At 67.8% G+C, this 57,671-nt stretch carries 45 protein-coding genes and 1 riboswitch (1 of these 46 running past the window's edge); of the genes, 19 read left to right on the forward strand and 26 right to left on the reverse strand.

Going from position 1 to position 57,671, the window contains the following annotated elements:
- From J4573_RS56860 to J4573_RS46000, 6 genes are all read right to left on the reverse strand, one after another.
- A partial coding sequence (locus J4573_RS56860) for an ATP-binding protein (RefSeq protein ID WP_372443030.1) occupies window positions 1-1,401 on the reverse strand: 1,401 nt, incomplete at its 3' end.
- Between the two features lie 172 nt (window positions 1,402-1,573).
- Window positions 1,574-1,810 carry a hypothetical protein gene (locus J4573_RS45980; RefSeq protein WP_208262716.1) on the reverse strand — a complete coding sequence of 79 codons (237 nt, stop codon included), beginning with the start codon at window positions 1,808-1,810 and terminating at the stop codon, window positions 1,574-1,576.
- An 8-nt stretch (window positions 1,811-1,818) separates the two neighbouring features.
- The gene (locus J4573_RS45985) at window positions 1,819-2,097 is read right to left on the reverse strand and encodes a WhiB family transcriptional regulator (protein ID WP_208262841.1); all 279 of its coding nucleotides are present in this window, start codon (window positions 2,095-2,097) and stop codon (window positions 1,819-1,821) included.
- Between the two features lie 122 nt (window positions 2,098-2,219).
- The gene (locus tag J4573_RS45990; RefSeq protein WP_208262717.1) at window positions 2,220-2,486 is read right to left on the reverse strand and encodes a hypothetical protein; all 267 of its coding nucleotides are present in this window, start codon (window positions 2,484-2,486) and stop codon (window positions 2,220-2,222) included.
- 2,226 nt (window positions 2,487-4,712) lie between these two features.
- Entirely contained in the window at window positions 4,713-5,312 is a 600-nt protein-coding gene (locus J4573_RS45995) for an FMN reductase (protein ID WP_208262718.1), read from the reverse strand.
- Window positions 5,309-6,376: an LLM class flavin-dependent oxidoreductase gene (locus tag J4573_RS46000; protein ID WP_208262719.1), complete on the reverse strand. Its 1,068-nt coding sequence runs from the start codon at window positions 6,374-6,376 to the stop codon at window positions 5,309-5,311. The genes J4573_RS45995 and J4573_RS46000 overlap by 4 nt, the downstream gene beginning before the upstream one ends.
- A gap of 130 nt (window positions 6,377-6,506) precedes the next feature.
- Here J4573_RS46000 and J4573_RS46005 point away from each other — a divergent pair, with 130 nt between their 5' ends.
- The 3 genes from J4573_RS46005 to J4573_RS46015 all read left to right on the forward strand — a co-directional run bounded on the left by J4573_RS46005 (window position 6,507) and on the right by J4573_RS46015 (window position 9,186).
- Entirely contained in the window at window positions 6,507-7,433 is a 927-nt protein-coding gene (locus J4573_RS46005) for an FAD-dependent oxidoreductase (protein WP_208262720.1), read from the forward strand.
- A gap of 252 nt (window positions 7,434-7,685) precedes the next feature.
- Window positions 7,686-8,192, forward strand: a complete 507-nt coding sequence (locus tag J4573_RS46010) for a GNAT family N-acetyltransferase (protein WP_208262721.1) — start codon at window positions 7,686-7,688, stop codon at window positions 8,190-8,192.
- 58 nt (window positions 8,193-8,250) lie between these two features.
- Window positions 8,251-9,186, forward strand: coding sequence for a hypothetical protein (locus J4573_RS46015; RefSeq protein WP_208262722.1), 936 nt, complete (start codon window positions 8,251-8,253; stop codon window positions 9,184-9,186).
- 42 nt (window positions 9,187-9,228) lie between these two features.
- Here J4573_RS46015 and tesB read toward each other — a convergent pair whose 3' ends face one another.
- The gene (gene tesB, locus J4573_RS46020) at window positions 9,229-10,098 is read right to left on the reverse strand and encodes an acyl-CoA thioesterase II (protein ID WP_208262723.1); all 870 of its coding nucleotides are present in this window, start codon (window positions 10,096-10,098) and stop codon (window positions 9,229-9,231) included.
- A gap of 152 nt (window positions 10,099-10,250) precedes the next feature.
- Between tesB and J4573_RS46025 the strand changes: the two genes are divergently transcribed.
- Complete coding sequence (locus J4573_RS46025) at window positions 10,251-10,847, forward strand: hypothetical protein (protein WP_208262724.1); 597 nt, start codon at window positions 10,251-10,253, stop codon at window positions 10,845-10,847.
- Window positions 10,848-10,850: 3 nt separating this feature from the next.
- On the opposite strand, the gene J4573_RS46030 is transcribed toward J4573_RS46025, so the two are convergent.
- Window positions 10,851-12,929 (reverse strand): ATP-dependent DNA helicase UvrD2, encoded by a 2,079-nt coding sequence (locus tag J4573_RS46030; protein WP_208262725.1) that lies wholly within the window; start codon window positions 12,927-12,929, stop codon window positions 10,851-10,853.
- A 135-nt stretch (window positions 12,930-13,064) separates the two neighbouring features.
- Here J4573_RS46030 and J4573_RS46035 point away from each other — a divergent pair, with 135 nt between their 5' ends.
- Complete coding sequence (locus J4573_RS46035; protein WP_208262726.1) at window positions 13,065-13,346, forward strand: mycoredoxin; 282 nt, start codon at window positions 13,065-13,067, stop codon at window positions 13,344-13,346.
- 93 nt (window positions 13,347-13,439) lie between these two features.
- Here J4573_RS46035 and nudC read toward each other — a convergent pair whose 3' ends face one another.
- From nudC to J4573_RS46065, 6 genes are all read right to left on the reverse strand, one after another.
- Window positions 13,440-14,348, reverse strand: a complete 909-nt coding sequence (gene nudC, locus J4573_RS46040) for an NAD(+) diphosphatase (protein WP_208262727.1) — start codon at window positions 14,346-14,348, stop codon at window positions 13,440-13,442.
- Window positions 14,349-14,380: 32 nt separating this feature from the next.
- Window positions 14,381-15,760: a dipeptidase gene (locus tag J4573_RS46045; protein ID WP_208262728.1), complete on the reverse strand. Its 1,380-nt coding sequence runs from the start codon at window positions 15,758-15,760 to the stop codon at window positions 14,381-14,383.
- 70 nt (window positions 15,761-15,830) lie between these two features.
- Window positions 15,831-16,880 (reverse strand): hypothetical protein, encoded by a 1,050-nt coding sequence (locus J4573_RS46050; RefSeq protein WP_208262729.1) that lies wholly within the window; start codon window positions 16,878-16,880, stop codon window positions 15,831-15,833.
- Window positions 16,877-18,163: an MFS transporter gene (locus J4573_RS46055; protein WP_208262730.1), complete on the reverse strand. Its 1,287-nt coding sequence runs from the start codon at window positions 18,161-18,163 to the stop codon at window positions 16,877-16,879. Before J4573_RS46055 ends, J4573_RS46050 begins: the two co-directional genes overlap by 4 nt.
- An 89-nt stretch (window positions 18,164-18,252) precedes the next feature.
- Window positions 18,253-19,155 carry an alkaline phosphatase family protein gene (locus J4573_RS46060; protein WP_243774678.1) on the reverse strand — a complete coding sequence of 301 codons (903 nt, stop codon included), beginning with the start codon at window positions 19,153-19,155 and terminating at the stop codon, window positions 18,253-18,255.
- 45 nt (window positions 19,156-19,200) lie between these two features.
- Entirely contained in the window at window positions 19,201-20,367 is a 1,167-nt protein-coding gene (locus J4573_RS46065) for a S8 family peptidase (protein WP_279575821.1), read from the reverse strand.
- A gap of 237 nt (window positions 20,368-20,604) precedes the next feature.
- Here J4573_RS46065 and J4573_RS46070 point away from each other — a divergent pair, with 237 nt between their 5' ends.
- Both J4573_RS46070 and J4573_RS46075 read left to right on the forward strand, forming a co-directional pair.
- A complete protein-coding gene (locus tag J4573_RS46070; protein ID WP_208262732.1) occupies window positions 20,605-21,612 on the forward strand; it encodes a helix-turn-helix transcriptional regulator in 1,008 nt (335 codons plus the stop codon).
- 108 nt (window positions 21,613-21,720) lie between these two features.
- The gene (locus J4573_RS46075) at window positions 21,721-22,404 is read left to right on the forward strand and encodes a S1 family peptidase (protein WP_208262733.1); all 684 of its coding nucleotides are present in this window, start codon (window positions 21,721-21,723) and stop codon (window positions 22,402-22,404) included.
- 333 nt (window positions 22,405-22,737) lie between these two features.
- On the opposite strand, the gene J4573_RS46080 is transcribed toward J4573_RS46075, so the two are convergent.
- Window positions 22,738-23,385 (reverse strand): GNAT family N-acetyltransferase, encoded by a 648-nt coding sequence (locus J4573_RS46080; RefSeq protein ID WP_208262734.1) that lies wholly within the window; start codon window positions 23,383-23,385, stop codon window positions 22,738-22,740.
- Window positions 23,386-23,391: 6 nt separating this feature from the next.
- Window positions 23,392-23,493: riboswitch (SAM riboswitch) on the reverse strand.
- A gap of 74 nt (window positions 23,494-23,567) precedes the next feature.
- Between J4573_RS46080 and J4573_RS46085 the strand changes: the two genes are divergently transcribed.
- Together J4573_RS46085 and J4573_RS46090 are read left to right on the forward strand one after the other, a co-directional pair.
- Window positions 23,568-23,855, forward strand: a complete 288-nt coding sequence (locus J4573_RS46085; RefSeq protein ID WP_208262735.1) for a DUF4031 domain-containing protein — start codon at window positions 23,568-23,570, stop codon at window positions 23,853-23,855.
- 261 nt (window positions 23,856-24,116) lie between these two features.
- Window positions 24,117-25,379 carry an HNH endonuclease signature motif containing protein gene (locus tag J4573_RS46090; RefSeq protein WP_208262736.1) on the forward strand — a complete coding sequence of 421 codons (1,263 nt, stop codon included), beginning with the start codon at window positions 24,117-24,119 and terminating at the stop codon, window positions 25,377-25,379.
- A 735-nt stretch (window positions 25,380-26,114) separates the two neighbouring features.
- Here J4573_RS46090 and dapC read toward each other — a convergent pair.
- Entirely contained in the window at window positions 26,115-27,194 is a 1,080-nt protein-coding gene (gene dapC / locus J4573_RS46095) for a succinyldiaminopimelate transaminase (RefSeq protein WP_208262737.1), read from the reverse strand.
- A gap of 156 nt (window positions 27,195-27,350) precedes the next feature.
- Entirely contained in the window at window positions 27,351-27,677 is a 327-nt protein-coding gene (gene fdxA, locus J4573_RS46100) for a ferredoxin (protein WP_208262738.1), read from the reverse strand.
- Window positions 27,678-27,789: 112 nt separating this feature from the next.
- Between fdxA and J4573_RS46105 the strand changes: the two genes are divergently transcribed.
- A complete protein-coding gene (locus tag J4573_RS46105; protein ID WP_208262739.1) occupies window positions 27,790-28,050 on the forward strand; it encodes a putative acetyltransferase in 261 nt (86 codons plus the stop codon).
- 648 nt (window positions 28,051-28,698) lie between these two features.
- On the opposite strand, the gene J4573_RS46110 is transcribed toward J4573_RS46105, so the two are convergent.
- Window positions 28,699-29,229, reverse strand: coding sequence for a hypothetical protein (locus J4573_RS46110; RefSeq protein WP_208262740.1), 531 nt, complete (start codon window positions 29,227-29,229; stop codon window positions 28,699-28,701).
- A 127-nt stretch (window positions 29,230-29,356) separates the two neighbouring features.
- Here J4573_RS46110 and J4573_RS46115 point away from each other — a divergent pair, with 127 nt between their 5' ends.
- Together J4573_RS46115 and J4573_RS46120 are read left to right on the forward strand one after the other, a co-directional pair.
- Window positions 29,357-29,989 (forward strand): ATP-binding cassette domain-containing protein, encoded by a 633-nt coding sequence (locus tag J4573_RS46115; protein ID WP_208262741.1) that lies wholly within the window; start codon window positions 29,357-29,359, stop codon window positions 29,987-29,989.
- Complete coding sequence (locus J4573_RS46120) at window positions 29,989-32,388, forward strand: YhgE/Pip family protein (RefSeq protein WP_208262742.1); 2,400 nt, start codon at window positions 29,989-29,991, stop codon at window positions 32,386-32,388. The genes J4573_RS46115 and J4573_RS46120 overlap by 1 nt, the downstream gene beginning before the upstream one ends.
- Before the next feature lie 133 nt (window positions 32,389-32,521).
- On the opposite strand, the gene J4573_RS46125 is transcribed toward J4573_RS46120, so the two are convergent.
- The 3 genes from J4573_RS46125 to J4573_RS46135 form a co-directional block, all read right to left on the reverse strand.
- On the reverse strand, window positions 32,522-33,364 hold the full coding sequence (locus tag J4573_RS46125; protein WP_243774680.1) for a polysaccharide deacetylase family protein: 843 nt from the start codon (window positions 33,362-33,364) through the stop codon (window positions 32,522-32,524).
- A 350-nt stretch (window positions 33,365-33,714) separates the two neighbouring features.
- Entirely contained in the window at window positions 33,715-34,587 is an 873-nt protein-coding gene (locus J4573_RS46130) for an enoyl-CoA hydratase-related protein (RefSeq protein WP_208262744.1), read from the reverse strand.
- Window positions 34,588-34,703: 116 nt separating this feature from the next.
- Window positions 34,704-35,045: a hypothetical protein gene (locus J4573_RS46135; protein WP_208262745.1), complete on the reverse strand. Its 342-nt coding sequence runs from the start codon at window positions 35,043-35,045 to the stop codon at window positions 34,704-34,706.
- 129 nt (window positions 35,046-35,174) lie between these two features.
- Between J4573_RS46135 and J4573_RS46140 the strand changes: the two genes are divergently transcribed.
- The 6 genes from J4573_RS46140 to J4573_RS46165 all read left to right on the forward strand — a co-directional run bounded on the left by J4573_RS46140 (window position 35,175) and on the right by J4573_RS46165 (window position 40,541).
- Entirely contained in the window at window positions 35,175-35,927 is a 753-nt protein-coding gene (locus tag J4573_RS46140; protein WP_307797458.1) for a class I SAM-dependent methyltransferase, read from the forward strand.
- A gap of 10 nt (window positions 35,928-35,937) precedes the next feature.
- Window positions 35,938-36,618 carry a hypothetical protein gene (locus J4573_RS46145; RefSeq protein ID WP_208262747.1) on the forward strand — a complete coding sequence of 227 codons (681 nt, stop codon included), beginning with the start codon at window positions 35,938-35,940 and terminating at the stop codon, window positions 36,616-36,618.
- A gap of 117 nt (window positions 36,619-36,735) precedes the next feature.
- Entirely contained in the window at window positions 36,736-37,269 is a 534-nt protein-coding gene (locus J4573_RS46150; RefSeq protein ID WP_208262748.1) for a hypothetical protein, read from the forward strand.
- Window positions 37,263-37,964, forward strand: a complete 702-nt coding sequence (locus tag J4573_RS46155) for a hypothetical protein (protein ID WP_208262749.1) — start codon at window positions 37,263-37,265, stop codon at window positions 37,962-37,964. The genes J4573_RS46150 and J4573_RS46155 overlap by 7 nt, the downstream gene beginning before the upstream one ends.
- Window positions 37,965-38,151: 187 nt before the next feature.
- Window positions 38,152-39,231, forward strand: a complete 1,080-nt coding sequence (locus tag J4573_RS46160; RefSeq protein WP_208262750.1) for a trypsin-like serine peptidase — start codon at window positions 38,152-38,154, stop codon at window positions 39,229-39,231.
- Between the two features lie 929 nt (window positions 39,232-40,160).
- Window positions 40,161-40,541, forward strand: a complete 381-nt coding sequence (locus J4573_RS46165; RefSeq protein ID WP_208262751.1) for a hypothetical protein — start codon at window positions 40,161-40,163, stop codon at window positions 40,539-40,541.
- Between the two features lie 172 nt (window positions 40,542-40,713).
- Here the strand turns inward: J4573_RS46165 and J4573_RS46170 are convergent, their stop codons facing one another.
- The 4 genes from J4573_RS46170 to J4573_RS46185 form a co-directional block, all read right to left on the reverse strand.
- Window positions 40,714-41,610, reverse strand: a complete 897-nt coding sequence (locus tag J4573_RS46170; protein ID WP_307797460.1) for an IS5 family transposase — start codon at window positions 41,608-41,610, stop codon at window positions 40,714-40,716.
- A gap of 107 nt (window positions 41,611-41,717) precedes the next feature.
- A complete protein-coding gene (locus tag J4573_RS46175) occupies window positions 41,718-50,807 on the reverse strand; it encodes a LamG-like jellyroll fold domain-containing protein (protein ID WP_208262752.1) in 9,090 nt (3,029 codons plus the stop codon).
- A 292-nt stretch (window positions 50,808-51,099) separates the two neighbouring features.
- Window positions 51,100-53,325, reverse strand: coding sequence for a DUF8189 domain-containing protein (locus tag J4573_RS46180; RefSeq protein ID WP_208262753.1), 2,226 nt, complete (start codon window positions 53,323-53,325; stop codon window positions 51,100-51,102).
- A gap of 482 nt (window positions 53,326-53,807) precedes the next feature.
- The gene (locus J4573_RS46185) at window positions 53,808-54,041 is read right to left on the reverse strand and encodes a hypothetical protein (RefSeq protein WP_208262754.1); all 234 of its coding nucleotides are present in this window, start codon (window positions 54,039-54,041) and stop codon (window positions 53,808-53,810) included.
- Between the two features lie 122 nt (window positions 54,042-54,163).
- Here J4573_RS46185 and J4573_RS46190 point away from each other — a divergent pair, with 122 nt between their 5' ends.
- Window positions 54,164-55,651 carry an alpha/beta hydrolase gene (locus J4573_RS46190; RefSeq protein WP_243774695.1) on the forward strand — a complete coding sequence of 496 codons (1,488 nt, stop codon included), beginning with the start codon at window positions 54,164-54,166 and terminating at the stop codon, window positions 55,649-55,651.
- A gap of 47 nt (window positions 55,652-55,698) precedes the next feature.
- Here J4573_RS46190 and J4573_RS46195 read toward each other — a convergent pair whose 3' ends face one another.
- Window positions 55,699-57,671: the 3' portion of a TNT domain-containing protein gene (locus J4573_RS46195; RefSeq protein ID WP_208262756.1), read on the reverse strand. It continues 622 nt past the right edge of the window; 1,973 of the gene's 2,595 nt are visible here — the last part of the coding sequence; its start codon lies beyond the right edge, outside the window — the gene reads right to left on this strand; its stop codon occupies window positions 55,699-55,701.

Consider the following 57,671-nt stretch of genomic DNA (forward strand, 5'->3'; position numbering starts at 1 on the left):
GCCAACCCCGCCCGTTCCGCCAACCGTGCCGCCCCCGCTAGCCCCGCCTACTGCGTCAACCCCGCCGCCTCCACCAGCGTCTCCAGCCACGTCAACCCCACCAGCTCCGTCGACCCCGCCTGTTCCACCAGCTGCACCGACCCCGCTGGTCTCGTCTACTGCACCAGCCCCGCTGATCCCGCCTGCCGCGCCAGCGCTGCCAACCCCGCTAGCCCCGCCAGGCCCGCCAGCGCGGCCAACCCAGCCCGTTCCGCCAACGCCGTCGACATCACTAGCCCCGATAGCTCCGCCAAGCTCGCCTGTTCCGCAGGCCCCGCCGCCTCCTCCTGTTCCGCTGACCCTGCTAGCCCCGCCGCCCCTGACAGCCCCGCCGGCTCGGTCGACTTCGCCTGGCCCGCTGGCTCCACCAGCCTCACTCGCCTCACTGGTATCACCAGCCCCGCTAGCGCTGCCCGTTCCGCCAACCGCACCGACCCCACCAGCCCCGTTGACTTCGTCAGCGCCGTCGACCCCACTACCTCCACCGCTCACGCCGACCCCGTCAGCCCCGCCGAGACCGCTAGTCCCACCAGCTCTGCTGATCTCGCCGAACCCGCTAGCTGCGTCAGGCCTGCCAGCACCACCGAGCTCGCTGGTTCTGGCAGCCGCGCCGACCCCGCTGGCCTCGCCCGCCGCACCAGCACCGCTCGCCCCACCAGCGCCGCCGACCCTGCCTATTTCGCCAGCCGCGCCGCCGCCATCAGCACCGCCAGCCACTCCGGCTCCGCTGGCCCAACCAGCCCCACCAGGCTCATCCGCCCCGCCGACTCCACCAGCCCTGTGGACTCCGACAGCCCTGTGGACTCCGACAGCCCTGTGGACTCCGACAGTCGCGCCAGGACCGCCGACTTGACCCGGCCCGTCGGTTCGGCTGGGCTTGCGGCGCAAGATTCGGTCGACGGCGGCTCGTTGTGGCGCAGGCAAGGCAGCAAGGATCTCTTCGGGCAACGCGTGGAAGATCTCGGCGGCGAAGGCGTATGGGAGTCGTTCATCGGAGGCGGAGCCGACCACGAGGATGGCCGGTTCCTGGCCCCGGACCAGCTCGTTCAGCACGGTGCTCTTGCCGACGCCCGCCGGTCCGTTCAGCACGATCCGCCCGCCGCCCGCGGCCAGCAGCTCGCGTGCGGCGGCCAGCAACTCGGCACGGCCTACCGGCACCGCTACCTCCCTCACCGAGAGGCGATCGTAAGCACGCCGTCCGGAATCCGATAGAGGGAAACCCCTTGCAGAAAGGCACCGGAAAGCCGAGCGGGGCCCCGCGCATTGATGAGATGCGCGGGGCCCCGCTAGTTCGCGCGCCGGTTCCCGGTGGCGTATCCGCCGGCGCGCTTGCCTGACCGGGAGGCCACACCGCCAAACCATCCCTAGAAGGGCGGCACGGCCTGCGACCGGTCTGGCCGGATCCCGGCCGGTAGCACGGCCGAGACCCTTTCCAACGAAGTTTTGTAAGGAGGGGTCCCGCGGCCGGGGAGGGCCGCGGGACCCGGGGCTTTCATGTGCACGTCCAGGCCCCCGCTCCGGGACGTACCGCCCGCTATCGGGCGAGCAGGATGCGGCGCACGCGTGCGACCCGCACCTGGGCGTCGCGGCGAGCGCGCCGGCGGGCTCGCACCCGCGCGGCCAGCTCGATCGCCGCGAGCTCGTGTTCGAGGTCCCGTATTCGTTCCCGGGACAGTTCCTGGCTGAGCAAGGTCACGTCGTTCTCCTTGGTGGCCCGGGGGCGCAGCCCCTGTGCGGGGTCTGCGCGCCCCAGGTCATCGAGTGTCGGCACGGTCGTCATCAGACGGTCACTTCGTCCGGCCGCGGGTGCTTGCGCGGGCGGCCACGCGGCCGCTTGCGCGCGACGATCACACCGCGCACGAAGAGCTCCCCGCCCCAGACGCCCCAGGGCTCGGCGCGCTCGATGGCGCCGGCGAGGCAGGCCTTGCGGAGCGGGCACTCAAGGCACATGGCCTTGGCGAGCTCGACGTCGGCGGGAGCCTCGGCGAAGAAGAGCTCCGGGTTGGTCCGGCACGGAAGCGTGAGGTCCTCGTCGCTCACAGCGAGAGCCCCCTGCATCACAGTCACCCTGTTTCCTCTCGTTGGATCTCAACGGGTCGTGTCGGTGAGTTGTCTGGGCAAATAAGAAGGGCCGCGGATCCGGTTCTGGATCCGCGGCCCTGGGGGCTTGCCGTGTCTTGTTAGACCGGTCGCCTCCAGGGGAACGGACCCAGGTCGCCGCGCTTGACGGCGCCCACGTGGGCCGTGGCCGGAGCGTTGAGGTTCATGTCTTCAATGAAGACACTCCGCCCCTGCTCGTTCTGGAATCGCTGCACCTGGCACAGGTCGCGCAGCCTCGCCACGTCCCCATAGGACGTGCCGACGGGCTGCGGCTCCGCGCCGCCGGGCCAAGCCGTCGCTCCATCGAGCAGAACGCTCAACGGGGACAGGCCGGCGAGCTTCGACATGGCGGTCGAGGAGCTCAGGCGTGCGTCAGCCCAGAACGGCCCTGATTTCATGATCATTGTGCTCACCGGACTGCACACCACCTTTCTGGCTCCTCGGGGCCGGACCGCTGGATCAAGATCCACGGCTCGGCCGTTTGATTGCTCGCATAGAGCGTACGAGGATCTAGGTTTAATCGGCAAGGTATTTTTGACCTGCGGTTTTGTGGCCAGTTTCACCCGAACCGGACCACGTTCCGCAGCGTCAAACCTTGTGAGGTTCGACATGCCCTACCCCGTACGGCGAACGCCCGCGACGGCATCGCCATAGGCATCATCTCACGCGGTTTCTTCCCCCGGCAGGCCCAGTCTCAGCTGCTCATGGCAAGCGTGACCGCCGTATCGAGCACCCCCATCGCAGTCCCCACAGCAGACCCGATGGCCGCCCCCACCACCCCATGCAACAAGAACCGCCCCCGAACCCGCGCCTCCAAACGCCCATGCCGCCCCCTCCCCACACACCTGGCCCCACCCCGGCGCCGCCCGCCCAGACCAGCCCTGACCTCCAGCTCCCCACACGCGCCGGCACCGGCGGACGCCCGCCCAGGCACACCGGAGGCAACAGACGCCCGTCCAGGCGAGCGGGCTGAGTCCGAATCTCCAGGCACGCAGGCAGCCGCGCGCGGCTGGCCGAGCGCACCACCGGGGGCCTCCAGGTCCTCACGCACGCCAGCCGCAGCCACCGGCCACCCGGAGACGTGGGCAGCGTGCACCCCGGACGCATGAGCAACGTGCGGCCCGGACGCATGGGCAGCGTGCGGCCCTTCGGACACATCGACAGCGGCGTGCGGCCCCTCTGCCCGGCCAGATGCAGAGGAACGTCGGGGCGCGTCAGCGGGCTGTCGCCCGGACGTGTCGCCGGCGACCTCTAGGTCTCCAGGCGCATAGGCAGCCGAGCGCGGCCAGCCGGGGGCGCCAGCGGCGGCGTCCAACTCCTGGCGTACGCCGGTCACGCCTGGCGGCCACCCGGACGCATCGGCAACGGGTGCCCAGTTGGGCATGGATGCAGTTGCGCGCGGCCATTCAGGCGCACCAGCGGCGCCCGGCGAGCATCCAGAGATGGCGTCAGGCGCCTGCCCCGGAAAAGCGCTGGCCGCATCCAGGTCTTCGGGCGGGCGAGCAGCAGCAGCCGACCGTTCAGACGCACCAATCGCGGCAGCCACGCCGCCACACATGTCAGCCACAGACCGCGGCCATGCGGACCCATCCGCGGTGGCGGGCGACCGCTCCGGGTTGCCGCTGGCGGCGTCTGGATCTCCAGCCGCGCTGGAATCAGGACGCGGGCGTTCGCGGGACCCAGCGGCCGGGCTGGGCCGCCCTGCCGCGGCGGCGGGCCGGGACTGTCCTGGGGCAGCGGCGGCTGACCGTTCAGACGCGCCGGCCACCTCGCCGCCCGCACCAGCCGCGGGCGACGGCCATGCGGACGCATCGGCGACGGTGAGCGGCCGCTCCAATGTGCCGCTGGCGGCGTCTGGATCTCCAGGCGCGCTGGAATCAGGGCGCGGGCATTCGCGCGAGTCGGCGGCGAGGTGGAGCTGACCTGGCGCGGCGGCGGGGTGGAACTCTCCTGGCGCAGCGGCGGGGCGAGATTGTCCTGAGGCAGCGGCGTGCGGCAGTCCTGTGGTGCCCGGCGCCGCTCCAGCGGAGGCGTGGGGCGCTCCAGCGGAAGCTGGCGCCGCTCCGGCGGTGGCCGACGGCGCTCCGGTGGAGTTCGGCGCCACTCCGGCGGAGGCGTCCGGTGCTCCGGCGGCGGAGGGTGGGGTTCCAGGGGCGGAGGGCGGGGTTCCAGGGGCGGAGGGCGGCGTTCCGGCGGTGGACGGTGATTGTGCGGGAGTTGGCGGGTGGGGGCGCGGGGGTTGGGCCTGGGCGGGGGGACGGTCTGGGGTGGGAGGTTGAGGTTCTTGGGTGGCTGGTGGGTAGCGGGCGCGTAGGAGTCTGCGGAGTTCGGCTGGGGTGCGGGCTTCGACCAGGCGGTCGTTGGCGTAGCTCCACCAGGCGCCTGTGTATTCGCCGCGCCAGATCACGGCTTGGGTGAACAGGGCGCGGAGCTCGGTGAGGACGGCTTCTACATCCAGGTCTAGTTCGTCGAACGGCGTCATCTGGTCCTCCTGGTGGCGCCGGACCGTCAGGGGGTAGCGGTCCGATCACTCTCGGGAGTCAGCATGCACGCCGGGTCTGACGTTTTGCGGGTCAGTCGCCGGCCAGGAGGGTTTCGAACGGGATGGGGTCGGCGAAAGCGTCGCGTTCCTCGGTGATGGGGCGGCCCTTGATGAGGTCGGCCAGCTCGGCGCCGGCGCGGTCGATGCGTTCCACCAGGCCGTCGGCGGCCTCGCCGGGCGCACCCCAGTCCTCGGTGGCGGCGTACACGGCGGTGGGGACGGTGATCGAACGCAGGTAGGCGAACATCGGGCGCAGGGCGTGCTCCAGCGCGAGGGAGTGGCGGGCGGTGCCGCCGGTCGCGCCCATCAGGACCGGCTTGCCCGCGAGCGTTCCGGGCTCCAGGACGTCGAAGAACGTCTTGAACAGGCCGCTGTAGGAGGCGTTGAAGATCGGCGTGACCGCGATCAGGCCGTCGGCGGACGTGACCGCGTCGATGACCTTGCGGAGGCCGGAGGACGGGAAGCCGGTGAGGAGGTTGTTGGTCAGGTCGTGCGCGTGGTCGCGCAGGTTGACCACCTCGACGTCGGCATCGGCGAGGTTGCGTACGGCGGCGTCGGCGAGCCGGTCGGCCAGCAGGCGGGTCGACGACGGCTCGCGGAGGCCGGCGGAGATCACGGCGAGCTTGGTCACCTGGTCACCTTTCCGTGGGCCGGCGGGTCGGCGGGCACGTGCTCGGGGCGCAGCGACTCGAACTCCTTGCGCAGTACGGGCACGACCTCCTCGCCCAGCAGGTCGAGCTGCTCCAGAACGGTCTTGAGCGGCAGTCCGGCGTGGTCCACCAGGAACAGCTGCCGCTGGTAGTCACCGAAATGATCGCGGAATTGGAGGGTCCGGTCGATCACCTCCTGGGGGCTGCCCACGGTGAGCGGGGTCTCCTGGGTGAACTCCTCGAGCGACGGGCCGTGGCCGTAGACCGGCGCGTTGTCGAAGTACGGGCGGAACTCCTTGACGGCGTCCTGCGAGTTGCGGCGCATGAAGATCTGGCCGCCGAGTCCGACGATTGCCTGGTCGGCGCTGCCGTGGCCGTAGTGCTCGTACCGGCGCCGGTACAGCTCGATCAGCCGCTGGAAGTGCTCCTTCGGCCAGAAGATGTTGTTGGCGAAGAAACCGTCGCCGTAGTACGCGGCCTGCTCGGCGATCTCGGGGCTGCGGATCGAGCCGTGCCACACGAACGGCGGGTTGCCGTCCAGCGGGCGCGGCGTCGAGGTGAAGCCCTGGAGCGGCGTACGGAACTTGCCCTCCCAGTCGACGATGTCCTCGCGCCAAAGCCGGTGCAGCAGGTTGTAGTTCTCAATGGCCAGCGGGATGCCCTGGCGGATGTCCTGCCCGAACCACGGGTAGACGGGCCCGGTGTTGCCGCGCCCCATCATCAGGTCCACCCGGCCGTCGGCCAGGTGCTGGAGCATGGCGAAGTCCTCGGCGATCTTCACCGGGTCGTTGGTGGTGATCAGCGTCGTCGAGGTGGACAGCACGAGCCGCTCGGTGCGGGCGGCGATGTGGCCGAGCATGGTGGTCGGCGAGGACGGCACGAACGGCGGGTTGTGGTGCTCACCGGTCGCGAAGACGTCGAGCCCGACCTCCTCGGCCTTGAGCGCGATCTCGACCATGGCCTTGATCCGCTCGTGCTCGGTGGGCGTACGCCCGGTCGTGGGGTCGGGCGTCACGTCGCCGACGCTGAAGATCCCGAACTGCATCCCCGCCTCCAATTAGTAGAACGTTCAACTATATTAGCGGAACGACCCCCGCCCCCGAACTATTCCTGGGCGCCCCGGCTCCACCCGTACCCCCGTTGAAAAGCCGCGGTCACCGGCACATGATCAGCTTATGAGCCACGTGATCGTCGTCGGTGCCGGGGTCATCGGCCTCAGCTGCGCCGTCCGCCTGGCCGAGGCGGGCCACCGGGTCGAGGTCGTCACCCGCGAGAACCCGGCCGAAACGACCTCCTCGGTCTCGGCCGCCCTGTGGTTCCCCTACCTTGCGCTCCCCCGCGACCGCGTCACCGCCTGGTCGGCCGCCTCGTACGAGGAGTTCCTCCGTCTCCCACCCGAGTCCGGCGTACGGGTCCGCCAGGGCGCCGAGGTCCTGGCCGAGCCCTCCCCCGACCCGTGGTGGGCCTCCGCCGTCCCCTCGTTCGAGCGCCTCACCAAGATCCCGCCCGGCTACGCCGACGGCTGGACGTTCCCCGCGCCCGTGATCGACATGGGCGTCTACCTCCCGTACCTCATCACGCGCCTGAACGCCCTGGGCGGCACCCTCACCCAGCGCTCCCTCGACGCACTCCCCGACGCTCCCCTGCTCGTGAACTGCTCAGGTCTGGGAGCCGCCACCCTCGCCGACGACCCCTCGCTCACTCCGATCCGCGGCCAGATCATGGTCGTCGAGCAGGTCGGCCTGACCGACTGGTGGGTGGACGACACCGACGCCGAACGCCCCTGCTACGTCGTTCCCCGCCTGAACGACATCGTGATCGGCGGAACGGCCCAGCGCGGCGACTGGAACGATCGCGCCGACCCCGGCACCGCCCGCGAGATCCGTTCCCGCGCCGAGCGCCTGGTCCCCGAGCTCCGCGCCGCCCGAACGCTCCGCCACCGCGTCGGCCTGCGCCCGTCCCGCCCCTCCGTACGCCTGGAGACCGAGCACCGCCCCGGCGGAACCGTCGTCCACTGCTACGGCCACGGCGGCGCCGGCGTCACCCTCTCCTGGGGCTGCGCCGCCGAAGTCACCACCACGATCGCCCAGCTCACACCCTGACCAGCTCACACTTGACCAGCTCACACCCTGACCAGCTCACACCCTGACCAGCTCTCACCCTGATCAGCCCACACTTGACCAGCTCAGGCCCTCGCGGCCTGCACAATCCCGCTGACCGTCCCGACGCCCGCGCGGTCGTTACGTCCGTCATCGCCCTGCGCGCGGTGGCCGAACGCCGATAGGCTCTGCCATCTAGCAAGAGCCTCCACGCCTTCCGGCGGGAGGCTCTTTGTCGTTCCTGGAGGGAAGACCATGGGCGAGCTGTCCGTACGCGTTCCTACGCAAGCCGATCGCCCGGCGATGGAGCGGTTGTGGCTGATGTTCCAGCACGACATGTCGCAGTTCCGCCATGACCTGCCGTTCACCGACGGCTCGTTCCGTACCGAACGCCTGGAGGCCGCCTTCACAGACCCCGACCGCGTCGCCTACTTGGTCACGAGCGATGACCGCCCGGTGGCGTTCGCCATCGTGCGTGGACTGAACGAGCACCGCCGGGTGATGAACTCCTTCTTCGTGGTGCGCGGTCTACGCCGTTCAGGAGTAGGTCTTCACGCCGTGAGGGAGGTCGTGGCCCGGCATCCCGGCGCCTGGGAGATCGCCTTCCAGGGCGAGAACACCGGCGCCGTACAGTTCTGGCGCCACACGGCCGAGGCGATCGCCCCGGGCCGCTGGACGGAAGAACTGCGCGCCGTACCGACCCGCCCCGAACTGGCCCCCGACTCGTGGATCTCGTTCAGCACCGACGCCCGGAGCCGGTGAAGATCATTACGATGCGAAACATGACGATTCGGAACCTCGGCGCCGGGGCAGGCGTCCGATGCGGCTGAACCAGTTTCCTCCCGCCGACGGGTTCGTCTCGAACCTGCTTGGAATAGTCAACGACTATCCGACGTGCGATCCGGTGGACCTCCTGGGGACGGTCGCCGATACCCTCGCGGAGAGTCCCGATCCCAACGTCCGAGCGTCGCATGTCCTCGCGCTCTACTCGACCAGCTTCTGGGCCGCCTACCGGCTCCGCGACCAAGCGGTCTACGACTCGTTGATCGCCGCGATGGCGCTGGCCGACGAAACGATGGACACCTGTGAGGAGGACCATCCGGGCATCGCCGCACTCGACGACCTTGAGCGCATCGTGCGGTGGATCCCGGCGATCGAGGACCCCGAGGTGGCCACCGCCGCAGGACTCGCGGGCCGCGACGAGATCGCGCTGTTCTCCTGCCCGGCCTGGCTCCGGACGATGGCCCAGGAGGCCATGAGGGTGCTGCTGGCCGAGCGCCCGACCGAGTTCGGGATGCCGGACTTCAGCTTCCTGACGCCCGCGTACGTCGCCGATGGCACCTTGGACGTCATCGCGCTCACCGTCAACGCCGACTCCTTCCCTGAGGACCCGCCGTCGCAGGTCGCGAGCCTCTGGGCAGCCCAGAGGCTGCTCGGCGACGTTCCGCGGAGAGAGCTGTTGCCGTTGACGGCGGCGGTCTGCTCTTCCCTGGTCAGACAGGACGCGACCGCGCCGCCGGCCGTCCCGACCCACCTGCGGGAGGTGCTCGACCGGGTCGCGGCGGACTCGGCGTGCGCGCATGGCGAGCGCCACGACGCCGAGCCCGATGCCTGGATTGCGGGCGTCCAGTACCTGTACAAGCCGATGCACTTCGACGACGACAAGCCGGTAGACGAAGCGCTGTGGCACTGCCCCGGTCAGCGCGCCGCGATGATACGCACGGCGTTGCGGCTCAGCGCACCCCTCGAACGGTGAACTTGCCAGCGCCCTTCCGATCTGGGGGCGCATAGGTACTGGTCAGGAGTCAGAGTCGGTGACTCGGATGAGGCCTTCTTGCATGACGGAGACGACCAGGTCGCCCTCACGCGTGTAGACCTGCCCCCGCGCGAGCCCTCGGGCGCCGCCGGCGAAGGGGGTGTCCTGGTAGTAGAGGAGCCAGTCGTCGGCGCGGAAGGGCTTGTGGAACCACATGGCGTGGTCGAGGCTCGCGCCCATGGTGCGCTTGTCGCCCCAGGCCAGGCCGTGGTTGAGCAGGACGGTGTCCAGGAGCGTCATGTCCGAGGCGTACGTCATCAGGCAGACGTGCAGGAGCGGGTCGTCGGGGAGTTCGCCGTCGACCTTGAGCCAGACCTTGGACTCGGGGGTGGCCAGGGACGGGTCCTTGGCGGCCTCCCAGGTCAGCGGGGTGACGTGGCGGACGTCGAACGGGCGGCGGCTCACGAACTGCTCGGCGAAGCGTTCACCGAACAGGGGCGTCAGGCGGTCGACGGCCAGCGGGACCGACTCGGGGTCGGGGGCGTCGGGCATCGGGGCGTGGTGCGTCGGGCCCGGCTCCATGATCTGGAACGAGGCGGACAGGGTGAAGATCGCCTTGCCGTGCTGGATCGCCATGACGCGGCGGGTGGTGAAGGAACGGCCGTCGCGGACGCGGTCGACGGTGTAGACGATCGGCACCAGCGGGTCGCCGGGGCGGATGAAGTAGGCGTGCAGGGAGTGCACCGGGCGGTTCGGCGGCACCGTACGGCCCGCGGCGACGAGGGCCTGGCCCGCGACCTGGCCGCCGAACACCCGCTGCTGGCGGTCTTCGGGGCTGCGGCCCCGGAAGATGTCGTTCTCGATCTGCTCCAGATCGAGGATGTCCAGCAGTGCCTTCAGTGATTCCTTCACGGGCAGCAGTCTTGCAGGTCGCCCCGTGTGGCGGGCGTCTCACCCCGTGGGCCGATCAAATTCCCCCGTGCGGGTGATCGGGGCCCCTCGGCGGAGGGAGGCGGACGGGCCCGCGTCGTTGTGATCTTGAGGGAACCGATGGGAGTTTCCTCATGACATCTCTTGCGACGAGGCTGCACGGGCGGACGGCGGCGGGGGTGCCGCGCTGGGCCGTGTGGGCCGCCTACGCGGCCACGCTGACCACCCTGCCGTCGTGCGTCTGGCGGCTCGCGGCCGTCAATATCAATGCGCCGATGATGGAGCACACCGGGAACGGCCCGGCGGCATTCAGCGGCGGGTGGTGGTACGTGATCGGGCTCTGCGTGGTCAGCGAGACGCTGGCGTTCCTGGCGGTCGGGCTGGTCGCGCAGTGGGGCGAGGTGTGGCCGCGCTGGATCCCCGGCCTGCGCGGGCGGCGGGTGCCGGTGCTGGCGGCGGTGATCCCGGCCGGGCTCGGGTCGCTGGCGCTGTGGATCTTCCCGTACGCGCTGACCATGTTCGCGTTCGGCATGAAGATCAACGGCGAGCCCGGCGCGCTGATCCTGCACGGCTGGCAGGTCGCCGCCTTCTGGGTCGCCTACCTGCCCCTGGCCGCGTGGGGCCCGCTCCTCGGCGTCCTCACCGTCCACTACTACCGCCGCCGAACGACGATCCCGGGCGGTCGGGAGTCAGCGGTCGCGGGCGGTCGGGAGTCAGCGGTCGCGGGATAGGGCTCAGCGGTCGCGGGATAGGGCTAGGACCGCCTCGCCGTACTTGTCGAGCTTGACCTTGCCCACGCCAGGGATCTGGGCGAGCTCCTCGAGGGTGTCGGGGTCACGTTCGGCGATGGCCTGGAGGGTGGCGTCGGTGAAGACGACGTAGGCGGGGACGCGCTGCTCGGCGGAGATCTCCGTACGCCAGTCCTTGAGGGCCAGCAGCAGCCCCTCGTTCATCTCGACCGGGCAGTCCTCGCAGCGGCCAAGCTTGCGCTCGATCGCGGTCATCAGGGGGCGGCCGCAGACGCGGCACGGCTGCGGGCCCTGGCGGCCCTGGCGCTTGGTGCGCTCGACGCGGGCCGGGGTGGGGGTGGCGGTCTTGGGGGTCAGGCCGTCCAGGAAACGGGACGGGCGGCGGCTGCGGCGGCCGCCCGGGGAACGGGACAGCGCCCAGGACAGGCCGAGGTGCTCGCGGGCGCGGGTCACGCCCACGTAGAGGAGGCGGCGCTCCTCCTCGACCTGCTCGGGGGTGTCGGCGTAGATGATCGGGAGGGTGCCCTCGACCAGGCCGACGAGGAAGACGGCGTCCCACTCCAGGCCCTTGGCCGAGTGCAGGGAGGCGAGCGTGACGCCCTCGAGCGTCGGGGCGTGCTGGGCGGCGGCGCGTTCCTCCAGCTCGGCGACGAAGTCGGGCAGGCCGGCCTGCGGGTTGTCGGCGGCCATGTCCTCGGCGAGCTGGGCGAGCGCGGCCAGCGACTCCCACTTCTCGCGGGCGGCGCCGGTGCCCTCGGGGGCCTCCTCGGTGAACCCGGCGCCCGCGAGGACGTGGCGGACGGTCAGTATCAACCCCAGTCCGTCGGTCTCGGCGTCGGCCCCGGCACGGGCGGCACCGCGCAGGCGGACCACGGCCTCGCGCACGGCGGGGCGTTCGAAGAAGCGCTCGGCGCCGCGCAGCACGTACGGGACGCCGGCGGCGGCCAGGGCCGACTCGTAGGTCTCGGACTGGGCGTTGATCCGGTAGAGGACGGCGATCTCGCTGGCCAGAACGCCCTCGTCGAGGAGCTTGCGGGCGCGGCGGGCGACGTCGTCGGCCTCGGCGACCTCGTCGTCGTACTCGTGGAAGAGCGGCTCGGGGCCGTCGGCACGCTGGGCGACCAGCTCCAGCTTGTGGCGGCGGGAGGTCTCGCTGCGGGCCTGGTCGATGATGCCGTTGGCGAGGCGGACGACCTGCGGCGTGGAACGGTAGTCGCGAACCAGCTTGACGACCTTCGCGCCGGGGTGGTCGCGGGTGAAGTCGAGCAGGTGGTCGGGGCTGGCGCCGGTGAACGAGTAGATCGTCTGGTTGGGGTCACCGACCACGCACAGGTCGTCGCGGTCGCCCAGCCAGGCGTCCAGCAGCAGCCGCTGCAACGGGTTGACGTCCTGGAACTCGTCCACGACGAAGTAGCGGTACTGCTCGCGGACCTGCGCGGCGACCTCGCGATGGTCGGTCAGCACGGCGACCGTGAGCTCCAGCATCCCCTCGAAGTCGAGCAGGTTGCGCTCGCGGCGCAGCTGCTCGTACATCGCGTAGACGCGGGCGACGTCGACCACGTCGGTCGGCGGCTTGCGGCCCGACAGCTTGACCGCGGCCGCGTAGTCCTCGGGGCGGGTCTGGGTGACCTTGGCCCACTCGATCTCCGAGGCCAGGTCGCGCAGCTCGGTGCGGCCGTACGACAGCCGGCAGGTGCGGGCCGCGTCCGCGACCACGGGGATCTTGGACTCGAGGATCTTGGGCGGATCGCCGCCGATCACCTTGGGCCAGAAGTAGGACAGCTGGCGCAGGGCCGCGGCGTGGAACGTACGGGCCTGGACGCCCGGCGCGCCCAGCCCGCGCAGCCGCCCGCGCAGCTCGCCCGCCGCGCGGTTGGTGAACGTCACGGCCAGCACTCGCTGCGGCGAGACCACCCCGGTCAGCGTGGCGTACGCGATCCGGTGCGTGATCGCCCTGGTCTTGCCGGTCCCGGCGCCCGCCAGCACGCACACCGGCCCCTGCACGGCCTCCGCGACCGCCCGCTGCTCCGGGTCGAGCCCCTCCAGTACCCCCTCAGCCTGCATCCGGCCATCCTTGCATCAACCGCGGACGGAATCGGCCCGCGGCGGCACTTGTGGATAACCTCCGGAATGCGGTCCCCGCCGCGGCTGTTCTACTTAGCGCCACCCCGCCACACGACCAAGGGAGACGACGCGCAGATGGCGACGCCGACCACCGAGAAGGCTCCGACCGGCCAGCTCACCATGTACACGACGACCTGGTGCGGCTTCTGCCGCCGGTTGAAGAGCCAGCTGGCCCGCGACGGCATCCACATGGTCGAGATCGACATCGAGCGCGACCCCTCCGCCGCCGACTTCGTGATGAGCGTCAACGGCGGCAACCAGACCGTTCCCACGGTCGTCTACGAGGCCCCCGACGGCACCCGCACCGTCCGCACCAACCCCAGCGCCAAGGAAGTCAAGCGCATCATCGGCGCCTGAGATCGGGCGCTTGAACGATAGATAGAGCGAAGCCGACCCCGGCCTGCAGGCCGGCGGTCGGCCTTCTCATGTTGTCCCTGGAACGGCGAGTCCCTAGAACGGGGGCATGTTGGGGAGCTCGCCGCCGTACCAGCGCATGATCAGCTGGGCGGCGATCGACAGCGGGCCAGGGGCGACGATCTGGCCGGCCTCGATGGCCTCGGTGAGCTGGTCGCGGGTGTACCAGGCGGCGTCCAGGATCTCTTCGGGGTCGGGGCGCAGCTCCAGCGAGCCGTCCGCGCGGGCGAAGAAGCCGATCATGAGGCTCTGCGGCAGCGGCCAGGGCTGGCTGCCCAGGTAGCGGACGTCGCGGACGGCCAGGCCGACCTCCTCGTACACCTCGCGGGCGACGGCCTGCTCCAGGGACTCGCCCGGCTCCACGAAGCCCGCCAGGATCGAACGGCGGTCCTCGGGCCACTGCGGCCCGCGGGCCAGCAGGATCCGGCCGTCGTCGTCCTGAACGAGCATGATCACGGCAGGGTCGACCCGCGGGAACTGCTCGGTCCCGTCGTTCGGGCAGACCCGCACGTGGCCCGCCGAGGCGATCGTGCTGGCGGTGCCGCAGCGGGGGCAGAAGCCGTTGGTGGCGTGCCAGTGCTCCAGGGCCACGGCATGCGTGAGCAGGCCTGAGTCCAGGTCTTCCAGGAGGGCCCCTACCCGGCGAAGTCCCGCGGGCTGTGCGTCTTCTACGGCCGGGAGGGGCGCCGTCACAGCGAAGTAGGCGATGTCCTTGTCGTCGATGCCCAGGAAGTAGCGGTCCCCCTCGGGCGCCTCCTGCGGGGACACCAGGAACAGCTTCGGCCCGGGGTCGAAGCGGACGAGCGCCTGCCCGGACTCGACCACCAGGACCCGCGTGCTCTCGTCCGCCCAGGCCGCCTCCAGCCACGCCTCATCGCGCCGCTTGAGGGCCGCGCGGTCAAGAGTGCCGCGAGCCAGGGCCAGCCATTCCAAAGTGTCCGACAAGGGGGTCCTCCATGGAGATCGTCAACCCCACGTTAACGCAGCGCTCTGGCGAGCTCTTCCCACAGGTAGGCGGCCGATTCGGCACCCTTGAGCAGGAGGGGCATCTCGACCTTTTCATTCGGGGCGTGGATCCGGTCGTCGTTCAGGCCTACTGCCATGAAGACCAGGGGTGCCTCCAGGATGTCGGCCAGATCGGCCTCGGGGCCGCTGCCGCCCTCGCGGGTGAAGAGCACCTCCTTGCCGAACGCCTTTTCCATCGCGCGCCGGGCCGCCCGTACTCCCACGGAGTCGATCGGCGAGAAGCAGGGACGTACCCCGCCGCCCGTCTGGACCTGGGCGCGAAGGCCCGGGGGTGTGTGCTCCTGTACGAAGACCCGGATCTGCTCCTGCACTTTCAGGGGTTCCTGCCCTGCCACAAGGCGGAACGAGAGCTTGGCATGGGCTTCCTTGGGAACGATGGTCTTGCCCCCTGGGCCGGTGTGGCCGCCCCACATGCCGTTCACCTCGGCGGTGGGACGCGCCCAGACCCGCTCCAGCGTGGTGAAGCCCTTCTCGCCGGACGCGGCGCCGCTGTTGCCCGCGGTGCGCAGCCAGGTCTCCTCGTCGAACGGCAGCCTGGCGAACAGCTCCCGCTCCTCGTCCGTTAGCGGAACGACGTCGTCATAGAAGCCCGGCAGCATGACCCGCCCGTCGGCGTCGTGCAGGGCGCCCAGGAGTTCGGTCATCGCGTGCAGGGGGTTCGGCACGGCACCGCCGAACGAACCCGAGTGCAGGTCGGTGTCCGCCCCGAACATCGTGATCTCGGCCTCGGTGAGGCCGCGCATGCCCGTGCACATGGAAGGCACGTCCGCGGCCCACATCGTGGTGTCGCTGATGACCACGGTGTCGCAGGCAAGCCGTTCCCTACGCGTGCGAAGCAGTTCGGCGAAGTGGACCGAACCCGACTCCTCCTCGCCCTCGACCAGCATCTTGATGGTGACCGGAGGGGCCGTGGCCCCGGAAGCGGCCAGCCCGGCCCGGATTCCCAGGGCGTGGAAGAAAATCTGGCCCTTGTCGTCGGAGGCGCCCCGCCCGTAGAGGCGGTCGCCCTTCTCGGTGGGGGTGAACGGGTCGGTGTCCCACTCGCTCAGCGGCTCGACCGGCTGAACGTCGTGATGCCCGTACACCAGCACGACAGGGGCATCGGCATCGGCGGCAGGCCATTCCGCGAAGACCGAGGGCAATCCGGCCGTCTCCCAGACCTCCACCGTCGGGAAGCCCTGGTCCCGCAGGTAGGCGGCGAGCCACTCCGCCGAGCGCCGCACGTCCCCGGAGTGCTCCGGGTCCCCTGAGATCGAGGGGATCGCCAGCCACTCCTTCAGGTCCGCGAAGAACCGCCCCTTGTTGGCCTCGATGTAGGCAGGCACGTCCACGCGCATTACTCCGATCCAGACGCCGTTGGTGAATCGACGTCAAATCTTCGCGCATGACCCGGGCAGTCCCCTAATCGGACATCGGCGCGGTGCCGAGGGGAGCGGGTGATTCGGCATCAGGTACGAGGACACGCGGCGCCCCGGTTCCGTCCGCTGGAACGGCCCAGACGTCGGCATGCTCACGCCCCCGGCGGAGTGCATACGCGACCGTATGGGCGTCCAGCCAGGCGGCCTGGTCGTCCACCGAACGGGTCTCGGCGAGCGGTATGACCTGGCTGACCTGGCCAATCTGGCTGACCCGGCCTGAGGCAAGGGTGAGCACCGACAGCCGCCAGCCGTGGCGCGGGTTGCCGTCCTTGGCCGCCTTGAACGCGATGCGCTTCCCATCAGGAGCAAGGGAAGGGCATTCGACGTTCTCCGCGAGAGTGCGCAGGCTGCGAGTCGCCAGGTCGCCCTGGATCAGGTAGCGGTGGCCACCCGTGGACATGGTGGCGTAGAAGAACCGGTCATCGGCAGCGAACGTGACGCCCCAGAAGTTGAGATCCTTGGCCTTGTAGGGCTTTCCGGCGACCGCCGCCGCCCAGTCTTCGAGCGTAGGGACCAGCGTTTGGGAACGCGTGTCGAGGATGCCGACGCGGGTGGAGAAGCGCCCGCCGTTGTAGGAGTCGCCGGTGACGAAGACCGTCCAGGCCACCAGATGGCCGCTGGGCGAGACGCGGGCGCGGTTGGGGATGCCGACCAGGGGGATCTCCCGGCGCACCCGCAGGCCGCTGTCGAGAACGGCGAGCTGGTAGGTGGTCAGGTCGCCGTCGAGACGCAGGCAGATGCCGGTGCCCGCCGCCGCGTACAGGCGTTCGCACCGCACGCGCGAGATCACGCGCCGCCCGCCGGAAGCGGAGACGGAGATCAGATTCCCGCGACTGTCATCGGCGGTGCTCCGAGCGACCAGGCCCGTTCGGGCGGCCAGCGACACCGAGCCGCCGCCCGCGCTTACCGCCGGTACGGATGAACGCGCCGCATTGATCGACAGGCCCGCGGCACCCGCGAGCACCACGAACCCGACCGCCGCACCGACCGTACGAACCCGATCACGCCTGGGCGAAACAGCGCGGGCGATCATCGAGCATCCCCCGGCTGCTGCGCACGCCCGGGCAGGACGACGACCGTCACGATGATCGTCACCGCGACCGCGACGGCGGCCGCCGCGCCCGCTCTGCTGACGCCCCAGTTCGCCCAGGCGAGCCCGAACGCGATCGACGAGGCGAGGTAGGCGACGGCCTGGACGGTCTGGACGCACGCCAGCCCGGTGGTACGCAGGTGCCGGGGCAGGACGGGCCCCGCGAGCGCCATCAGCACTCCGTCGGTAGCCGCGTAGAACGTGCCGTACAGCCCGAGGATGACGCACGCCGCCGGAAGTCCTCGGAAGGGTGTGATGAGGAGTAGGTAGACGGCGGCCAGCAACCCGTACCCCGTCAGGAGCATCGCCTTGCGGCCGACCCGATCGGCCAACGCGCCCAGGGGCCCGGCCAGGAGCAGGTAGGCGAGGTTCGTACCGACCGCGAAGAGCGGGAACCATCCCGCGGCGAAGTCCTGGCGTCGCATGAGGATGAGGTAGACGAAGCCGTCCCCCACCGTGCTGAGGCCGAGCAGCCCCGCCGCATAGAGCAGGCGCCGCAACGAACGATCGCGCAACAGCCCGGCCGCGGCGCGCGGCGTTACCTCTAGCGCCCTCCCGGGCTTAACGTCACGCGGGCGAACGCTCTCCCGGGTGAACACCACCAAGGCCAGCACACCTGCGACAGCGATCCAGAAGCTGGTCAGGAAAAGCGAGTGGAATGCCGCCTGGGAGGTCGTTCCCACCAGAGTCAGGATGCCCAGGGCGACCAGCGGGCCCGCGAACGCCCCCGCGCTGTCCATGGCCCGATGGATCCCGAAAGCCCTCCCAAGCAGGGGCTCCGGGGTGGATTCGGTGATGAGTGCATCGCGCGGAGCGGTTCGCAGCCCCTTCCCCGCCCTATCGGCGACGATGACCGCGCCTAGGCCCGTCACCGACGTACCGGCCCCGATAAGACCCAGCTTTGCCACGGCCGACAGCCCGTAGCCGGTCGCCGCGACCGCCTTGCGCCGCCGCAACCGGTCGGCCAGGAAGCCCCCGACCAGACGCAACGGGACGGTCGCGCCTGAGTAGAGGCCGTCCACCACCCCATACGCGGCCGGGCTGAGATGCAGGACGAGAACGAAGTAGAGGGGCAGGACCGCGGTGACCATCTCCGCGGACACGTCGGTGAGCAGGCTGACGGAGCCGAGGGCCACGACGGTGCCACCGACCCTGGTGAACCCGATCCTCAGGGGACCGCGTTCCGGCTTCCGGTCGATCGTGGACAGATACACGGCTGGTCCCATCTCCTGATGGTTCGAATGATGGTTCGAAGTGGATGGTCGGCCGGTGCCCGGCGCCGTCGGCAGGCACCGGCCGACCTGCTAGGGAGGACTCAGCCGGTGGTCCAGGCGTCGCTGATGGGCGACTTGTCCTTGGCGCTGCCGAGGGCGGGCAGGCCGTACATGTCCTCCAGCGTGCGCAGCACGTTGTAGTGGTTGACCTGCGTGCTGGACTGGTAGCCCGCCTTCACGCGCGCGCCCACGAAGACGGTGTGGATCTGGTTGACGGAGGTGAAGTCGTCCTCGTCGAAGGTCGTGATGAGCAGGCTGTTATGCGTCTTGGCCCACTGGGCGTACGAGTCGAGATGCTTCTTCACCCAGCCGTCACCCGTCCCGATGCTGCAGTCGTGCATGTCGTCGCACATGTCCGGGATGACGAACGAGACGGTCGGCAGCTTGCTGAAGTCGCTCGGGAAGGACGAGTACGGCACGTTGTAGGCCGACCCGCTCACCGTGGGGAAGTCCGCCCAGGGAGCGTGCTTGCGCCGGTAGCGGCCGCTCTTACAGCCCGTGTAGCCGGCGCTGGGGAGCGCCTCGGAGTAGCCCTTGAACGTCTTGCCCGCGTCCAGGAGCTGCTGGCCGAGGTTGCCCGTCTTGAAGTTCTTCGGGCAGTCGTCGTTGCTGACACCCTGCTGCGACCCGGAGAACAAGGCGATGTAGTTCGGCTGGCTGGGGTGGGTGACGCCGAACGAACTGGTGAACAGCGCGCCCTGCGAGGCCAGCTGGTTCAGGTACGGGGCGCTGGAGCTGCCCTTGATGGACGAGTAGTTCTTGTTCTCGAACATCACGATGATGACGTGGTCGAACGCGGGCACGTTCGCCGCGCGGGCAGCCGCAGGGGCGGCATCAGCGGACGTCGACTGGTAGGCCGACGACGTGCCGATCGTCAGGGCGGCCGCCGCCAGTCCTGCCATGGCCGGCAGGCCGATCAGGCGGGCGATGCGGGGTAGTCGCATGATGCGTTCTCCTTCTCGTTCCTCTGGGGGGTGGAGGGATGAGGTTCAGCTGCCGCCGGTGAACAGCAGCCGGTTGGGGGTCCCGCTGCCCGCGTCCTTGACCTTGCTCTTGGTCGCGGCGCCGGTCAGCGCGTTCTGTACGTCGGCGGGGGTGGCCGTGGGGTGCGCCGCGAGCCAGAGCGCGGCGGCGCCGGTCACGTGCGGGGCGGCCATCGACGTCCCGGAGATCGTGTTGGTGGCCGTGTCGCCGCTGTTCCAGGCGGACTTGATGGACGTTCCGGGCGCGAACAGGTCGGTGCACGAGCCGTAGTTCGAGTCGGAGCGGCGGGCGTCGCTCGAGGTGGCGTTGTTGACCACGAGCGCCTCGCCGATGCGGCCGGGCGAGTTCCCGCAGGCGTCGCGGTCGTCGTTGCCGGACGAGACGACCCAGGTGACACCGGACGCGATGGACTTGCGGATCGCCGCGTCCTCGCTCGAGTTCGCCGGCCCGTTGATGCTCATGTTGACCACGGCGGGCTTGGCGGCGTGCGCGGTGATCCAGTCGGCCGCGGCGATGATGGACGAGGCGCTCCCCCGGCCGTTGCAGTTCAGGACGCGGACCGCGACGAGCTTGACGGCCTTGGCGACCCCGTAGTCCTTACCGCCGACCGTTCCCGCGACGTGCGTGCCGTGCCCCGCGCAGTCCTGCCCGTTCCGGCCGTCGCCGACCTCGTCCGCGCCGATGCTCGCGCGCCCACCGAACTGGGTGTGCGTCGTGCGCAGGCCGGTGTCGACCAGGTAGGCCGTCACGTTCCCGGCAGTGGTGGAGTAGCTGTAGCTGCTGTCCAGCGGCAGATCGCGCTGGTCGATGCGGTCCAGTCCCCAGGACGGCGGATTGGGCTGCTCGGTGTTGGCGTGGACCCCGGTGGAGGCTTGGACCTCGGTGTCCTTCTCGACGTACGCCACGGACGGATCGGCGGCGATCGCGGCGGCCTGGCCGGGCGTCATCCGCCCGGCGTAACCCTTGAGCGCCGTGCCGTAGCTGCGCTGAACGCTGCCGCCGTACGCACGCGTGAGGCGTACGGCGTCGCTCCGCACCGCGGCCGCCTGCATTCGCCGGTCCTTGAAGACCACGATGTAACTCGTGTAACTCGGCTGAATCAGGGATTGGTAGGACTGGGAGGATTGAACGGGCCGGGTCGCGGCATGGGAAATCGCTGCCGGAATTGCCATCGCGGCCACCGATGCACAGGTAATGGCGGCGGCCAATGGAAGGCGTACTTGGGCTCTTGTCGGATGCACGAGAACTCCAGGGAGAGGGGGTTTGGGGGGCGCCCTGGTTCTGGCCTGTGCATGGTGTACCGCGTTCACGATCTGAGCGGTGTCCCGGATTCGCCAATGGCGTGAATGGGCGGACGCCGGGCGGTAGCATCGGGGCGTTCTTCTGCCTCAGCGCGGAGGGGGAGACCGGTGTCCGACCTGGACTTGATGTCGCACCTCAGTGCCTTGGGCGTGCCCCCTGTCGCGGCCCGGGCCTTCCAAGTGCTCCTGCACACCAATGCCCACTCCGTTCAGGAGCTGGCCGAGCACCTACATTGCGACGTCGAGGACACTCGCCGTGCAATAGACCAGCTCGTGGACCTGGGCCTGGCCGTCTCCCATGACGGCGGCCAGTGCGCGGTCCCGCCCGCCGAGCCCGACATCGCGCTGCAGCACCTGGTGAGCGCCAGGTCCGCGGAGCTGTTGCACGCCCACACCGCGGCCATCAACGCCTACCGCGACCATCGCCGTACGACCGGCCTGCAACGCACCGACGACCTGGTGGAAGTCGTCACCGGCCCCCAGATCAAAGAGCGCATCCGGCAGCTGGAGCGCTCCGTCGAGTCCCAGGTCGCGCGCTTCGACTCCCCGCCGTTCCACATGCACGGCGGGATGCAGGGCGGCATGCACGGCGGCCCCAACCCGACCGAGCTGGACAACCTGGAGCGCGGCGTGGAATACCGCGTCGTGTACGCCAGCGCCTCGGTCAGCAGTCCCGACTACTACGCGCTCAACGTCCAGCCCTGCATTTCCGCCGGCGAGGACGCCCGCGTACTGCCCACACTTCCCGTGAAACTCACCATCTTCGACCAGCGCGTCGCCCTGGTGTCCATGTCGGCGGTCGAAGTCGAGCAGAACGGTTCGCTCCTGCTCGTCTACCAGTCCAGCCTGCTCTCGGCCCTGCTCGGCCTCTTCGAGTCGTGCTGGCGCGCCGCGTTCCCCATGCACCTCGGCACCCAGGCGCCACCAGTCCTACGCCCCGTCCAGCGGCAGATCCTGGAATTGCTCGGAACCGGCGTCCCCGACGACACCATCGCGCAACTCCTCAAGATCAGCCGCCGTACCCTCTCGCGCAACCTGGAACAGCTTTACCTGCTGACCGGCGCCGCCACCCGCTTCCAACTCGCATTGCACGCATCGCGCAAGGGCTGGATCTGACTTCACCGCCGGGTGACCAATTCTCGCCAATGGCGATCGTGTGCAACCGATCGCCCTATCCCGGCTCTACCTTCAGGGCGCTCCCTCCACCCCGACAAAGGAGCCCCCATGACGATCCGGCAAACAGCCACCGTCCTAGGCACCGCACTGGCCATCACCACTGGATTCAGCGTCCCCGCGTTCGCCTCGCCCGCCGGTCCCCCGATCATCGGCGGCCACACCGTCACCGACGCACCCTGGGCCGCCTCCGTCTACCAGAGCGGCAACTTCGCCTGCTCCGGAACGATCATCGCTCCCACCTGGGTCCTGACCGCCAAGCACTGCACCAAGAGCAACAGCATCACCGCCCGCGTAGGCAGCCCCTATCGCTCTCGCGCCACCGAAATCCGCGTCAGCCAGGTCAAGGTGTCCCCCAACAGCGACCTGGCCCTGCTCCAGCTCGAAAAGCCCTTCCAGACAACCTACTCACAGCTGGCCGACGCCGACCCGGCCGCCAACTCCACCAACCAGATCTGCGGCTGGGGCCGTACCAGCTACAACGGCTCCGCCTCCGACCAGCTCAAGTGCGCCGACGTCCGCGTCACCTCCACCACCTGCACCGACAACGACGGCGCCCGCGCCCTGTGCAGCACCAAGGGCACCGGCAACGCCTGGAAGGGCGACTCCGGCGGCCCCGAGTTCTTCAACAACCACCAGGTAGGCGTCGCCTCCACCGCCGACGGCCGCTCCAAGCAGACCTACGCCAGCGTCACCGTCAGCCGCTCCTGGATCCGCTCCACCGCCGGCGTCTGACCCACCCCCTCTCATTCAGGCCTCCTCCCTAGGCCGCACCGACCCCATCCGGGGATCGCGGGGCGGCGGGCCACCGCTGGGCCCGCCGCCCCGCACCTTCCGACAACCCGCGCACCTTCCGACAACCCCAGCACCTTCCAGCAACCCGCGCACCTTCCGACAACCCCAGCACCTTCCAGCAACCCGCGCACCTTCCAGCAGCCCGCGCACCTTCCGACAGCCCGCGCACCTTCCAGCAACCCCCGCACCTTCCAGCAACCCGTGAACCGGTCGCGATGTTCGATGCTTACGGCTTCCAGCGGACTCGGCAGTTGGGCAAGACCCGCTGGGTGGTCACGAGGTTCGTGGACGCGCAGTAGCCGCCGCGCCACCCCCGCCGAGCCGTTCGGCCAAGGCGGCCTTGACCGCCCTCCACTCGGCAGCGACCACCGAGAACATCGCCGAGTCCCTGAGTCGGCCTTCCTCGCCTGGAGCCCACGACGGAGACCAACTCCGCAAGATGCCCTCGAAGGTGGCGCCCAGTGCGTGGATCGCGTTCCTCGACCGTTCATTGCGCGCATCGGTCTTCAGATCGACCCGCGCCACGTTCAGCGTCTCGAACGCATACGTCATCAGCAGCAGCTTCGCCTCGGCGTTGATGCCCGACCCCTGCGCGGACGCGCCCAGCCACGTAAAGCCGATCTCCACGGCCCGCAGGTCCTTACGGCCAGGCCAGGCGCGCGGATCCCAGAACGCCGTACAGCCGACCGCTCGGCCGTCCACCTTCCTGACCTGGGCGAACGGGACGAGTCCTTGATCGATGCGTGTGAACTGGGCTCTCAGGTAGCCCGGGACCTCGTCGGCGCGGGGAACGAGAGTGAAGGCGTAGCTGCTCCGGTCTTCCTCGGCCGCGATGGCCAGGTCATCGGTGTGGTCGTACGACAGCGGCTCAAGCCTGACCAGCGAACCGTCCAGGGCAGGCACATCGAACCAGGGGCGCATGAAGACTCCTCATCGTTCCTGGCATTGGCACCTTGCCTCGGCGGAGTTCGCCTAGGCAGGTTGCCGGACCGTCGACGGGCCAGGTCCCTCAGGTCCTCTGGATGAACGGCCACGATCATGGTCTGCGGGCGCCGTGATCGTCAATCCCCTTTCGGGTCGGCCCGGCACGTAGGCTCAGTGTCGTGATCCTGATCGATCCCCCCTTGTGGCCCGCCCGTGGACGGGTCTGGTCGCACATGGTCAGCGACATCTCTTTCGAGGAGCTGCACGCTTTCGCGCCGGTCGTCGGACTGTCGATGCGCGCCTTCGAACGCGACCACTACGACGTTCCCTCGGAACTTTATGAGCGCGCCGTGACTCTTGGCGCTGAGGCTGTGGGGTGTCAGGAGCTTCTTCGTCGTCTTACGGATGCTGGATTGCGGCGTCGTAAGGTCGTTCGGGCTCGTCGTGGAACTGGGCCCGCCTTTTAAGTTCGGCTCTTTGCGGCATCGGTCACCCCTTCCGCTCTGGCTGGTGCCCGTCTGCGGGTTGGTGCTGGCTAAAGGCCGAAAAGCTCAGCGACGAGGAAGGAAGGGGCGGGGCCGGGGGCTGGGTTGTTCGAGTGCGGGTCTCACGGGGTTGAGCTACAAGCTTTGATAGCCGCGCTTCGCGCGGGAAGGCGCCATCGAAAGAATCTTCGAATATTTCTGTTCGATCATGAAAATGGCGAAGAGTGATGGTAAAATAACGGTATGAGTTCGATCGTGGCGGGCCCCGAATCCGCTTCCACCCAGCAACTGGTGGAAGCGGCGTCCGTCATATTCTCCGAACTCGCCGATAGGGCTGCGCCCGAGTCCGGCACGGCCTGCATGGAATTGGCTGAAGCACTCTCCACGGTCACCGATCAGGCCGAGCACGTGCTGGCCGGGCTGATCGCCGTGGTCGACCGGACCGGCGAGATGAAGCACTGGGGCCTGCCCTCCACCCAAGCGTGGCTGCGGTGCCGGATGGGCATGCGCGAAGGCCGCGCCAAGGAGCGCATCACCTTGGCCCGGCAACTTCACCGGCTCGGCCGCGTCGACAAGGGCCTGGCCGCTGGTGAGTTGTCGTTCGGTTACGCGGCCACCATTGCTGACGCTGTGCAGCGTCTCAATGACGATGACACCGCTGCTGCCGAGGACATCCTCCTGACTGCGGCTGGTGAGGGTTTGTCGGCGGGGAAGGTCGCCAAGCTGGGTGGGAAGATCCATGACCTGGTGCGTGAGCACAACGGTGAGGAGAAGCCTCCCGAGGATGTGCAGCGGGGTTATGAGCGTTCGTGGGTGACGGTGAGCCGGTCGCTGGATGGGGGCTGCTATCTGAAGGGGTGGCTCAACCCTGAGGACACCGCGATCCTGGACGGCACGCTGGCTCCGTTGGCCAAGCCCGCCGGGGTCGATGACCGGCGTGATCTGGGTGAGCGGACCGCCGCTGCTCTCACTTCCGTGCTCGCCGGTGGCCACGGAGCCACCCGCGTGACCGTCATCGCTGACCTGGAGACGCTGGCCGGTGCCGACACCCCCGGGCGGCTCCGGGACGGCACCCCGATCCCCGCCGAGCAGGTCCGCCGGTTGGCGTTGACCGCCGGTGTTTCACCCTTGATCTTCGGTCGCGGACACGTGCCCCTGTATCTGGGACACACCGTTCGGATCGCCAGCGCTGGCCAACGCCGGGCACTGGAGACCCTGTATGACACCTGCGCGGTGCACGGCTGTGAAGTCCCGGGTTTCCTGTGCGAAGTCGACCACGTCGACGGCTGGGCACTGGGAAGCCCCACCGACATCGACAAACTCACTCTGTGCTGCGGCTGGCACAACCGCTGGAAACACACCAACCCCCAGCAGATACAGATCAGCAAAACCGACGGCCGGTACATCTACCGGACGCTGGCGCCCGACGGGATCGCACGAGCGCGAAGATCGACCCCCGAACCAGGCGCCAACCCCTGGCATCACGATCAATCCCTAGCCGCCTGACCAAGGCCCGGAGGCACCACGCTCCGGGCCTACAGGCACGAACGCCAACCCAACCACCCACCACCCCCCGCGCGAAGCGCGCCCAAAGATCTAACCCCAGCCCCGTGAGACCCGCACCCGAACAACCCAACCCGGCCCCGCCCCCACCTTCCTCGTCGCCGAGCCTTTCGGCCCTCAACCAACACCCCACCCGGCAGCCGGGCAGCAGACCGGCACGGAAGGGGTGACCGATGCCGCTCAATCCGCGCGCAGCGCGCCACCAAGCACGAACCCCAACCCCGCTCCGGACCTACAGGCACGAACGCCAACCCAGCCACGCACCCGCCATAAGCACCAAGCCCAACCCGCGCCAAGCCCGCAGCCGACCAGCACCCCCAGCCCGCCCCCACCTTCCTCGTCGCCGAGCCTTTCGACCTTCAACCAACACCCACCCGCACCCGGGCAGCAGACCGCCACGGAAGGGGTGACCGCTGCCGCCAAGAGCCCGCACAAGACCACTCAACGACCGCGACAACGCCACCGGACCAGAAGCCTCAGCCCCACCAAACGCCCAGCCCCGACCCCACTCCAGCCCGGCCCTCGACCCTCGGCCCCCGCCCGGCCCCCGCCCGGCCCAGACCCGGCCCAGACCCGGCCCAGACCCGGCCCAGACCCGGCCCGGCCCGGCCCGGCCCGGCTTGGACCCGGACTCGGATCCGGACCCGGATCCAGCCTGGACCCCGCCCCCAGCGCCGACTACAGGCGAGCGGTGCCGGACTCGACTCGCTCGTCGGTGGCGGTGAAGGCGATGCGGACGTGCTGGGCGCCGGCCTCGCCGTAGAACTCGCCGGGGCCGACGAGGATGCCTAGCTCCGCCAGGTGAGCGACGGTGTCCCAACACGACTCACCACGCGTGGCCCACAAGTACAGCGACGCCTCGGAGTGGTCGATCCGGAAGCCATGGCGTTCGAACGCGACTCGCAGCGCAGCACGTCGGCGCGCGTAACGTTCACGCTGCTCATCGACATGAGCGTCGTCATCGAACGCGGCGATCATTGCGGCCTGCACCGGAGCGGGGACGATCATTCCGGCGTGCTTGCGGACCTCGAGGAGGCGTTTCACCAGAGCAAGATCGCCGGTGATGAAGCCGGCGCGGTATCCGGCCAGGTTGGAACGCTTGGACAGGGAGTTGAGCGCGAGCAGGCCCTCGTGAGAGCCCTCGCAGACCTCCGGGTCCAGGATCGAGACAGGCTTGGCGTCCCAGCCGAACTCCAGGTAGCACTCGTCGCTGATCACGATCGAGCCGCGTTCGCGCGCCCAGGCGACCACCTTGCGCAGGTGTTCGGCGGGCAGCACCTTCCCGGTGGGATTGGACGGCGAGTTCACCCAGACGATCTTGGGAGCGGCCGGCCCCAAAGACAGCAGGCCGTCGGTCGCGACCGAGTCCGCCCCGGCCAGCCGCGCGCCCACGTCGTACGTCGGGTACGCCAGCTCGGGGAAGACCACCTTGTCGCCGGCGCCTGCGCCGAGCAGGGTCGGCAGCCAGGCGACGGCCTCCTTGGTGCCGATCACCGGCAGCACGGCGTCCGGGTCGGCGCCCACCACCCCGGCCCGCCGCCGCAGCCAGCCCGCGATCGACTCGCGCAGCTCGGGCGTACCGTACGTGGTCGGGTAGCCGGGCGCGTTCGCGGCGGCGGCCAGCGCGGCCTGGATCGGCTCCGGGGTCGGGTCCACGGGCGTTCCGACGGACAGGTCGACGATCCCGCCGGGGTGCCGCCCGGCCAGCTCCTTGTAGGGCTGCAACCGATCCCACGGAAAGTCCGGCAGCGTGAACACGGGCGTGCTCCTCCTCAGGTAAGCCTCAAGGCCGCGACCAACCCGGTACGGGCGGGGTCACGGCCTTGAGGTCACACAACTCTCCTCGGTCCCCGCGCAGGCCCCTGGCCGGTGGGCCGCCGGGAGGCCGGGACGTCGGTCAAACCGTCGAACGCCTTAGTCTTCCTGCGCCTGCGGGGGCAGCGCGGCGACGATCGCGTGGTCCTTGTCGATCTTGCCGACCTTGGACGCGCCGCCAGGCGAACCCAGGTCGTCGAAGAACTCCACGTTGACCTTGTAGAAGTCCTTCCACTGCTCCGGGGTGTCGTCCTCGTAGTAGATCGCCTCAACAGGGCAAACCGGCTCGCACGCACCACAGTCGACGCACTCGTCCGGGTGGATGTAGAGCATGCGCTTGCCCTCGTAGATGCAGTCGACCGGGCACTCCTCGATGCAGGCCTTGTCGAGCAGATCCACACAGGGCTGCGCAATGACGTAGGTCACGTTCGTGACTCCTCTCGGTTTCCCGGCCCCGCCGTTGGCCACGGCTCAGCCCAAGCTCGCTGTGAATATTATGGCCGTCCCGGCTCAGTCGATTCGACATGGGGGTCATCACATGTCTGGCCGATTCGCCGCGCGGCTGGTCGTTCGCATCACCGCAGCCGACGTCGGTCAGCGGATCTCGCTGCGGCGACGCCTGCCTACCGGAGAGTACAGCGACGTGGTCGGCGTACTCGAATCCTGGTCCGGGGAAACGCTCACCGTCCGCCGCCGGACCGGCGAGCTGGTAGAAGTCCCCGAGTCGATCATGGTCGCCGCCAAGGTCGTTCCCCCGACCCCACCCCCACACCGCCGCCCCGGCCCCCCGCAGGACTAGCCCCCCGCAAACACGCCCCGCCACACCACCCACCGCCCCGCTCGGGGCGGTTACAACCCTGGGCGAACGAACAAGCCAGCCCTGGCCCCTCGGCCAGCCCTCCTCAGCCAGGCGCCTCCACCAGATACCCGCCCTGTCCGCTACACCCATAGGGGCACGGCAGGCCAGCCAGCCAGCCAGGCGAGCCGAAGCTGCCCCGGCGGGCGGGAGTTGGCCGGGGCGGGCGGGAGTTGGCCGGGGCGGGCGGGAGTTGGCCGGGGCGGGCGGGAGTTGGCCGGGGCGGGCGGGAACTGGTCGGACCGCAGCTGACCGAGCGGACCGCAGCTGACCGGGGCGCACCAGAGCTAGCCGGACGGGCGCAGCTAGCCGGACGGGCGGGACCTGGCCGGACGGGCCGAAGCCAGCCGGACGAGCTGGAGGTAGCCGGACGAGCGGGGGTAGCCGGACGAGCGGGGGTAGCCGGACGGGCCGAAGTCGGCCGGACGGGCCGCAGCCAGCCGGGCGGGCTGGGGTTAGCCGCACCGGGCTGGGGTTAGCCCGTGCGGACCAGAGCCGACCGGGCGGGCCCGCAGCTAGCCGGATAAGCGGGACCCAGCCGCACGGGCCGCAGCCAGCCGGACGGGCTGAAGCTAGCCCGGTGGGCCGGGGCTAGTAAGTGAGGACGGCGGTGAGGACTGCGGCGCAGATGCCGAACGTCAGGACGGCCTGGCTGACGATCATTGGGATGGGCTGGGTGCGCTGGGCGGGGATCGGCGGGCGGCTGCCGCCTGGCATGGCGCCGATGGTGGTGAGGTGGGCGTCGAAGTCGGGCGTACGGGTGATGAGGCCTGAGCGGGGGGCGGCGAGGCTGATTCGCTGGCCGTCGCGCTCTTCGACCTGGACGTAGCGACCGAACAGGGTGCGCATCACTATCAGGCGTTCAACGCGTTCCCAGGCGACCTCGGCCGGATAGGCCGCCAGCTGGTTGTAGAGGCCGTCGGGCCAGACTTCGGTGAAGCCGCGCAGGACCATCATCGCGTTCCGTACGGCATAGCCCGTGAGGCCTATACCGGCGGCGAAGGCGGTCAGGGACGGCTGCTGAACGCCTATGACCAGCAGCAGAGGGCCTGCGGCCAGGACGGGCAGGGTTATCAGCGCCGTGCGCCAGCGCGGCCGCAGGCTCACAACGGTCGTTTCCATGACGCGCCCCCGTCTGGCAATACGCGGCAAAGCCTTGGCGATGACTGCGATGCCGACGCATGCCCCATGCTCGCCACCCTTGCGCGCCTCCACAAGGTGTCCCAGGGGGGTCGTTATGGAAGCTGCTGTGGAAGCCGATGGCGTCGGTGTACGGACATATCGGGGGTGGGTCTACTCCGGGGTCACGCTCCAGGCGGGCCGCGGCGCTGTGGTCGCGGTGGCGGGGCCGGGCGGGTCTGGGCGGACGTCGTTCCTGCTCACGGTGGCCGGGCGGATGAAGCCGTCGGTCGGCTCCCTGAGCGTGTGCGGGCTGGCGCTGCCGCGGGCAGCGGCCAAGGTCAGGGCGAGGGTGGCCGTGGCGCGAGCGACTGGGGCGGCCGAGCTGGAGCCTGAGCTGCGGGTCGGTGACCACGTTCGGGAACGGCGGCTGACGCTGAGCAGGTCGGCCCGAAAGCATGCGGACAAGACGTTCGGCCAGGCCTGCGAGCTGGTCGGGCTGGAGCCGGCGGCCAAGGAGCTGGTGGGTGAGCTAGAGCCGGCCGACGCGACCCGGCTGGCGCTGGCGCTGGCGTTGATGGAACGGCCCGAGGTCGTTCTGCTGGACGATCTGGACGAGGGTGCGGACGGGGCGGCTCAGCAGGACTTGTGGGCCGCCGTACGGCGTACGGCCGACACGGGCGTGACGGTGCTCGCGTCGACGACCGAGCCCTCGCCCGCCGACGGGATGGCCGATGTGTTCGTCGCGCTCGGGGACCGCTGATGCGGGCGATCAGGCTCGCGGTGTACGAGCTGCTGCGCTTCCGGACGCCGATGCAGCGCGCCGGGCTGGCGTTCTTGCTGGTCGTGCCTCTGCTGTACGGCGGGATCTACCTGTGGTCCAACTGGGATCCGTACGGGCGCCTGAGCGACGTTCCGGTGGCCGTGGTGAACGACGATCACCCGGTGAAGGCGGAGGGGCGGACCGTCGCCGCCGGCTCCGATCTGGTCTCCGAACTGAAGAAGAACCCGCTGCTGGGCTGGCGTTTCACGGACGGCGACGAGGCAGCGAAGGGGCTGAAGGCTGGGCGCTACTACGCGGTGATCACCGTGCCGCGTGACTTCAGCGCCAAGCTCACCAGCGGCGCGACCGGCACTCCCCAGCAGGCCGCGATGAGCATCCGGCTGGACGACGCCAACAACTTCCTGGTCGGGATCATGGCCGAGACCGTTCAGTCGGAGCTGGAACGCCAGGTCGCGGCCGCCGCCGTCGCCACCTACTTCGAGGTGGCGTTCGGCAAGCTCGGCGAACTGCACGACGGGCTGGCCGATGCCGCGTCCGGGGCCGGGGAACTGCGGGACGGGCTCGGCGAGGCCAAGGACGGATCGGGGCAGCTCGTTCAGGGGCTCGGGGCGGCGGACGCGGGAACGGCCGAGCTGGCGGACGGGCTCGGGCAGGGCAAGGTGGGCACGGACGCGCTGGTCACGGGGCTCGGCAAGCTCAAGGGCGGGACCGGGACGCTGGCCGGCGGGCTCGGGGAGCTCAAGGCGGGCACCAGCAGGCTCGCCCCGGGCGCGGCCGAACTGTCGCAGGGCATCCACACGCTGACGGACGAGGCGGTGCCGATCGCCGAGGACCTGTCGGCGGCGCTGCCGGGGCTGGCGGACAAGGCCGTGGCGGTTTCCGGCGACGCGGCCGATCTAACGGGGCTCGCGGCTCAGCTCTCAGGACGGATCGCCAAGGTGACCAAGGCGATCGACGACTGGCTGCACTCTGTCGTACGGGCCAACCCGGAGATCGCGAAGAGCCCGCGCTTCCGGGACCTGCGCGAGGCGATCGAGAACCTCGACGGGACGATCGCGCGGCGGATGAAGGCGCTCGCGGAGGAGTTCCCCGAGGTCGCCCGCGATCCGGGCTATGCCCGCGCGCTCAAGGCGGCCGAGATCGTCGACGCGACGCTGGTCAGCCGCCTGCATCGGCTCGCGGACAAGCACCCCGAACTGGACAACGATCCGGTGTGGGACACGATCCTCCGCCTCGCCGACGAGATCGCGGCCCGGGCGCAGCGGATCGCGCGGGAGGCCGCCAAGGTCAACGACACCACGCACGCGATCGCCCGGGATGCGCGGAGATTCCAGAAGCGCGACGTTCCCCTCGTACAGAAGAAGCTGAACGGCGCGGTGACGGGCCTGAAGAAGCTGGACAAGGGCGGGGCCACGGTCGCGGCCGGCGTCCGCACGGTCGACAAGGGCGTCGGGAGCGCGCTTACCGGGGCTGGGGCTTTGGACAAGGGAGCAGGGTCGGCCCTTGCCGGAGCGAAGGAACTCGACGCCGGGAACGCCAAACTCCTGAATGGCGCTAACGCACTGCATCGCGGCAGTGGCGAACTGCTTGCCGGGGCGCAGAAATTGGACTCGGGCAACGCGCAGCTAGAGGACGGTGCGGGCGAACTGGCGTCGGGGCTGAAGTCCGCGAAGAACCAGGTTCCTGTGATTGACCAGGCGAATCAGCAGCAGTACGCCAAGACTCTTGCCGAGCCGGTGAACGTGAGCAAAAGTAACGCGCACCCGGCGGGCAAGTATGGGCGCGGCCTCGCCCCGTTCTTCATCTCCATCGCGATGTGGGTTTTCGGGATCGTCGCGTTCCTGCTGCTGCGGCCGGTGTCCGGACGCATCCTGGCCAGCCGGGCGCGGGCGGGAACAGTGGCGTTCGCGGCATGGCTGCCCGTGATGTTCATGGGCGGCTGCTCGGCGCTTGTGCTCTTCGCCGTCCTCAACTGGGGGCTGGGCCTGAAACCGGTCAACGCGGGGGCGACGGTAGGGCTGATGCTGCTCGGGATGGCCTCGTTCAGCGCGATCGTGCACGTGCTGCGGCTGGCGCTCGGGGCGGTGGGAGACGCGTTGGCGCTGGCGTTGCTGATTCTGCAACTGGTGTCGTGCGGCGGCCTCTATCCGGTGGAAACGCTGCCGCAGCCCTTCCGCGCCATCCATTCCGTCATCCCGATGACCTACCTGGTGGCGCCCCTGCGAGCGACCATCTCAGGCGGTGAGCCATCGCATGTCGTCCGGGACGCGAGCATCCTCGGCGCGTATTTGGTGGCGGCCCTGGCCCTGCTGGTGCTGATCGTACGAACGCAACGCCGCTGGTCCATGGCCCGCCTCAAACCCGAACTAGAGCTCTAGCCCGTTCTGAAGCTCTAGCCCGCTCCGGAGCTCTAGCCCGCTCCGGAGCTCTAGCCCGTTCCGGAGCTGTAGCCCGTTCTGAAGCTCTAGCCCGCTCCGGAGCTCTAGCCCGTTCTCGGTGGAACGGCCTGGCTCAGGGGGTGACGGACGGCGAGAGGGACGGCGTTGGGGGCATCGACGGTGAGGCGGGCGGCGTCGTGGCCGGGGCCGACGGCGTGCCGGACGGGGCCGATGGGGCGCCGCTCGGAGCCGCGGGCGGCGTGCCGTTCGGGGCGGTGGTGGCCGGCTTCGGCTTGGGCTTGTGGGCCTTGACCGGGACGTTCTCCAGATAGGTGTGGCCCGGCTTGAGCTTGGTCCCCTGGAGCACCTGCGACACCGTGGCGAACGTGAAGCCGCGCTTCTTGAGGCCGCGCAGCACCCGCGGGATCGCCTCGACGCTCGTCTTGTGAATGTCGTGGAAGAGAACGATGCCGCCGACCTTCGGCTCGTGCGTGCCGACCCGGACATTGCGGGCGACGTTGCGGTACTCCCAGTCGAGCGTGTCGACGCTCCACAGGATCTCCGGCATCCCGACGGCATGCCCCACGCGCTTGTCGGTCGCCCCGTACGGCGGCCGGAACAGCGTCGGCCGCACGCCGGACGCCGCCTCGATGACGTGGCTGGTGCGCCGCACCTGCGACCGCACGGCCCCGGACGACAGCGAGGTCAGCTGCGGATGCGACCAGCTGTGGTTGCCCAACTCGTGCCCCTCGGCGACCATCCGCTTCAGCAGCACCTCGTGGCCCTTCACGTTCTCGCCGAGCATGAAGAACGTGGCGTGCGCACCCGCCTCGCGCAGGTCGTCGAGCAGCTTTCCGGTGTACTCGCCCGGCCCGTCGTCGAACGTCAGCGCCACGCACTTGGCCTTGGTGCAGTCGACCTGCGAAGCGGGCGTCTGCGTGTGCTTCGGGTTGGACGCGGGCGGCCTCGCGGCCATTTGCCGTGCGGAACGAGCGGCTCCACCTGCCGAATGGCTGCATGCAGAAGCGGCCAACATGACACCGGCTGCGGCAACTGCAATGGAATAGCTGGTTCGCACCACGTACCCCCGAACGTGTCCCGTGGCGCCTACATACCCTCCGCCGTCCTAGTCACACACATGCCTGTTGTGGCGGGACCGCCACATGTGCAAGGGCCGTCCCGCCACAAGGCAATGCGTCCGCGAAGTCCAACAGATTCAGCGAAGTCGGCTGTATCTGCGAAGTCGGCTGAGTCAGCGAAGTCGGCCGAGTCAGCGAAGTCGGCTGAGTCTGTGGAGTCCGCCAAGTCGACCGAAATTCGCAGGAGTCAGCGAACGGGCCAGTCCGGGACCTGTTCCGGAAGGTCGGTGCTGACCCGCATGGGGAATTTCGCGTCGCGCTTCTCAAGGAACGACGTCACGCCCTCATTGGCGTCGGGCGCACCGCCCATGGCCGCCATGAGCCGCGAGTCGGCGGCGTGCGCGTCCCACGGCGACGGAGCCGACAGCCCCGACCACATGAGGCGGCGGATGGCGGCCACCGACACCGCCGAGGTGTTGTCGGCGATCTCGCGGGCCAGCTCGTACGCCGCCGGGAGCAACTCGTCCGGCGCGTACACCCGCGACACCAGCCGGCCCGCCAGCGCCTCCTGTGCGTCGAAGACGCGGCCGGTCGCCGCCCACTCCATCGCCTGGGCGATCCCGACCAGCCGCGGCAGGAACCAGCTCGACGCCGCCTCGGTCACGATGCCGCGCCGCGCGAACACGAAGCCGAACTTGGCCTTCTCGCTGGCCAGCCGTACGTCCATGGGCAGCGTCATGGTGACGCCCACGCCGACCGCCGCGCCGTTGAACGCGCCGATGACCGGCTTGAGGCAGCGCGCGATCCGCAGCGCGACCGTGCCGCCGCCGTCGCGCGGCGTCCCGTCCTCGAAGACGTCGTCCGCCCCCGCGTACATGTCGTGCGACTTCTCCTTGTTGAAGGTGTCGCCGCCGCCCCCGAGGTCGGCGCCCGCGCAGAACGCCTTGCCCGCGCCCGTCACCACGACCACCCGCACATCGTCGTCGGCGTCGATGCGCTCGAACGCGTCCAGCATCTCGTTGCGCATCGTGTAGGTGTAGGCGTTCATCCGATGGGGCCGGTTCAGCGTGATCGTGGCGATCCCGTCCCGAACCTCGTACTCGATCTCGGTATACGACACCTGACATCCTCCTCGCGCGCGCCTGTGTAGAACCAGATTCTAGGAACACGCGGCACCAGGGCAGACGGGGGACCCTCAACGCGGGGACCCTCAACGCGGCCCCCAGACCCGGCCCCTCAGGTCGTGGCGGCGGGGAAGAGGTGGGTCAAAAGGTCGCGGCGCCAGTCGTCCAGTGACCCCTTGAAACCGTGCGGTGGCAGCGGGGTGAGGTGGCCTTCCTCCTGAACGAGGCGAACCACGCCGCCGGGTCCCAGGTCCACCTCATCGGGGATATGGCCGGATGCGGCGACGCGCTGGGCGAGGAGTCCGAGGATCTGGGCCCACCCTTGCCCCAGATACGGCGGCAACGCAATTACCCGCAGCTCAGGCAGGTCTCGCGCGGAAAGCCCGCTGCTGCGCAGCACAAGGCCGTCGTCACGTTCCACACCCACGATCCGGACCTCGGCCGACTCACCCATGCCACGACACTACGACGGGTAGGCGTACCGCTCCGCATCGGGTGAGACAGATCACCGTGCCGCTCCCGGGCGGGCGTCCGTCGTTCACCTCTCGGCTTTGTCGGATAAATTACGACAGTGAATTGGGCCGTGACGACGTACGACTCCGCCTTCGGGTACGTCTCCGCGCACGGCGCCCCGCTGATCGACCTGCTCGATCCACAGCCCGGGGAAAGGGTCATCGACCTCGGGTGCGGCACCGGGGCGTTCAGCGCGGAGATCGCCGAGCGCGGGGCCGAGGTGCTGGGCATCGACGGCTCCAAGGAGATGATCGCCCAGGCGACCGCGCAGCACCCGGGGCTGTCCTTCGCCGTGGGCGACGCGCATGACTTCACCACCAGCGAGTCGTTCGACGCGGTGGCCTCCAACGCCGCCCTGCACTGGATGACCCGCGACCCCGCCGCGGTGATCCGCCAGGTCCACGCCGCGCTCCGCCCCGGCGGGCGCTTCGTCGGCGAACTCGGCGGCGCCGGCAACTGCGCCGAACTGATCGCCGCCATGCAGACCGCGTGGCGCGTCTTCGGCATGGGCGAGCCGGAACTCCCCTGGTACTTCCCCTCCCCCGCGGAGTACACCGCGCGTCTCGAGGAGGGCGGCTTCACGGTGCGGCTCCTCGAGTACGCCGAACGCCCCACGCGTATGAACGAGGGCCCGAACGGTGCCGCCGACTGGGTTCGCACCTACGCGGCCAACGCCTTGGCCGACGTTCCCCCCGAACTCATCGAGCCCCTACTAGGGCGCATCAACGACCTGGCAGCCCCGGCCCTGCGCCGCGAGTCGGGCTGGGTCGCCGACTACGTGCGGCTGCGTTTCGCTGCCGTACGTAAGGCGGACACCGCTTAGGCTGGGGCGCATGCTGCGGCTGTACGACCATCGCACCGGACAGGCCGAAGAACTCCCTCGCGTACTGCGCATCCACGTGCTCAACGGCGCGGGTCATCGCGCACTCATAGTCGCCGACCTCCTCCAACGAGTGGCCGACCGCGGAGGGCGCCGTTCCCGCGTGACCAGCGCCCCCTATTTCGCCGCGACCGACACGGCCTGGGACGACTACGGAATCCGTCCCTTCGCCGTACTGGACCCTGACGACCCCACCCCGGACGCCGACGTCTACGTCTGCCCCGAGGGCGCCGCCGGCCCCACCGAAGGCCGCCGCATGGACATCCCCCACGAGACCGGCAGCTGGCAAGCGGCCAAGGACTCCCTGGCCGTACGGCTGGCCATCCTCGACACCCACTACCGCGACCGCCTCCACCTCACCCCCGAGACCCACGCCAAGGCCGCCGAACGCCTCGACGCCTGGCGTCACCAGGTCGCCGAGTGGGCCAACTCCCCCGGCCGCCCCATGGATCGTTCATACGCAGCCGAAGCTGAAGAGGCCCTGGCCGGCGACCTGGATTCCCCCAAGGCCCTAGCCGTCCTAGACCGCCTGGCGGCCGACCCGGGCCTGGCCCCCGGCACGAAGCTGGAAACCTTCATCCACATGGACATGCTCCTGGGGCTCAACCTGGAAGCCCTGATCGGCAGGGTCTGATGCCATCGCCCGAACGGCCAGCTCTGAACCGCCAGCTCTGAACCGCCAGGTCTGAACGAAACTGGACGTATCCCCGATCCCCACTAAGCGTCACCGTCCGGTCACTACCGTTCTGGCGTGCCCCGGCTCCGCATCCTGGCGATGACCCTCCTGCTATCGGCTTGCGCAGCAGCCTGCGCACCGGCAGGCGCGTCCGGCGGCTTCAGCCCGAGCGGCACGTACGGCCCCAGAGGCGAGGCCGCGACCTGGGCGGCAACCCCTTCTCATGCCACGGTCCTGGCCGCCTACCGCCGCTTCCACCAGGTCTTCGAATCGGTCCTGGAGACCAACGATCCAAGCCAGATCTCCAGCGCCGCCACAGGCCCCGAAGCAGCCCGCCTGACCCGCCTCGTCCGCGCCAACCGCCGCGCGGGCGTGATCCAGCGCAGCCACACCATCCCGCACCCCCACGTGGCCACCCTCAGCGCTAAAAGCGCCGAAATCATCGACTGCGCCACCACATCCGGGCTATGGACGTACAAACAACGCTCAGGCGCCCGCGTGGGCAAACCGCCCCGCCCCCGCCGCTACCTCCTGTACGTCAGCCTGACGGCCACTGAGGGCACCTGGAAGGTCAACAAGATCACCTACCCCAAGGACCCCAGGTGCTGAGGGCGCTCCTCCTGACCGCCGCCCTAGTAGCGATCCCAGTCCCCGCCAAAGCCGACGCCAACTGCTCTCAGCACTCCAACGGCTGGCTGTGCGGCATCGGCGCCGCTAGCCACACCCAAGGCTCGGCCCATGGCTCAACTCACGGAGGCGGCGGCGCTTCGCCCCCCGACAACAGCCTCGACGTGAAGCCCATGTGCGCCCCCACAGGAGGCGCCGACCACTGCATCACGCTCCCCGAAACCCCTAAGGCCAGCACCGCCGACGTGGTCCAGATGGCCCGCGACGCGATGATGCTCCCCGCCCCGCGCCCCCACACGAGCCCATCACCCCGCACCTGGGTCCGCCTGAGAACGTTCCTCTGGCTCGAAAGATCAACCTGGCACCCGTCCACCGCAGCCGTCTCGGTAGACGGCCAGACGGTCACCATGACCGGCCGACCCACCAGCGTCGTCTGGAACATGGGTGAGAGTTCGGTCACATGCCAGGGACCGGGCTCTCCGCACTCCCCAACGTGCTCGTACAGCTACGCCCGTTCGGCCGCGCACCCCTACGACGTATCGGCCACCGTCTACTACGCCGTCAATTGGGCCTGCTCAGGGGCCTGCGACACCCCGTCCGGTGCGTTCGGCCCGCTCCCGGCCACGTCCCACCTGCGCCTCACCGTCGGCGAGATCCAGACGTCGGCAACGGGCTAAAAGTTCGGGGGAACTTTCTCACAGTCCAGAACCGGCCGCCGCGCGCGCCCAAATACCGGACAAATGACCACAATCGCAACCAGAGAGACATGCACCACTAAATACTCTTCTTGACGCAGATGTCTCTGACCTGCTTCCTTTTCCCTTCGGAACTCCCCTCAAACCAGCTTCCACGGAAGGCAGCGCGTTGCGTCTTTCATCCCCTCGTATCGTCATCGCGGGCACGGCTGCGGCCGCCTGCGCGGTCGCCGGCGGCATCGCCGTCGCGGCCACCAACGACTCGGCCAAGCCGGTCGCCAAGACCGGCGCGTCCGCCCAGACGGCCGACCCCAACGCCCAGGTAGTCGTCCACAGCGAAGGCGCGTCGGCGGCTTCGGTGCAGGCTTTCTGGACGCCCGCCCGCATCAAGGCGGCTCTCGCCACCAAGCCGAAGGACATGCCTGCCTCCGAGGTGGCCCCCACCTCGGAGCCGGCCGCGGCCGCCAACGCCGCCCCCGAGATCGACATCGAGGGCACCTCGCCCGACGCCTCGACGTCCGCCGCCAACACGAAGGCCTCGACTCAGGCCGTCGTGAACACCCGCGTCTGGACCAAGCACGGCCGTCCGCCGGCGCGCACCATCGGCCGCCTCATCGCCGTCGACCACGTGGACAGCCAGGGCACCTGGTACTCCCTGTGCTCGGCCACGGTGGTCACCGCCAAGAACAAGCGGACCCTCATCACCGCCGGCCACTGCGTCAACCGGGGCAAGAACGGCGGCTGGCTCAGCCACTACGCCTTCATCCCTGACCTGCCCAAGAACAAGAAGGCCTGGCCGATCCAGGACGTCGTCGCGCTCAAGGGCTGGACCCAGAAGGGCGACTTCCGCTACGACATCGCCGGCGCCCGAGTCCGCGCCCAGATCCAGCGGACCACCGGCAGCCAGGGCATCGCCTTCAACTTCAAGCACCGCCGCTACGGCATCTACAGCTTCGGCTACCCGGCCGACCTGCTGCCGTCCGGCAAGAAGCTGCCGAACTACAACCTCCTGCGCTACTGCTCCGGCCGGTCCTACCCGGTCAACTACGGCGGCGGCAGCATCGGCATGGGCCTCAACTGCACCATGGGTCACGGCGCGAGCGGCGGCCCCTGGATCTACGGCCTGAGCAAGAAGGGCTACGGCCGCGTCGTGGGCGTCAACAGCACCCACAGCCTCCGCACCAACCAGATGAACACCCCGAACTTCGGTTCGGTCGCGGTCGCCGTCTACAAGGCCACCGCCAAGTAACGCCCTCACAGCAACGCAAAGTTCCCGCTCGACCACGGTCGAGCGGGAACTTTTTTCTCCACACGGATCCGCGCCATTACCCTAATGGCGCGTTCCCACGTCCTCGCGGCGTGATCTACAGGTCCTCCGGAGCGATGGATGGATGATCGCCCAGGGCGCGAGACAGACAACACGTGTTCCCTCTATCGATGCGAGATGTTCAAGGCACCGCTGGAGGCGACCTCGCCAGATCTGCTGCAGAGCTAGTTCGACGGATGTGACGGCGGAGGATTGACGTCAAGGCTCCTGAGTAGTCCGTCACCTCTTGGAATCAGAATCGACGGAAAGTGACGTTTTAAATGGCGGTTCCGCAACTCGGGCCGCTTGTGGAGCGACGAGGACAGGCTGAGCCAGTGCAGCCAACACGGTTGCCAGCAAGTATCCACCAAACATTTCTATGCAGCGGGTGAGCAAGGAACTTCGGATGAGATGGCGCCCGACTTCCCCGACTGACTTCGGGAACAGGACAAGAACTCTGCACGGATCGCGAGATCCTCGGTCGACGTTCGTCAGGGCGGAGGACAATGCCGCCTGTGCACGCTACTAAGTGGCCACCTGGTGACTTGCAGCCTGAATCGCGACGAGGCGAGAGCGTCCGTGCCGCCCGGACCGGACCGCCGCCTGAGAGCGCCTCCGACATGCTGGCAGCGGCGTCACGGCGTCGCACCAGTCCTCATCACGTCGTGCTCGCTAAGTCGACGCACCCTGGATGTTCGATACCGGGCACTAGCTTCAGTTACCCGAAGGCGCGCGCACCAGCGCCGGTGCCGCTTTCTCGTCCAAGCCCTGAGGAGCCAAGCTTCCGGGTCGCACCCGAAATTCGGCCGACGCATGGCGAAATCTCGAAGTCACCGCTTGCAAAGTCACCCATGACTTTTTAGGCTGGCTAGATGATCGTTCGATGTGTACGGATCCTTGGAACAGCGTCCGGCAAGCCGTTGAAGGAGCATCCGAGTATCCAAGTCGGCGCCGAGTACCCCGTTCTGGAGATCATAGCGAGCCATCATGGCGTCAAATTTCGGATCTTCAATCCCAAAATCGACCATCAGCATAAAATAGTTGGTCACGCCCTCTGGGGTGCGGGAATGTTTGAGATCGTGAGTGACCGAATTCCCTCTAGCTGGACGGCAAAAGTCCACCCGAATGGCAGCCTCATACTGTCACTCCCCGCTTGGCATGGCGAAGAATTTTGGGATGAATTCTTCGATGGAGAACCAGCCGCTGTGGCCGCGTTCGAGAGAGGTAAGGACCTTATCCTCAACGAAGCCTGAAGCAGGAGACCTCACATCATCCTTATTGACGGCTATCCAACACGGGATGACCGTCTCTCACTGATAGGCGCTTTGGACTGGATCATCTCAGGCCGGGGCGATGCCGCTCTCCTCAAGAATGCACAAATCAGAGGGTGGCATCGCCCGGAACGACCTAGGGCCTGTTTCAAAGTCAGGTGAGCCAGTCGTTGATGGCTGCGATGTAGATGGTGGCTTGGTAGCGAACGGCGAGTTTGTCATAGCGAGTGGCGACGGCGCGGTGGCGTTTGAGCCGGTTGATGCCGCATTCCACAGCGTGCCGGGCGCGATAGTCGTCGGGATCAAACCGTGGCGGGCGGCCGCCGTGGCTGCCCCGCCGCCGGCGGCCTTGAACCCGGTCGGCAGGTTCGGGGATGGTGCAGCGGATGCCACGTTGCCGCAGATGAGCGCGGATCGTTCGGGACGAGTAGGCCTTGTCCGCCCGGACCACCTCCGGGCGGGTGCGTGGTCGTCCTGGGCCCAGCCGGGGCACGCTGATCCCGGCCATGACCGCCTCGAACTGCGGGGCGTCGTGCCGCTGCCCCGCCGTGACTGTGAGGGACAACAGCTTTTGGCCCTGCTCACACGCCAGATGCAGCTTGGTGGACAGGCCACCGCGAGAGCGGCCCAGCGCATGGTCAGCGGGCTCGTCGTCCACGCCGCCGGGTGGCTCGGCCTGGGCGTGGGCATGGCGGGCCGCGCCGGCCGCGTGCTGGTGCGCCCGACAGACCGTGGAGTCCACCCCGACCTGCCAGGCAATGTGCCCGTGCGCGTCGGCCACCGTCTGCAGGGCGGTGATGACCTGATGCCAGACACCCGCCCGCTGCCAGCGCCGGAACAACCCGTACACCGCCTGCCACGAGCCATAACACTCGGGAACGTCCCGCCACGGCACACCGACCCGCACCCGCCATCTGATCCCGTTGATGAGCTGCCGTTTGGTCCACACAGACGGCCGACCCTGGCGACGCGGCACAGGCAGCAGCGGCTCCAGCCGCGCCCACTGCTCATCGGTCAGATCGAACCGCCGCGTCACCGCTAGGGTGGCCACGAGGTCTCCGGTATTCAGGTTCTTCTTGGTCGATGAACCCTCTTACCGGAGACCTCACTCATTAGAGATAGCGACACACCGTCACACAGCGGACTTCGAAACAGGCCCTAGCCGTGCCGCCTGCTCCAAGTCGGCCTTCCTCTGATGAAGTACTTTCTAACAACTAGCCAGCGACTTCGGGGATCCGATGGGTCCCTACGGACGGCCACCTTTACATGAGGCCCTTCATCGATACTTCCGTCTTTCGGATCATGCCCCTTAGGGTTCCACTCGATTTCCACCTCTGAACCGTCAGATAGCCTACCGATCCAAAAGTGATCTTTTCTCTCCACGAGATTGTCGAGGGATCCACCAGCTTCCTTGTTTGCTATATCAAACAATTCGTCCTCGGTGTCAACCAGAATGGGGTCTCGGGTCACTCTTGGGTCATTCGACTTCGCACCAGGATGGCCATCATTGTCGTCGGCGTCGGAGCCTCCACCGCTGGCTAGAGCGATGCCGATTGCGATGGCAGTTACCGAAGATGTCACGATCGAGCCCAGTGAGTCTCCGATGTCCTTGAGGACGTTACCGATGTCGGTTCCGAGACCCTTGAGCGCGTCGCCTGGTGGATACGGGAAGGGCCAGGGGAGGCCGATGCCCGGATTGTCGTCGTCTCCTCCGCCGACGCAGGCGCTTGCGGCGCAGCTGACGTTGGTGGCTGGAGAGATCTCCGGCGCCGATTGAGACGGCAGGCTGATCTGGCCGACTACAGGGCCTGCGGTGTTGACGGCGTTGTTGCGCATGTCGCGCAGGGATTGCTGAGTGTCATTGACAACGTTCTTGGTGCCCTGAGTGATGGGCGCCGGCTTCCTCGGGCCGCTGGGGAACTTGTCCCTCGGATCGGGGTAGTGCGGGGTCTTAGCAGCCGACGGCGGGGCCACCGGGGACTTCTGGGCTTTACGTTCCTGGCGCTTCTTCGCGGCATCCGTTCGCTTGCGCTTACGTTCCTTTTCGCGTCGCGCTCGTTCTCCAGGCGAAAGGCCATCTCCGCCGCCACCGCCGCCGCCTCGGTTTCGTCCGGAGCCGCCGCCACCGCCGCCGCCACCGCTGCCGCCGCCACAACCTCCGCTCATCAGTGCCGATACGCTGTACAGATTGTAAGGAGGGCTGTTGCCGTCTCTCCCTTCTCCAGGGCATCCCCCTGGGCCTTTCGGGCCTTTCGGATCTGGCGCGCAGTCACCCATGGCGGTGTAGGAAGTCTGATCGTGACGGCAGTCGTCGCCACCCACGGGACTGTGACCCGTTGGGTCGGCATTGTCCAAGGGATTGGCATTGCCGTAGGTGTAGCGGTTGGCATTGATGGATGCGGGTGAAGGACTGAGCGTCCAGTCGTCGCGGTTTGGGAAGCCCGCCGTGCTGGGGTTGTACCAGCGCGCACCCATGTTGACCTGCCCGGAATCGGGGTCGGTCCAATCGGATTGGTACCCAACGGTCGGCTTGACACCAGTAGTCGCAGTGGGCTGGCCGAAAGGGCTGTAGCTAGTGGAATCAGTGAGAGTGCTGAGGGTCGTGGCAGGGTCGAACTGGCCCGTCAGGTCTCCGTGCTTGTCAAGGAGTGAGATGCGTTTGTTGGATCCCTGGCTCGTGCTCAGGAGCTCGCCTGAAGGGCCACGGCTGTAGGTACTTGCGCCGTCAGTGGTGGGTTCATCACTGGTGCCGTTGTAGGCGAACACGGTGCCGTTGCGAGTCGCGAGCCGATCCAGGGAGTCGTACGTGTAGCTCGTGTTCCCCGCAGTGGTGAGACGATCGAAGGCATCGAAGTCGTAGGAATTGGTGGCGCTCCCTACGGTCTTTGAGGCCAGTGTTCCTCTAGGTGTGTACGTGCTGCTCGTCGTACCGTCGGTGAGCTGCCGGTTACGTTCGTCATAGGTCGCGGTGGTGTCACCTGACTTCGTGCGGTTACCGGAGTCGTCCCACTCGTAGTTGGTGGTGTTGCCGTTCTGCTTCCAGGAGATGAGGCGACCCGCGTAGTCGTAGCCGTAGGTGTTGTCGCCGGCTCCCGCGACACCTGTGGTGGTCTTGCTGGTGGTCTGGTCGTTGTCGTCGTAGCCATAGGTCGTGGAGGTTACGACAGCGTCGCTGGAGTTCTTCAGCGTGTCGGACTTCGGTCGGCCAAGGTCGTCGTATCCGATGGTGCGGACCCGGCCGCTCCCGTAGTCGACCTGGTAGGGCTGTCCAGCGTTGTTGTAGCCGAGAGTTTGTGTAGTACCTGTGATGGCGTCGCGGACGGTGTCGAGGCGCCCGTTGGCGTAGCCGAAAGTCGCCGTTCCCGCGCTGTCTGTGCGGGTCACCGGCTGGTCGTCACCGTTGTAGTCCCAGCTGGCTTTGCCGGACGGTCCATCTGCGTTGAGGAGCTCGCCTCGGTCGTTGTAGCCGAAGACGTTGGTGCCGGATCCTGCATTCGCCTTGGTGAGCTGTCCGACAGCGTCGTAGGCCAGCACGCGATCTGGGGTGGGCTTGGACGTACCGGTGCCGGTCTCAGTGCGCATACGCTGGTTCGCGTCGAAGGTTCGCTGGCGAACGATCCCACCGGGTTCGGTGAGCTTCACCGGGTTGCCGACCTCGTCATAGCTCGTGGTGAACGTCCGATCGGCGACGTTCGGCTGAGCGGCGGTCGACGGGTCGATGGTGGACTCGGGGAGCCCGAGGCTGTTCACGGTGTAGACGGTCGAGTTCTTCCGGCCGTCAGTGAAGCGCGTGCGGTTGCTCGCCGCGTCGTAGCCGAACGTGGTCGTGATCGACGCAGTGTCGGCGGTCGGCTCGACCTGCTTCACCAGACGGTTCAGGCCGTCGTAGTCGAAGGTCTGCTTGTGCTTGAGCGGGTCTGTGATCGATGTGACATTGTCCGCTCGGTCATAGGTGTAGCTGCTCGATCGCAGTTGGCCACCGTCGGGCTTCAGGTCGGCGCGAGTGCTCAGCTGTCCGAGCAGGTTGTACGTCAGCTTCGTCGTCCGGCTTAGCCCGTCGCTCGTGCGAACCTGACGGCCCTGACCGTCGTAGCCGAGCTCGGAGGTGACATTGGCTGGATCGATCGTCCGGATGAGCGCGTTGGTGGTGTCGTAGACCGCCGCGCTCGTTGCACCGCTCGGCGCGATGGTCTTTGTCTGGTTGCCTGCGTCGTCGTAGCCATAGCGGGTCGTGTACGAGGCCGGCGTGGGACGGCGTTCGATCTCAGTGCTGGTTATCTGGCGGCCGAGGTCGTCGTAGGTGGCTTCAGTGCGGGCACCGTTGGGATCGACGCTCGACAGCATCTGGCCCGTACGGGTGTAGTCGTAATTCCACTGAACGCGGTCGTCGTTGGTCTTGTTCGGCGTGTCCTTGACCTGGAGTCTGCCGAGGCGATCGTAGGTGTAGCGGGTCTCGTCCTGCCGCGGGTCAACAAGGCTGGACATACGGCCCAGCGGGTCGTAGTGCGCAATGGTGGTGGGGGTGAGGGGCGCGCTCGATCCTGGCGGAGTGTAGATCGGGTCGACCCACTTCACCGGCTGGCCGAGGTTGTCGTACTCGACCCGGCTGATGTTGCCCAGCTCGTCCTTGTCCTCGGTGTTCTCGTCGAACGCGTTGTAGCCGGTGACGGTCTCCGGACGGGCCGCTGCCGGCTGTCCGCCGTTGCTCTCCACCGAGACCTGCGGTGACGTCGTCTTGGTGGACCGGCCGAGCTCGTCGTATGCGTAGTTGGTCGTGTAAGCGGTCTTGTCGGCCCCGGCCACGTTGCCGCGCGGGTCGGTACGGGAGGTGAGCAGGTCACGCTGGTCATATCCGTAGGTGGTGACCAGCGAAGTCGTGCCATCGGTGACGGTTTGCTTGGCGAGCCGGCCGACTGGGTCGTAGCCATAGTTAGTGGTTTCGGCGGCCGTGGACGTCAACCATGGCAGGTTCGACGCGACGCCGGTCCTGGCGACCTGGGTGACGTTCCCGCCCAAGTCATAGGTGAAGGTCGCACGCCGGTTCAGCTTGCCGGGGTCGACCGTGGTCGTGTCCACGCGGCCGACGTAGTCGTAGGTGTTCTGCACGGCATTCAAGCCGTTGCCAATGACCTGCTTGGTGGGGTGGCCCGCGCCGTCGTACTCCAGTGAAGCCAGCACCACGTCGCGAATGCTGCCGTCGGTGTTGTGGAACTTCTTCAGAGTTGCCGACTTCAGCAGATCGTCACCGTAATAGGCGTAATCGGTCCGGTGACCCATGGCATCCGTAGTGGACGCGAGGCGGCCTGCAGCATCGTAGGAGTACGCACGCAGCACCAGAAAGTCACCCGGGCTAGAGACGCCATCGGGGTCGCCGTCGAAGTCGTACAGCCGCACTTGGGCCAGCTTGTTTCGAGCGGTATAGGCGAACCCGTAATGATTGTCGCCGGCATCCACCATCTCCGTGACGTTGCCGAACCGGTCGTAGTCGAAGCCGGCCTCATGCCCGTAGGAGTCCGTGACCTTCTCGACGTGGTTCTGGTCGTCGTAGTCGTAGCTGGTCACACGGGGGTCCCCATTCGCCAGCTTGTCGACGACCTGCGTCTTCAGAACATTTCCGTCCACGTCGAAGGTCGTGTCGATGCGTTGCTGCTGTTGAACGCCCGTGACCGCGTTGGTCGTCGTCGGAGCGGTGACGCTGGTCAGATTCGACCAGTCGTCGTAGCCGTAGCTGGTCGTGGCGCCGGCCGGAACGCTGTCAGACACCTCAGTCTCGGTCTTGCGGCGACCGATCGCGTCGTAGGTGTACTTGGTCACCATTCCGGAGGGGCTCGTCACCTGTCCCACGTCACCCGCGCTGGTGTAGCCATAGCGAGTCACCGCCCCTCGCGGGTCGGTCATCGTGGACACCATGTAGGCGGGCATCGTGCCGCCGCCCACCGCGCTCTCGGTGCCGTTGGTGAAGGTGTAGTTGACCTGGCCACCGCCGGAGGGATTCGTTTGAACCTGCAGGCTGCCGTTGGCCACGTAGGCGTAACTCGTCTTGTACCGGTCGTCGGTCGGTCCGCTCGAGCGACCGTCCTGGTACGCGATGGGAAGGTCGTTGCGAGGATCGGTAAGGCTGGTCACGGCGGGATAGGAGTAGTACGCCGTATTGCAGACGTCCTTGCTGCGACAGGTGGTGCGGGCCGTCAGGTTGCCGCGGTCGTCGTAGACGAGCTTGACCGTGTCACCGTTCTCGTTCGTGACGGCCGAAAGGAAACCGCGGTCGTCGTAGTCGAAGGTACGGATCCCCATCCCGTCCAATGAATGATGGATGAAATCGGGCTCGTCCCCTCCACCGGGTGGTAGGTCGGTACAGAACGTCGGGTCATCCGGATCAGGACTGCTACAAGTCCTGGTCGGCGTCGGTGAAGGAGTATCCGTCTCCGGCCAGCCATTGTCCTCGTCCCGAACGTCCTGCCCCATTGGCACGCCCACCCGAATGAGCTGATCGGTGACCGCGTCCTGCTCGTACAGGTAGTAGCGGTCCGCCGGATCGTGGACCTCGACCGCGCGACGGACGTCGGGATCGGGGATCTCGACGTTGTCGTGCGTCGCAGTGTCGTTGCCGTACACGACCGGAAGGGTGATCTTCCACGTTCCACCGTTCTGATCGGTGTACTCGCTGACCCGGTCATTGTCGGTGTCGTAGGAGACCTCCGTGGCGGTCTTCCCGCTGGGGAGCGTGATCTTGCTGATCTGGTCCGACGCACGCAGCGCTTCGCGGTAATGGGCCGCGACCTGGTTTTTGTCAAGCGGATGTTGGTAGATCGCTACTTCATCGATGCTCCCCGCGTAGGAGCGTTTGGGGGTGCTGCCCCAACTCGTCCCAGATCCGAGGTTGGTGGCGTATGCCGCGCCGATCTGGTTGTAGGTCAGGGTCGGGTGATTGGGCGTTGCGTTCGACAGCGTACCGGCGACCGCGCCGTCCAAGTAGAGCGTCTGGGTGGAGCCAGTGGCCGACAGAACGGCGTGGTGCCACTTGGCGTCGTTCACGAACGCTGACGAGGTGATCGGGGTGGTGACGCTGCCGGTATAGAACTGGCCGTGCAGCTTGCCGTCAGTCCCGGTGTACAGGACAGGGACACCGATGCTGGGAGTCCCGTTTAGGGGCTTGTCTTGATAGCCCAACAGCGGCCCGCCCGGCCCACTGGGCTGATTCTTGAACCAGACTTCGACCGCGATGTCACGGCTCTTCTTTACCGTGCCCGGAGGTATCGCCACCTGTGAGGACGAGCCGTTGAACGTCGCCGCTGTGTTGTCCGTTCCGGCAATTGCTCCGGGCGTGCCGAGCGTCGTGTCCTTGTACGTCCCAGCGTCTTTGCCGAGGTTGACCGACACCTGGCTGGTCGCGCTTCCTCCGTCGTCTTCGCCAAGCCGCCAGTACGACTCGGGTCGGGTGTCCAGGACCACACTCCGGTAATGCGACCCCGTGTCGTAGTCATAGCTGGTGCAACGGCCACCGGGAGCGCACGCTTTCATTAGCTTGTCGCCGTCGTAGGTGTAGTTCCATGTCAGTACCTTGCCATCGACCGGTGCCGTGCTCACCGACGTCACGTGGGCGCCTGTCCAGCCAAAGTTGAGGACACGGCCGCCTAGGCCAGTGGCCGTCGACAGCCTCCCGGTCGACGTGTCGTAGTAGAGGACAATCGAGTGACCGCCTCTGTCGGAAATCTTCGTGAGGCGGCCGCCAGTGAACTCGAAGCTGTTCCCGCTCTTGTCGGTCAGCTTGCCGGCGGCGCCGTTGAGGGTGAACGTCGCCTGGCGGCCTTGAGGCGACGCGAAGGTCCCGTCTGCGTTCTTGCCAAAGCGAACCTGCTGGCCGTCCGGGTAGCTGACGACCACATTGCCAGTGCCGTCCTGATCCTCGACCGTCCGCATGTCGAACTGGGTCGACCAGCCCGCTCCGAAGGGCGAGTCACGACGCGGATCGAGACTGTTGTAGGTCCGCTCGACGGTGAGGCTCGGCCCAGCCGAAGCCACCGAGGCGTCCACTGCCGTCGTCGAGTAGTTGCCCGACATCGGATCGAACTCGCGGTCTTGTGCCTCGGCAAGACGAGAGGTGACTTCCGGCTGCGGAACAGAGGTCTGCATCATCACCCGCGGAGACGGGGTCTCGCTGGTGGCGTCCTTGGCGAAGGCACGCCAGAGATAGGTCTTGCTCCACGAGAGCTTCCCGGCCGGAACCGTCCAGGCGAAGGTGGGCAGGTAACCGGAGTCGAAACAGTTCACCGCCGAGCCGCCTGGGCCCTGCTCGCAGATCTCGAACTTGTAGCTGAGCGAGGAATTCGGAGTCGCGTCCAGGTCGACGGCCTTGGCCCACATTTGGGGTGACAGGGTCGGCGTCTGGTATCCGTTGAACGGATAGACCTCCTGGAGCACCGGCGCCAGGTTGATGATCTTAATGATGAGCCTGATCGGCGGCACGTACTCGTCGGTGAACACCGGCCCCCCGGACTTCACCATGGTGAAGTCGAGGGAGAAGGTGCCCACCGGCAACGGTTTGATCGTCGCGTCCAAGTTCACCTTCGCGCCATGCGCGACGTTCGCGGTCAGGTTCGCCGAGCGCTGCTGGGTGACCAGCTTGCCCTTGTCGTTGTAGGCCCGGTAGGCGAGGTAGTAGCCGCTCGGCGTCCAGGTGTCCGCGCCCGTGTTGGTAACACTGATCTTTATCTTGCCGCTCTGCGCCTGCGTGACCGGCGGGTTCGGAACCGGGCTGGTGATCGCGTACGAGGCGTTGTACGGGGTGTGCGTCACATAGAGCCGTGGCGGGTTGGCGGTGTCGTGACCGGCGAACTTCTTGGTCCCGGAGCTGCCGCCTGATGCGTCCCGAACCGACAGGCCAAAGTTCTGGGACGGGTCGTTCGCCCACTTCTGGACGAGATCTCTACCGCCCTTGCCCAGGTCGAACAGCTCGCCCTTCTTGGGCGGACACTTCGAACTCCCCGCGCCGAATTCGACGTAGCCGTGACTGAACGACTTGCGAGTCAGCGCCTTCCCAACGCTTGGCCCAGGAAAGGTGAGCCCCGTCTTACCAGCCCACGCCTCTGTCACCGGGTGCACCGTGACCGGACGGGCGTGGCACGTGACGGCCTCGTAGTCGTACATCCAGAGGTACGCGCCATAGATCTTGTGGAACTTCAGCTGGCTCACCAGCTGGGGAAAGGTCAGATAAGCAGCAGACCGCGACCCGATGCTGAGCGTCTGACCGCCGTCGGTGGTCCCGCCGTCGTTGATCGAGACACTCGAGTCGGCCTTGTCCATCTTCACGGTCGGGTCCACCATCACCGGGAACTTGCGCGCCGGATCGGTGAGCCATGCGGAGTCAACGCTCACTTGGAGAGCAGGCGCCCCTCCGAGCGAGACCAGGCTGTAGGAAACCTTGGTGGACGTGGCTGGGGTGTTCGCCGAATCCGTCATGAATCCGGCCGGCACCGTCGCCCGTGTCGTGCCGGTCTCGTCCACGAACACGACTTGACCATTGACGAGTTTGGGGGCCAGACCCTTCAGAGACAGAGGGAAGACGAACGTGCGCGGCGCCTTGGTCGATCGCAGCACGATCGTTTCCTTGACTCCGGCCGAAGCCACATCAAGCTTGAGGTCGGCGTCCGTCCAGACGTCGGGATAGCTGACCGCGCGTTCTCCGGCCTGGCCGGTGCTCGCGACACCGTCTTGAGTTCCGTAAGCGATCTGATGAGCGCCGTCCAGGGTGAGCCGGACGAGCGACCCTGATCCAGTTCGCGGCGCGAGCCTGACATCAGCAGCACCGGCGGCGTTCCGCCATCCCCCCGAAGGAGGCGCCGCAAGGGCCGTCTTACCAACTGGAACCACGCGATTGTCGATCGGGACCCAGGTCCCGTCGGCACGCTGGTAGTTGACCGGCTGCGCCGAGAACTCAGTAGTCTCAGTACCGTCCCCGTTCGCGAAGGTCCGTGTGTACGCTGCTCTGCGATCCGAGAGTTCTCGACTCTTCGCAGGGTCAAAGCCAGTGGACTTCGGCTCGGTGGTGGGTGCGCTCGCAACACGAACCGGGTTTTGGGTTGGTTGCTTCGGCCGCTTGACCGGTGTTATCGGATGCCGTGCACTCAGCGTCTTCGGTTCCTGATGATTTCGATTACCACCAACAGCCTGCTCATGCTCATTTCCGGCTGAACCCCAAAGCTGCCCAGGTCCATGGACCTTCCTGTGCTGGCGCTCGTACCAGGACATCACAGGTCCTGCCGCACCGCCGTCAGCGTTGCTTAGCAATAGCAACACCATGACAAGGGCGATGCCGCGTGCGAGAGCAAGTGTCCGCCTGCTGCTCAACCAGCCAGCAGTCGGTCTACTCCCAGAGCGCCGCGCAAGAAGAAGTCGTCGGTTCAACCCGAACATGCTCACTCCAGACAGCCGTCACAGCAGTCAAACGATTACGGAGAGCAATAGAGGTGAAGGGCAATCAGGGATGAGGGCGTGCAGGCAGCTTCCAGGGCCGCCCGCACGCCCTCTCTGAGGGGCGAAATCAGCGCTTCGCCGCCGGTGGCGCCGCAAGGCTGTGGTGCGTGAACTGCGGTGCGCCGTTCGCGGTCAATCCCTGACCTTGGCTGGTCCTGTCCACGACGTAGCCGTCCAGCTTGTTGTTCACGTTCCTGATCACGACGGTCCAGGCAGTACCGTTCGTGCCGTTGTAGGCGAAGACTGTGGGATCGGTTGCCGACTCCCTGCCCGCACCGAACGGCGAGTCCCAATCACGCCACACGCCGGAGCCCTGAACCGTTTCGCCGGTGTTATAGACAAGGTCGTCCGTGCTCCGGGCGAGGACCTCCAGCTTGCCGGTGAGAGGGCTGATCAGCGCGGCCGGGTTGCCGACGACGGTCAAGTCACCCACGCCCACTTGGGTCCAGTCCTGGGGGAAGCCGCCCGCGTCGTCCTGTCGCTTGGTGACGAGCTTCCCGTCGGGGTTGCGAACAAAGAGCTGTGCCCTGCTCCCCGGAAGGACCACCACTGCCGGCTGACCAGAAAAACCCGGTTCGCTGATGCTCGCGCAGTTGGAGAGTTGCCCGTGCGAGTAGAGGGCGGTCTTCCAGACACCCGAAGTGTCCAGCGCGAAGATCCGCAGACCTTCCCGGACAGGAACGGCCACGGGAGTAGTTGCCGTGGAGAGTCCACTCATGCCCAGGTAGCGGTACTCGGAGTACGGATCATTGGCGCCAGCCTGAACCAAGGCCCACAGTCCACCGCCACCGAAGCTGTCCACCAAGAAGCCGACCTGGGCGTCATCGTGCCGGGCCAACGATACCGACGAACCGATAGCGCCGCCGACATCGTTCAACGCCCCCCATTGGGATTGATTCTTGACCTGCTGCGTCCCCCACCAAAGGGTTCCGGTGGTGTTGTGAGCGACCACCTGAAGCCTGCCGTCCGCCTGTTCCCCCAAGGCCGGACGCCCGGTAAACGACTCATTGCCCGAAATCGCAGTCCACTGAATGTTGTGCCAGTCCCCCGGATCAGGCTGGTATCCCTGCATCAACCAGCCGTAGTTGTCGGTGTAGGCGTACTGCAGCGGAGGCAGGGAGTTGTCGGACGGGGTCTGCTGGAGCGCGCTCATCGGCGAATACTGCTCAACCGGCAGAGCCGCAGCCACAGCCGCCTTCATCTTCCGCGGTGCTGCAGGCGACGCACTCGTGCAACCCGATGGAGCGATCTTGAAGTAGGCGGAGACATCGACCCAGATCTTGATCTGGATCGAGCTTGAGTTCAGGATGCTGAGCTTCCCGTCAGCCCCCAGCTTCGCGGAGATCGAGCCGGTGACGGGAGCAGTACCGGCTACGACGGAGACTGCGTGTGTGCCCGCGTCCGGGGTGCCGGACGGAAAGACCCGCACTGCGCCGCCCCCCTTGAAGGTCGTGCTGGTGGACGCGGCAGTGATGCTGACCGCGACACCTGAGACACCGTCGTTCGGAATCCCCGCGGTGCCGAGCGGCGCCAGCGTGTAGATGCTGTTGGCTGCAATAGCCACACCACTGGCCAGGCGAGTCGGATTGATCGGAACAACGGTCGATCCGATCGCCGCCGTCTGAGGAGTGGCAAAGTATCCCGCCACGTCAAAAGTCAGAGCGACGGCCCCGGACCCAGAGTTGCTGACACTAAGCTTTCCGTCCGCACCGAGCTTTGCGATGACGTGATTATGGAAGAGGAGGCCAGCTCCATAATCAACGCTTGCATCGCTGGGCTTGGTAGTACCCGATGGGTACACCGTTACCCTTCCCGAGGCAGCACCCTTGGCAGCCAGCGTGAACACAACATGGGAGACATTAGAGGAGGGAACACCACCCTTGCCGAGAGGCTCCAGCGTGGCAGAGCCATTGGCAGGTACCGTGACCGGTGCGATTCGCGTCGGCTTCAACGGAACGAATGTTGAACCGGCAGTTGCTCCTGCGCCAGTAAGCGTGTATCCCTCAACGTCGGCATACAGAAGAGCAATGTTGAGTTCCGTATCCGACTTCGGCTGCTTATTGGCGATCTTGATCTGACCGTCTGCGCCGACCTTGGTTATCACCATGTTCTGGCGGTAGATCCCAGGCGAGGGATCGGCGTCGGTCATGTACTCCAGCGACGTGGTCGGCGGCTCGGCGGTACCTGATGGGTACGCCACGAGCCGCCCCGCAGCTCCTCCGACGGCCGAGAGGTTCAAGGCCACTGTGGCCAGCCCGGATGCGGGCAACCCACCGATACCCGCGATCTTCACAGTGGCAGTGTCACCCGCATTCATCGAGATCCCATTGGCAACTCTTACACGCGCCGGATAGAACTGCCCGGGCGTAGATGGAATGGCGGGGACTGATTGCAGAGTTTGTTGAGCGCTTGACCGGATTTTCTGCTGCGCCAAGGCCGGCGCAGACATGGAAGCCACTGTTAGCAAGACGGTTAGCGACAGAGTCAGGACCGCACGTAGGCGATCTCGGCCTCCAGAACCCAAGAAGGTCACAGGCGCCCCCAGGCAAGGAAGGTGGACAAAGCAGACTTAAGTTAGCCCGACCTTGATCGATAAGGAACACTTCCAGTTCCCAAAAATTCTGTGATCCATATCACATTCATCTAACGACAACTGAACATCACCGAGAGACGTCGCCGATTCAGGATTGACTGCACATTAATTCTGACTGCTCATTAAATGGACGTAAAAAAACGCCCTACCGGTTGCCGGCAGGGCGTTGGGTCTTGGTTGGGTCAGGGGGTTTCGTTGGGCATGGGGGCCGGTTGGGCTTGGTCCATGCGTTCACGGGTCCAGTACTTCTCTACGCTGGCCGGGTCTTGGCCGGGGACGGAACTGGCGTCGTGGACCGCGGGTTGGGCTGGGTCGTCGCCGGGCTTTGCCTGGCCGGTGGTGGCGATGGCCACGACCGCCGTTCCGGCGGCTGCGGCGGCCAGGCCCAGCAGGAGGATGGTGCGCCGTCGGGGCATGTCGCCTCCAGGGTCGGAAGTTCTCCGATTCATCCTAGGGTCATGACCCAATCGTGATCTCTTGTCACTTAGATCTCTTGCACCCCCGCTCCCGTCTCTAGGAGACCGTCTTCGTGACCCGTATGGGCCGAACGGCCAGAGTCCTGCTCGCCACCGCACTGCTCGGTGGGGTGGTCTCGGGCCCGGCTGAAGCCGCGACAGAGAAGATCAAGTGGCACAAGTGCGCCGATGACCATGGTGTGCAGTGCGGCACGGTGAGCGTGCCGATCGACTGGGCGCATCCCAAGCGGGGGCGCGTGAAGATCGCGGTCGCGAGGGTGAAGGCGAAGAACCCCAAGAAGCGGATTGGGGTGTTGGTTGTTAACCCGGGTGGGCCTGGGGGGTCGGGGGTCGACTTCGCCCTGGACCGGGGCGGGCTCTCCAAGGCCGTGCAGGAGCGGTACGACATCGTGGGGTTCGACCCGCGGGGTGTTGGTGCCAGCCACGCGGTGAAGTGCGGGAACGTGGGGCGCGCGCCTGGGGGTTACCCGGGGAACGCGGCCGCCTTTGGGCGGCTGAAGGCTTATCAGACAAAGCTTTATCGGGCCTGCCGGAAGAAGACCGGGCTGCTGTACGACTTCCTGGGCGCTACGAGTGTTGCTCGGGATATGGACGCCATTCGGGGGGCGTTGGGAGTTCAGAAGGTCTCGTACTACGGGCGGTCCTATGGGACGTGGCTCGGGCAGCGTTACGCGGAGCTGTTCCCGGGGCGTGTCAGGGGGATGACCCTGGACGGGACCATGGACCATAGCGTCAAGGGTGCTGCGCGGTTCTCGGCCGATGAGGCCAAGGGGCTTGAGGCTGCTTATGGGCAGTTCGCCAAGTGGTGCCCCACCTCGAAGCAGTGTGCGATTCGGGGCAAGGACCCTGTGAAGCTGCTCGACGCGCTGATGCTGCGAGCCGAGAAGGGGAAGCTGCACGAAATCGACGACCCGAAGGTGCGGCTAGGGCCGCCCGGGCTGGCGCAGATGGTCCGCAACTCGATGTACGAGCCGATCGCGTGGGCTGAGCTGGGCCAAGAGCTTGCCGAGCTGAATAGGCAGAAGGCTTCGGTCGCCAAGAAGGCTGCGTCTGACCAGGGGCCGGACGGGGCGTTCGCGGGGATTCTGTGCGCGGACTGGTCCTTGCCGGTGAAGGACTACAAGGCGCTGCTGGACGTACGGGCGCAGACTCGGAGAGCTGCACCTCATGTAAGGGTCAATCCGCTGGGGTGGGAGGCGGTGACGGCTTGTCTTGGACGTAATAAGGCGGCGTCGGACCCGCAGCGGCCTTACCGGATTAAGGGGACCCCGCCCATTCTGGTCGCGGGTGGGGTTGGTGACCCGGCGACCGTGTATCCGTGGGCCGTGGATGTGAATCGGGGGGTCTTCGGGTCTTCTCTGCTGACCTACGAGGGGGCCGGGCATGGCTCGTACGGGCTCAGCGGGTGCGCGCGTAAGGCGATCGATGCCTATCTGCTGACGGGACGGACGCCTGTGCTGGGGGCTCGTTGCCCGGCGGTGCCGCCGAACTTCAACCAGGGCATGGGTGCTGTGAAGACCCGGTCTTCTGGGGTTCCGCTGCGGTTTTGAGGGCTGGTGGCGGCTTCGGGGCTGGTGGTGGCTAGGCGGCCTGGTGGCTAGCGGTCTTCGGTAAGGGTGCCGTCGGCCAGGTGGTCGGCGATCGCTCTCGGGAGGATGTAGGCCGTTCCGCCGCCGGGCTGCTCGAACCACGGGACGGCGGTTCCTGTGAGCACGCGGAGCGGGGTCAGCAGGCGGTACGTGTAGTACGGCCTGCTCTCCCAGTCGGCGGGCAGGGAGCGCTGGTGGAAAGGCGTGCGGGCCACGTAGACGACGTTGCCTGAGGGGCCTCCGTAGCGGTCGACCCTTGCGCCTGCGGGCAGCTCTATGACTTGGCGGTTCCTGAAGAGACTCAGGGGTGGCTCGCCTGTTAGGGGCTGGATGGCTTCCTCTTCTGCCGGGAACTCCGCGGCTTTCATGCGTTCCGGAACGAGGAGGAGCGAGCCGAGCAGGTAGGCCGCTGCTTTGCCTGCGGTGTCGAAGGCCGACTCCAGTCGGCGTTCACCGTCGTAGAGGTGGAACACGGACCAGCGCTTGTCCTCGTACACCATGCACCAGGCGCCCTCGACGGCCTCCTGTAGGCGGTAGACGGCAGGGTCCACGCTCAGGTCTTTAAGGCGCTTCTCCAGCTCACGCAGTACGGCAGCTGGGCTGGCGGGGCGTACTTCGAGGTTTCGGTCCGGGCCTGAGTCTGGGGATGGGGCTGAGGCCTGGGCCGGGTCTGGTGATTCCAGCAGGGTGGGAGGGGCCGGACGGGGCTCAGGCTGGGGTGGCTGTTCGAACATTGTGGCCGGCGCGGGATGCGCGGCTGGTTCGAAGACGGTTGCGGCGGCGGGCGGGGCGGCGGCCGGCGGCGGTGTAGGGCCGGGAGGGGGCAGGGCGGAGCCTGCGGTGCCGGATGGCGTTCCGGCGGGCGGTGAGGCTGGTGGTGGCGGCGTACGGGAGTCGGAGGGCGTAGGCGATGCCACAGGCGCTGAGGACGCAGGTGGCGCGGGGGGCGCTGCTGGCATTGGGGACGCGGAGGGCGAGGCTGGTGCCGCAGGAGTCGCGGAGGGCGCGGGGAACGCTCCGGAAGGCGGGGAGGCGGCCTGCGTCTGGGCCAGGCGGTCGGGGGCCGCGGTCCCGGTCACGGCGGCGCTGGCGGCGTTCATGGTGTCGTCGTCGACCGTCGGGACGTGGAAGCCCTGCGCACGGATGTGGGCGACCAGGTCGGGCTCAGGTGAGATGCCGTGCTCGCGCAGGTAGTACGCGACGGCGCCCGACCACACCCAGGTGCCGTCAGTGTGAAAGGTGAGCGGGACCTGCGATCCGCGGGACGGGTCGAGGCGGTCGGGGGCGTACGAACGGGCCGCCATGACGACCGGCGCGTGGCGCAGATAGTCGATCACGCGCGCGACCTCGTTCTGCGGAACGGGCGGGCGGGACACCGAGGGGCGGTCGCTGTCGGGGTTGACGTTGTCGAACACCCGCGCCTTGCGGATCCCCTCGGGCGCAGGCGCCGCCTCGGCCCGTGAGGCGGACGCGGATCCGGATCCGGACGTGGCGCCCGGCGTGGGCCAGGACGCAGACGCGGGGGCCGGGGCGGCCCCAGACGCGGAGGCGGAGGCCGGCGCGGACCCGGACCCAGACGCGGACGCGGACGCGGACCCGGACGCGGGGGCGGGGGCGGACCCGGACGCGGGGGCCTGGACGGAGGCCGACTCCGATGTAGAGGACTTGGGGGCGTCGGGCGTTGTGGGGGGTGAGGGTGCGGCGCTGGTGCCCAGGCGGCGGGCCATCCACTCGGGCGGGTTGTCGCGGGGGAAGCGTTCCAGCTCCCGCCGCACGTCCTCGGCCGACGGCTCGGGCTGGAACGCGGGCTCCTCGTCCCAGGTGTACTTGGCCTGGCAGCGAACCTTGTTGTTCTCGAACGTCAGCTGGAAGTCCATGCGCGACCACGTACTGCCCTGGAAGCCGTACATCCCCGCGCGCAGCCGGTCGATCACCACCCCGGCGGCGGCAGGGGGCGCCCAGACGCTCATCGTCCCGTCGG

Source organism: Actinomadura barringtoniae (genome assembly GCF_017573505.1).
Classification (GTDB): domain Bacteria; phylum Actinomycetota; class Actinomycetes; order Streptosporangiales; family Streptosporangiaceae; genus Spirillospora; species Spirillospora barringtoniae.

Coding starts and splice junctions, on each gene's coding strand:
- J4573_RS46110 (WP_208262740.1), bottom strand. CDS start 29,229: ATGGAAACGACCGTTGTGAGCCTGCGGCCGCGCTGGCGCACGGCGCTG.
- J4573_RS46145 (WP_208262747.1), top strand. CDS start 35,938: ATGCTGCGGCTGTACGACCATCGCACCGGACAGGCCGAAGAACTCCCT.
- J4573_RS46000 (WP_208262719.1), bottom strand. CDS start 6,376: ATGCAGTTCGGGATCTTCAGCGTCGGCGACGTGACGCCCGACCCCACG.
- J4573_RS45985 (WP_208262841.1), bottom strand. CDS start 2,097: ATGCAGGGGGCTCTCGCTGTGAGCGACGAGGACCTCACGCTTCCGTGC.
- J4573_RS46015 (WP_208262722.1), top strand. CDS start 8,251: ATGCGGCTGAACCAGTTTCCTCCCGCCGACGGGTTCGTCTCGAACCTG.
- J4573_RS46010 (WP_208262721.1), top strand. CDS start 7,686: ATGGGCGAGCTGTCCGTACGCGTTCCTACGCAAGCCGATCGCCCGGCG.
- J4573_RS46125 (WP_243774680.1), bottom strand. CDS start 33,364: ATGGCCGCGAGGCCGCCCGCGTCCAACCCGAAGCACACGCAGACGCCC.
- J4573_RS46055 (WP_208262730.1), bottom strand. CDS start 18,163: ATGGGACCAGCCGTGTATCTGTCCACGATCGACCGGAAGCCGGAACGC.
- J4573_RS46030 (WP_208262725.1), bottom strand. CDS start 12,929: ATGCAGGCTGAGGGGGTACTGGAGGGGCTCGACCCGGAGCAGCGGGCG.
- J4573_RS46035 (WP_208262726.1), top strand. CDS start 13,065: ATGGCGACGCCGACCACCGAGAAGGCTCCGACCGGCCAGCTCACCATG.
- J4573_RS46105 (WP_208262739.1), top strand. CDS start 27,790: ATGTCTGGCCGATTCGCCGCGCGGCTGGTCGTTCGCATCACCGCAGCC.
- J4573_RS46065 (WP_279575821.1), bottom strand. CDS start 20,367: ATGGCAATTCCGGCAGCGATTTCCCATGCCGCGACCCGGCCCGTTCAA.
- J4573_RS46050 (WP_208262729.1), bottom strand. CDS start 16,880: ATGATCGCCCGCGCTGTTTCGCCCAGGCGTGATCGGGTTCGTACGGTC.
- J4573_RS46060 (WP_243774678.1), bottom strand. CDS start 19,155: ATGCGACTACCCCGCATCGCCCGCCTGATCGGCCTGCCGGCCATGGCA.
- J4573_RS46185 (WP_208262754.1), bottom strand. CDS start 54,041: ATGCCCCGACGGCGCACCATCCTCCTGCTGGGCCTGGCCGCCGCAGCC.
- J4573_RS46165 (WP_208262751.1), top strand. CDS start 40,161: ATGATCGTTCGATGTGTACGGATCCTTGGAACAGCGTCCGGCAAGCCG.
- J4573_RS46005 (WP_208262720.1), top strand. CDS start 6,507: ATGAGCCACGTGATCGTCGTCGGTGCCGGGGTCATCGGCCTCAGCTGC.
- J4573_RS45990 (WP_208262717.1), bottom strand. CDS start 2,486: ATGTCGAAGCTCGCCGGCCTGTCCCCGTTGAGCGTTCTGCTCGATGGA.
- J4573_RS46075 (WP_208262733.1), top strand. CDS start 21,721: ATGACGATCCGGCAAACAGCCACCGTCCTAGGCACCGCACTGGCCATC.
- J4573_RS46080 (WP_208262734.1), bottom strand. CDS start 23,385: ATGCGCCCCTGGTTCGATGTGCCTGCCCTGGACGGTTCGCTGGTCAGG.
- J4573_RS46090 (WP_208262736.1), top strand. CDS start 24,117: ATGAGTTCGATCGTGGCGGGCCCCGAATCCGCTTCCACCCAGCAACTG.
- J4573_RS46025 (WP_208262724.1), top strand. CDS start 10,251: ATGACATCTCTTGCGACGAGGCTGCACGGGCGGACGGCGGCGGGGGTG.
- J4573_RS46190 (WP_243774695.1), top strand. CDS start 54,164: ATGGGCCGAACGGCCAGAGTCCTGCTCGCCACCGCACTGCTCGGTGGG.
- J4573_RS46175 (WP_208262752.1), bottom strand. CDS start 50,807: ATGTCCTGGTACGAGCGCCAGCACAGGAAGGTCCATGGACCTGGGCAG.
- J4573_RS46135 (WP_208262745.1), bottom strand. CDS start 35,045: ATGGGTGAGTCGGCCGAGGTCCGGATCGTGGGTGTGGAACGTGACGAC.
- J4573_RS46120 (WP_208262742.1), top strand. CDS start 29,989: ATGCGGGCGATCAGGCTCGCGGTGTACGAGCTGCTGCGCTTCCGGACG.